Annotated in this window: 57 protein-coding genes and 7 pseudogenes (1 of these 64 running past the window's edge); 15 read left to right on the forward strand and 49 right to left on the reverse strand. The window is 29.9% G+C overall.

The genetic code is table 11. The features are described 5' to 3' along the window. Window positions 1-28: 28 nt before the first annotated feature. From ELQ06_RS08835 to ELQ06_RS01655, 10 genes and pseudogenes are all read right to left on the reverse strand, one after another. Window positions 29-283, reverse strand: a complete 255-nt coding sequence (locus ELQ06_RS08835) for a hypothetical protein (RefSeq protein WP_052794033.1) — start codon at window positions 281-283, stop codon at window positions 29-31. Window positions 284-436: 153 nt separating this feature from the next. Next, the gene (locus tag ELQ06_RS08840; protein WP_052797754.1) at window positions 437-802 is read right to left on the reverse strand and encodes a hypothetical protein; all 366 of its coding nucleotides are present in this window, start codon (window positions 800-802) and stop codon (window positions 437-439) included. 291 nt (window positions 803-1,093) lie between these two features. Further along, window positions 1,094-1,249, reverse strand: coding sequence for a hypothetical protein (locus ELQ06_RS08845; RefSeq protein ID WP_167844255.1), 156 nt, complete (start codon window positions 1,247-1,249; stop codon window positions 1,094-1,096). Beyond that, window positions 1,221-1,418 (reverse strand): POTRA domain-containing protein, encoded by a 198-nt coding sequence (locus ELQ06_RS08850; protein WP_223212451.1) that lies wholly within the window; start codon window positions 1,416-1,418, stop codon window positions 1,221-1,223. Before ELQ06_RS08850 ends, ELQ06_RS08845 begins: the two co-directional genes overlap by 29 nt. A 173-nt stretch (window positions 1,419-1,591) precedes the next feature. Continuing rightward, window positions 1,592-1,720 (reverse strand): hypothetical protein, encoded by a 129-nt coding sequence (locus ELQ06_RS09010; RefSeq protein WP_257409211.1) that lies wholly within the window; start codon window positions 1,718-1,720, stop codon window positions 1,592-1,594. Between the two features lie 120 nt (window positions 1,721-1,840). After that, window positions 1,841-2,768 (reverse strand): annotated as a pseudogene (locus ELQ06_RS08855) (hypothetical protein); the annotation flags it as partial. Window positions 2,769-3,743: 975 nt separating this feature from the next. Then, window positions 3,744-4,367, reverse strand: a pseudogene (locus ELQ06_RS09070) (filamentous hemagglutinin N-terminal domain-containing protein); the annotation flags it as partial. Between the two features lie 11 nt (window positions 4,368-4,378). Continuing rightward, window positions 4,379-6,304: pseudogene (locus tag ELQ06_RS01645) on the reverse strand (hypothetical protein). Between the two features lie 171 nt (window positions 6,305-6,475). Continuing rightward, window positions 6,476-6,688 (reverse strand): hypothetical protein, encoded by a 213-nt coding sequence (locus ELQ06_RS08630; RefSeq protein ID WP_162842031.1) that lies wholly within the window; start codon window positions 6,686-6,688, stop codon window positions 6,476-6,478. Between the two features lie 2 nt (window positions 6,689-6,690). Then, window positions 6,691-6,942 carry a hypothetical protein gene (locus ELQ06_RS01655; protein WP_052797755.1) on the reverse strand — a complete coding sequence of 84 codons (252 nt, stop codon included), beginning with the start codon at window positions 6,940-6,942 and terminating at the stop codon, window positions 6,691-6,693. A gap of 320 nt (window positions 6,943-7,262) precedes the next feature. Between ELQ06_RS01655 and ELQ06_RS01660 the strand changes: the two genes are divergently transcribed. Further along, the gene (locus ELQ06_RS01660; protein ID WP_052797756.1) at window positions 7,263-8,018 is read left to right on the forward strand and encodes a basic amino acid ABC transporter substrate-binding protein; all 756 of its coding nucleotides are present in this window, start codon (window positions 7,263-7,265) and stop codon (window positions 8,016-8,018) included. A gap of 26 nt (window positions 8,019-8,044) precedes the next feature. Here ELQ06_RS01660 and ELQ06_RS01665 read toward each other — a convergent pair. The 9 genes and pseudogenes from ELQ06_RS01665 to ELQ06_RS01695 form a co-directional block, all read right to left on the reverse strand. Further along, a pseudogene (locus ELQ06_RS01665) lies at window positions 8,045-8,679 on the reverse strand (HAD family phosphatase); the annotation flags it as partial. A 135-nt stretch (window positions 8,680-8,814) separates the two neighbouring features. Continuing rightward, the gene (locus tag ELQ06_RS08865) at window positions 8,815-9,093 is read right to left on the reverse strand and encodes a hypothetical protein (RefSeq protein WP_240383260.1); all 279 of its coding nucleotides are present in this window, start codon (window positions 9,091-9,093) and stop codon (window positions 8,815-8,817) included. Between the two features lie 45 nt (window positions 9,094-9,138). Beyond that, on the reverse strand, window positions 9,139-9,315 hold the full coding sequence (locus ELQ06_RS09015) for an ATP-binding cassette domain-containing protein (RefSeq protein ID WP_251818990.1): 177 nt from the start codon (window positions 9,313-9,315) through the stop codon (window positions 9,139-9,141). Next, window positions 9,309-9,662 carry an ATP-binding cassette domain-containing protein gene (locus ELQ06_RS09020; RefSeq protein WP_251818991.1) on the reverse strand — a complete coding sequence of 118 codons (354 nt, stop codon included), beginning with the start codon at window positions 9,660-9,662 and terminating at the stop codon, window positions 9,309-9,311. Before ELQ06_RS09020 ends, ELQ06_RS09015 begins: the two co-directional genes overlap by 7 nt. A gap of 3 nt (window positions 9,663-9,665) precedes the next feature. Continuing rightward, a pseudogene (locus tag ELQ06_RS01675) lies at window positions 9,666-10,015 on the reverse strand (ABC transporter permease); the annotation flags it as partial. A 70-nt stretch (window positions 10,016-10,085) separates the two neighbouring features. Next, window positions 10,086-10,924, reverse strand: a pseudogene (locus tag ELQ06_RS01680) (ABC transporter permease subunit). Beyond that, window positions 10,921-11,730 carry an alkaline phosphatase family protein gene (locus ELQ06_RS01685; protein ID WP_079254350.1) on the reverse strand — a complete coding sequence of 270 codons (810 nt, stop codon included), beginning with the start codon at window positions 11,728-11,730 and terminating at the stop codon, window positions 10,921-10,923. The pseudogene ELQ06_RS01680 and the gene ELQ06_RS01685 overlap by 4 nt, the downstream one beginning before the upstream one ends. After that, window positions 11,727-13,052 (reverse strand): esterase-like activity of phytase family protein, encoded by a 1,326-nt coding sequence (locus ELQ06_RS01690; protein WP_002776560.1) that lies wholly within the window; start codon window positions 13,050-13,052, stop codon window positions 11,727-11,729. Before ELQ06_RS01690 ends, ELQ06_RS01685 begins: the two co-directional genes overlap by 4 nt. Window positions 13,053-13,062: 10 nt before the next feature. Continuing rightward, window positions 13,063-14,109: an extracellular solute-binding protein gene (locus tag ELQ06_RS01695; RefSeq protein WP_002776559.1), complete on the reverse strand. Its 1,047-nt coding sequence runs from the start codon at window positions 14,107-14,109 to the stop codon at window positions 13,063-13,065. Window positions 14,110-14,225: 116 nt separating this feature from the next. Between ELQ06_RS01695 and corA the strand changes: the two genes are divergently transcribed. Next, window positions 14,226-15,209 carry a magnesium/cobalt transporter CorA gene (corA, locus tag ELQ06_RS01700; protein ID WP_052794037.1) on the forward strand — a complete coding sequence of 328 codons (984 nt, stop codon included), beginning with the start codon at window positions 14,226-14,228 and terminating at the stop codon, window positions 15,207-15,209. Window positions 15,210-15,229: 20 nt separating this feature from the next. Further along, complete coding sequence (gene mog / locus ELQ06_RS01705; RefSeq protein WP_002842823.1) at window positions 15,230-15,772, forward strand: molybdopterin adenylyltransferase; 543 nt, start codon at window positions 15,230-15,232, stop codon at window positions 15,770-15,772. On the opposite strand, the gene ELQ06_RS01710 is transcribed toward mog, so the two are convergent. After that, complete coding sequence (locus ELQ06_RS01710; RefSeq protein ID WP_052782032.1) at window positions 15,769-15,954, reverse strand: hypothetical protein; 186 nt, start codon at window positions 15,952-15,954, stop codon at window positions 15,769-15,771. The genes mog and ELQ06_RS01710 overlap by 4 nt on opposite strands. A gap of 126 nt (window positions 15,955-16,080) precedes the next feature. Here ELQ06_RS01710 and ELQ06_RS01715 point away from each other — a divergent pair, with 126 nt between their 5' ends. From ELQ06_RS01715 to ELQ06_RS01735, 5 genes are read left to right on the forward strand one after another with little or no spacing between them, the layout of a single operon-like run. Continuing rightward, the gene (locus ELQ06_RS01715; protein ID WP_052794038.1) at window positions 16,081-17,268 is read left to right on the forward strand and encodes a M48 family metallopeptidase; all 1,188 of its coding nucleotides are present in this window, start codon (window positions 16,081-16,083) and stop codon (window positions 17,266-17,268) included. Then, the gene (locus ELQ06_RS01720) at window positions 17,265-18,107 is read left to right on the forward strand and encodes a HemK/PrmC family methyltransferase (RefSeq protein WP_052794039.1); all 843 of its coding nucleotides are present in this window, start codon (window positions 17,265-17,267) and stop codon (window positions 18,105-18,107) included. Before ELQ06_RS01715 ends, ELQ06_RS01720 begins: the two co-directional genes overlap by 4 nt. Then, a complete protein-coding gene (locus ELQ06_RS01725) occupies window positions 18,094-18,564 on the forward strand; it encodes a DUF4149 domain-containing protein (RefSeq protein WP_002928402.1) in 471 nt (156 codons plus the stop codon). The genes ELQ06_RS01720 and ELQ06_RS01725 overlap by 14 nt, the downstream gene beginning before the upstream one ends. 38 nt (window positions 18,565-18,602) lie before the next feature. Next, on the forward strand, window positions 18,603-19,352 hold the full coding sequence (flaC, locus tag ELQ06_RS01730) for a flagellin C (RefSeq protein ID WP_052797757.1): 750 nt from the start codon (window positions 18,603-18,605) through the stop codon (window positions 19,350-19,352). 34 nt (window positions 19,353-19,386) lie between these two features. Next, window positions 19,387-20,019 carry a YggS family pyridoxal phosphate-dependent enzyme gene (locus tag ELQ06_RS01735; RefSeq protein WP_052794041.1) on the forward strand — a complete coding sequence of 211 codons (633 nt, stop codon included), beginning with the start codon at window positions 19,387-19,389 and terminating at the stop codon, window positions 20,017-20,019. A gap of 11 nt (window positions 20,020-20,030) precedes the next feature. On the opposite strand, the gene dnaE is transcribed toward ELQ06_RS01735, so the two are convergent. Continuing rightward, the gene (gene dnaE / locus ELQ06_RS01740; RefSeq protein WP_052797758.1) at window positions 20,031-23,633 is read right to left on the reverse strand and encodes a DNA polymerase III subunit alpha; all 3,603 of its coding nucleotides are present in this window, start codon (window positions 23,631-23,633) and stop codon (window positions 20,031-20,033) included. 192 nt (window positions 23,634-23,825) lie between these two features. Here dnaE and ELQ06_RS09025 point away from each other — a divergent pair, with 192 nt between their 5' ends. Next, window positions 23,826-24,068: a SelT/SelW/SelH family (seleno)protein gene (locus tag ELQ06_RS09025; protein ID WP_257406500.1), complete on the forward strand. Its 243-nt coding sequence runs from the start codon at window positions 23,826-23,828 to the stop codon at window positions 24,066-24,068. Window positions 24,069-24,080: 12 nt separating this feature from the next. On the opposite strand, the gene ELQ06_RS01750 is transcribed toward ELQ06_RS09025, so the two are convergent. The 18 genes from ELQ06_RS01750 to ELQ06_RS01835 all read right to left on the reverse strand — a co-directional run bounded on the left by ELQ06_RS01750 (window position 24,081) and on the right by ELQ06_RS01835 (window position 37,047). Further along, window positions 24,081-24,410, reverse strand: a complete 330-nt coding sequence (locus ELQ06_RS01750) for an ArsC/Spx/MgsR family protein (RefSeq protein WP_002854966.1) — start codon at window positions 24,408-24,410, stop codon at window positions 24,081-24,083. Next, on the reverse strand, window positions 24,407-25,747 hold the full coding sequence (locus ELQ06_RS01755; protein ID WP_052782027.1) for a 3-deoxy-7-phosphoheptulonate synthase class II: 1,341 nt from the start codon (window positions 25,745-25,747) through the stop codon (window positions 24,407-24,409). Before ELQ06_RS01755 ends, ELQ06_RS01750 begins: the two co-directional genes overlap by 4 nt. 23 nt (window positions 25,748-25,770) lie before the next feature. Further along, complete coding sequence (gene uraH / locus ELQ06_RS01760) at window positions 25,771-26,184, reverse strand: hydroxyisourate hydrolase (protein WP_052782026.1); 414 nt, start codon at window positions 26,182-26,184, stop codon at window positions 25,771-25,773. 133 nt (window positions 26,185-26,317) lie between these two features. Next, window positions 26,318-26,674, reverse strand: a complete 357-nt coding sequence (rplS, locus tag ELQ06_RS01765; protein ID WP_002852307.1) for a 50S ribosomal protein L19 — start codon at window positions 26,672-26,674, stop codon at window positions 26,318-26,320. 10 nt (window positions 26,675-26,684) lie between these two features. Then, on the reverse strand, window positions 26,685-27,389 hold the full coding sequence (trmD, locus tag ELQ06_RS01770; RefSeq protein WP_052782025.1) for a tRNA (guanosine(37)-N1)-methyltransferase TrmD: 705 nt from the start codon (window positions 27,387-27,389) through the stop codon (window positions 26,685-26,687). After that, entirely contained in the window at window positions 27,386-27,925 is a 540-nt protein-coding gene (gene rimM / locus ELQ06_RS01775) for a ribosome maturation factor RimM (protein ID WP_002868041.1), read from the reverse strand. Before rimM ends, trmD begins: the two co-directional genes overlap by 4 nt. Next, the gene (locus tag ELQ06_RS01780; protein ID WP_002852144.1) at window positions 27,918-28,160 is read right to left on the reverse strand and encodes a KH domain-containing protein; all 243 of its coding nucleotides are present in this window, start codon (window positions 28,158-28,160) and stop codon (window positions 27,918-27,920) included. The genes rimM and ELQ06_RS01780 overlap by 8 nt, the downstream gene beginning before the upstream one ends. Before the next feature lie 2 nt (window positions 28,161-28,162). Next, the gene (rpsP, locus tag ELQ06_RS01785; protein ID WP_002852274.1) at window positions 28,163-28,390 is read right to left on the reverse strand and encodes a 30S ribosomal protein S16; all 228 of its coding nucleotides are present in this window, start codon (window positions 28,388-28,390) and stop codon (window positions 28,163-28,165) included. A gap of 65 nt (window positions 28,391-28,455) precedes the next feature. Continuing rightward, complete coding sequence (gene ffh, locus ELQ06_RS01790; RefSeq protein ID WP_052782024.1) at window positions 28,456-29,793, reverse strand: signal recognition particle protein; 1,338 nt, start codon at window positions 29,791-29,793, stop codon at window positions 28,456-28,458. A gap of 67 nt (window positions 29,794-29,860) precedes the next feature. After that, entirely contained in the window at window positions 29,861-30,613 is a 753-nt protein-coding gene (locus tag ELQ06_RS01795) for an RluA family pseudouridine synthase (protein ID WP_052782023.1), read from the reverse strand. Beyond that, entirely contained in the window at window positions 30,594-31,751 is a 1,158-nt protein-coding gene (gene waaA, locus ELQ06_RS01800) for a lipid IV(A) 3-deoxy-D-manno-octulosonic acid transferase (RefSeq protein ID WP_052782022.1), read from the reverse strand. The genes ELQ06_RS01795 and waaA overlap by 20 nt, the downstream gene beginning before the upstream one ends. Beyond that, window positions 31,748-32,464: a zinc ribbon domain-containing protein gene (locus ELQ06_RS01805; RefSeq protein WP_002856929.1), complete on the reverse strand. Its 717-nt coding sequence runs from the start codon at window positions 32,462-32,464 to the stop codon at window positions 31,748-31,750. Before ELQ06_RS01805 ends, waaA begins: the two co-directional genes overlap by 4 nt. 9 nt (window positions 32,465-32,473) lie before the next feature. Further along, entirely contained in the window at window positions 32,474-33,199 is a 726-nt protein-coding gene (locus ELQ06_RS01810; RefSeq protein ID WP_052782021.1) for a Nif3-like dinuclear metal center hexameric protein, read from the reverse strand. Continuing rightward, window positions 33,186-34,049: a glycine--tRNA ligase subunit alpha gene (gene glyQ / locus ELQ06_RS01815; protein ID WP_052782020.1), complete on the reverse strand. Its 864-nt coding sequence runs from the start codon at window positions 34,047-34,049 to the stop codon at window positions 33,186-33,188. Before glyQ ends, ELQ06_RS01810 begins: the two co-directional genes overlap by 14 nt. An 11-nt stretch (window positions 34,050-34,060) precedes the next feature. Further along, complete coding sequence (locus ELQ06_RS01820; RefSeq protein WP_002852251.1) at window positions 34,061-34,597, reverse strand: DUF3972 domain-containing protein; 537 nt, start codon at window positions 34,595-34,597, stop codon at window positions 34,061-34,063. A 9-nt stretch (window positions 34,598-34,606) separates the two neighbouring features. Then, window positions 34,607-35,101: a 5-(carboxyamino)imidazole ribonucleotide mutase gene (purE, locus tag ELQ06_RS01825; RefSeq protein WP_002866547.1), complete on the reverse strand. Its 495-nt coding sequence runs from the start codon at window positions 35,099-35,101 to the stop codon at window positions 34,607-34,609. Then, entirely contained in the window at window positions 35,102-36,355 is a 1,254-nt protein-coding gene (locus tag ELQ06_RS01830) for a peptidase U32 family protein (RefSeq protein ID WP_052797759.1), read from the reverse strand. It abuts the gene before it with no gap. Continuing rightward, window positions 36,352-37,047, reverse strand: coding sequence for a chemotaxis protein (locus ELQ06_RS01835; RefSeq protein WP_052797760.1), 696 nt, complete (start codon window positions 37,045-37,047; stop codon window positions 36,352-36,354). The genes ELQ06_RS01830 and ELQ06_RS01835 overlap by 4 nt, the downstream gene beginning before the upstream one ends. A 202-nt stretch (window positions 37,048-37,249) precedes the next feature. Between ELQ06_RS01835 and glnA the strand changes: the two genes are divergently transcribed. Further along, window positions 37,250-38,680, forward strand: a complete 1,431-nt coding sequence (gene glnA, locus ELQ06_RS01840) for a type I glutamate--ammonia ligase (RefSeq protein ID WP_052797761.1) — start codon at window positions 37,250-37,252, stop codon at window positions 38,678-38,680. A 67-nt stretch (window positions 38,681-38,747) separates the two neighbouring features. Here glnA and flgG read toward each other — a convergent pair whose 3' ends face one another. The 5 genes from flgG to ELQ06_RS01865 form a co-directional block, all read right to left on the reverse strand. Continuing rightward, window positions 38,748-39,539: a flagellar basal-body rod protein FlgG gene (flgG, locus tag ELQ06_RS01845; RefSeq protein WP_002852142.1), complete on the reverse strand. Its 792-nt coding sequence runs from the start codon at window positions 39,537-39,539 to the stop codon at window positions 38,748-38,750. Window positions 39,540-39,567: 28 nt separating this feature from the next. After that, window positions 39,568-40,380: a flagellar hook-basal body protein gene (locus ELQ06_RS01850; RefSeq protein WP_052782017.1), complete on the reverse strand. Its 813-nt coding sequence runs from the start codon at window positions 40,378-40,380 to the stop codon at window positions 39,568-39,570. A gap of 155 nt (window positions 40,381-40,535) precedes the next feature. Beyond that, complete coding sequence (gene ftsZ / locus ELQ06_RS01855) at window positions 40,536-41,648, reverse strand: cell division protein FtsZ (protein ID WP_002852071.1); 1,113 nt, start codon at window positions 41,646-41,648, stop codon at window positions 40,536-40,538. A 15-nt stretch (window positions 41,649-41,663) separates the two neighbouring features. Beyond that, window positions 41,664-43,052, reverse strand: coding sequence for a cell division protein FtsA (gene ftsA, locus ELQ06_RS01860; RefSeq protein WP_002859607.1), 1,389 nt, complete (start codon window positions 43,050-43,052; stop codon window positions 41,664-41,666). Beyond that, window positions 43,049-44,539, reverse strand: a complete 1,491-nt coding sequence (locus ELQ06_RS01865; RefSeq protein ID WP_052777319.1) for a peptidylprolyl isomerase — start codon at window positions 44,537-44,539, stop codon at window positions 43,049-43,051. The genes ftsA and ELQ06_RS01865 overlap by 4 nt, the downstream gene beginning before the upstream one ends. 158 nt (window positions 44,540-44,697) lie before the next feature. Between ELQ06_RS01865 and rsmH the strand changes: the two genes are divergently transcribed. Further along, window positions 44,698-45,636: a 16S rRNA (cytosine(1402)-N(4))-methyltransferase RsmH gene (gene rsmH / locus ELQ06_RS01870; RefSeq protein WP_002859605.1), complete on the forward strand. Its 939-nt coding sequence runs from the start codon at window positions 44,698-44,700 to the stop codon at window positions 45,634-45,636. Then, on the forward strand, window positions 45,636-46,574 hold the full coding sequence (locus tag ELQ06_RS01875) for a hypothetical protein (RefSeq protein WP_002888173.1): 939 nt from the start codon (window positions 45,636-45,638) through the stop codon (window positions 46,572-46,574). The genes rsmH and ELQ06_RS01875 overlap by 1 nt, the downstream gene beginning before the upstream one ends. Here the strand turns inward: ELQ06_RS01875 and ELQ06_RS01880 are convergent. Further along, the gene (locus ELQ06_RS01880) at window positions 46,562-47,053 is read right to left on the reverse strand and encodes a hypothetical protein (protein WP_002852223.1); all 492 of its coding nucleotides are present in this window, start codon (window positions 47,051-47,053) and stop codon (window positions 46,562-46,564) included. The genes ELQ06_RS01875 and ELQ06_RS01880 overlap by 13 nt on opposite strands. Before the next feature lie 149 nt (window positions 47,054-47,202). Between ELQ06_RS01880 and ELQ06_RS01885 the strand changes: the two are divergent. Next, window positions 47,203-50,955, forward strand: a pseudogene (locus ELQ06_RS01885) (class I SAM-dependent DNA methyltransferase). Between the two features lie 27 nt (window positions 50,956-50,982). On the opposite strand, the gene ELQ06_RS01890 reads toward ELQ06_RS01885, so the two are convergent. Together ELQ06_RS01890 and pta are read right to left on the reverse strand one after the other, a co-directional pair. Beyond that, window positions 50,983-52,173, reverse strand: a complete 1,191-nt coding sequence (locus ELQ06_RS01890) for an acetate kinase (protein ID WP_052797762.1) — start codon at window positions 52,171-52,173, stop codon at window positions 50,983-50,985. Between the two features lie 13 nt (window positions 52,174-52,186). Continuing rightward, entirely contained in the window at window positions 52,187-53,692 is a 1,506-nt protein-coding gene (gene pta, locus ELQ06_RS01895; protein ID WP_075912943.1) for a phosphate acetyltransferase, read from the reverse strand. 89 nt (window positions 53,693-53,781) lie between these two features. On the opposite strand from pta, the gene flgH reads away from it, so the two are divergent. Then, the gene (gene flgH / locus ELQ06_RS01900) at window positions 53,782-54,480 is read left to right on the forward strand and encodes a flagellar basal body L-ring protein FlgH (protein ID WP_134237463.1); all 699 of its coding nucleotides are present in this window, start codon (window positions 53,782-53,784) and stop codon (window positions 54,478-54,480) included. Window positions 54,481-54,510: 30 nt separating this feature from the next. Here flgH and ispG read toward each other — a convergent pair whose 3' ends face one another. Next, the gene (gene ispG, locus ELQ06_RS01905; protein WP_002852250.1) at window positions 54,511-55,584 is read right to left on the reverse strand and encodes a flavodoxin-dependent (E)-4-hydroxy-3-methylbut-2-enyl-diphosphate synthase; all 1,074 of its coding nucleotides are present in this window, start codon (window positions 55,582-55,584) and stop codon (window positions 54,511-54,513) included. A gap of 145 nt (window positions 55,585-55,729) precedes the next feature. Between ispG and ELQ06_RS01910 the strand changes: the two genes are divergently transcribed. Beyond that, a complete protein-coding gene (locus ELQ06_RS01910) occupies window positions 55,730-57,124 on the forward strand; it encodes a DUF2972 domain-containing protein (RefSeq protein WP_052823850.1) in 1,395 nt (464 codons plus the stop codon). A gap of 9 nt (window positions 57,125-57,133) precedes the next feature. Here ELQ06_RS01910 and ELQ06_RS01915 read toward each other — a convergent pair whose 3' ends face one another. Then, on the reverse strand, window positions 57,134-57,671 hold the 3' end of the coding sequence (locus tag ELQ06_RS01915) for a primosomal protein N' (RefSeq protein WP_079460102.1). The gene runs 1,316 nt beyond the window's last position; only the last 538 of its 1,854 coding nucleotides appear in the window; the start codon falls outside the window, past its right edge; its stop codon occupies window positions 57,134-57,136.

A 57,671-nucleotide genomic window follows, 5' to 3' on the forward strand; every position in this document is an offset into this window, starting at 1 on the left:
GGGGGGGAATTTTCCAATCACCCCAAAGTTAAAAGTATTTTCCTAGGCTTGCATAAACTCTTGCTCGATGTTCTCCATCGTGTTTAAACCGATGAACAACTCTTGCAGCATCCATTTTTACATAAAAATTAGCACTTCTTGTATAGAGTATTTGTATACCCATTGCATCCATAAGATAATGATTTTCACTTTGATATTCTTTATTTTCATACCAAGAATACCCTATATCATAAAAAGGAGTCGAGTAAAGCCTTTCTAAAGGTGTTTGAAATCTTATTCCCAAGGTGCCAGAAACAACATTATCCGCACTTCCCTCACCTTCTAAACAAACACATACACCACAAGGTCTACCTAAAGATACGGATTCACTACTATCTAAAACAGCATCGCTGATAACTTTTTGATAATTGAGTTGAAAAATGTGAGTTAAGCGTTCTTAGAATTGATATTTGTTGCTTAAATTTAAATTCATTTTTCCAAAATTTCCTAAATTTACTCCATTAAATCCAGAAAAATCACCATCATTTTCAACATTACCATATATAAAATTTAAAGTATAACTTAGGACATTATTCTCCAAACCTTTATAAGTTCTTTCTATGCCCAAATTTACACTATTTCTCGCTTTTTCATTGCTTACTAAACCATCAAGATAATAATCTTTAATCTTTTTATGAGTAAAACCCGAAACAAGATATAAAGAATACTCAGTATATAAAAACACAGGATAAGAAAAATTTACTCCAATATTCATATAAGTCCCTATAAAAACTAAGATTTCTATAAATTCTGCCAAGAACATAATGTCCTTGAGTTACAAATGGAGTAATTTTTAAATTCCCTATAAAAGTACTATAATTAATCCCATAATCTGTTTGATTTTCATCACTATCTTAAAGATAAAAATTTAAGTTATCCCCTTATCTTGCTATATTGTTTAAACTTTGACTCATTCCTGCTCTAAAACGACCTGTTTCTTTAGTCCTATAGTTGTTAGAATATAAAGTTAAAGTTGCACTATCTCACCTTTGTTTACTTCTATAATAACATCACTTTCTCCACAACCATCACCTGATTGTAAATTAGCATTGGTTTAGATTCCGTATATTTCATTGATTTTATAAATTTCATTTTCCACATTTTTAGTTGTGATAACTTTCCCTTTAAGATTTTTGTTCAATTTACTCTCTAAAGCATAATCTCTGACACCTGAGTTGTTTTTAATGATTACTTTTCCTAAAAGTTCCAAAAGCTATGTTAATTTGCACTTTGTTAGAACTTAAATCTTGCGGTGGTATATAAGCAGTTGCCGAAGGATGGCTACTTAATTGACAATAATAAGCTATAATGTTTGTTATATCTTTTAAATTTTGTAAGCTTAATTCTTGGTTGCGATATTCAGCTATTGCATCTTGAATTTATTTTTCGCTAATTCTTAATTTTTTAAATGTCAAATCTTTATTATCGATATGCAAAACATACTCTCTTACAAAAACCTTAGCTTCATTTTGATCAGTTTGTAAATTTGCAATATTTGTAGTATTTTGCTCTTTAAAATTTACAGGGCTTTTTTGATTTTTTAATGTATTTTTTAATTTTTATTTTGTGGTCCATTTGCTTCAGAAGAGCTTTCTATAAGCTCTCTTATTTTATTATTATTTAGCTCTTCAGCATGTGAAAATACTTGCAATAAGATTAAAACAACTAAAATTTTTCTCATTTTTATTTCCTATTTTGCATTTACACAAATGTTCATTGTCTTAAAATTATCACTTACAATACAACGCAAACCACTACTTCTAGCATCTGCTTTTCCTATGTCCACTTGATCATCATCTTCTTTTTTTGTGTCTACTTTAGTTTGAATTTTTATAGGAGCTTCTACAACCTTTTCAGGAATTTCAGGCGGCAATACAGAAGGTTTATCTGGATCTTCACCCCCTCTCCCTCTTTTTTTGTTTATCTGGCTCATAGATAGATATATTTGATTTTTCTGGCAATGAGGCTAATTTTCCTTCAAAATTATATTTTCCAGTGTACACTTTACCATCTACATCGCTTCCATTTATAGCAAAACCTTGAGAATTTAGAATCTCATTTTCAAGCTTATAGTGAAATCCTTCATTTCCACTAAGATCCGCAAACTGCTTTTCAAGAGCTTCTTTTTGTTCTAAAAGTTTTGCATACATAACTCTAAGCGTTTCATCGCTAACTAAGCCTGATTCTTTGATTTTTTCATAGTTTTTATTTTCTTTGTCAAGTTGAGCTAAGGCTTCTTGGTATTTTTGTAATTCTTCTTTAAAACTAGCGAAACAACCTTTGCCGGTTTTGATTTTATCCATAGCAGTTTTCTTTTGCGTCCATTTTTCATAAAGATTGGTATAATTTTTATAACTTTGTTCTTGCGAACCTTGCCATAACTTTAAAAATTCTTGTTCTACTCTAGTATCTTTAAATGTATTTAAGAAATTTAAACTTTGAGTGATCTCACTGGCTTCATTTTCCCTTGCCACACCCTTGCTATCTGCGTAAATCCAAGTTTTGATATCAAAATCATAAGTGTATTTTCCATTCATCAAATCATCTAAAATTCTTTGAAGCAATTTAGGGTCAAAGTCGTCTTTGGATAATTTCACAGCATCTGTTACCTTGGTAAAAGAATCAGCAAAAGCATAAGAATTATTATCAAGATATTTTATATCGTTAAATTTCTTTCTTACAGTACTATCAAAATCTTTTTTTCCTGTTGCTTCATTATTATATTGCACAGACTTAAAAAAATTCTGTCCTTCATCAATGTAACCATTTTCCAAATTATGATAAACATAAATATTACTAAAATTATTATTTACACTAACTCCAGGATCACCAATAACTTTTCCAGCTTGTGTTTTATAGTTTCCAGCACTCAAAATTGCTCCATTTTTATAAAATAAGTAAGCATTATTAATCTTTAAATTTCCAACTTTTCCAGTAAATCCTCCTGTTTTACTATCATTCCCAGAAGTTATAAGTTTTTCTATGTCATTAACCACAACATTATTAAAATTACCACCATCAATTTGTCTACCTATGCCACCCACATAAGAACCTTCTTTTGCTACTATACTTATATTATTAATAGCAACATTTGTAAAATTGATAGTGTTATTCCCTCCACTACCATTTCCCCAGCCTATTATTCCGCCAACTTTAGTATTTACAGCTGTATTAATAACGAGATCATTAACAGTCACATTTTCAAAACCCGTATAACTGTTTGCAATATTTTGCCCTACTATACCTCCAACATAAGCATCATAACCAGTTGAAGCAATTTTCAATCCTTGAATATTAAGGTTTCTTATATAGCTATTCTGAACAACTCCAAAAATTCCTACATATTGATTTGATGAATTAATATTAACATTTTTTAAAGCATAACCAGAACCATCGAAAGATTTAGCAAAAGCATTGCTTGTATTATCACCTACTATGTATGTTTTCACGCCACTAAAATCAATATCATCAATCAAACGAAAATGATCAAAAACTGTTCTAAATTTTTCTTTATTTACATTCCAAAAATCAGCAAATTTATTCCATTTTGTTGCATCCGCAATACTTCCATATTTAGTCCAGTTTGTAACTTTACTACTATCATCAAAACTAAATTTACTACTAGAATTACGCAATAAAGTTCCATCTTCTTCAAAACTTGTTATGCTTTGTTGAATGATAGCTTCTTGCTCTGCTTTGGCTGCGATATTTTTTGTATCTTTTACCACTCCAGCATCAACATAAACTTTATTACCTTCAAGTTTTAATACATCCAAAGTAATTTTTCCTTTATTGATTTCAACCTTATTTCCTATTAAAACAATATTATCTGCATTGATCTTTCCAAGATTTATAATATTTCCTTGTTTGCTTACATCAAATACCGGAGAGAAACTAGCTCCTTTCTCTAAAAAAGTTTTGACATTATCATCACTTAAAGCTGTTGTGCTAGCTACAAATTTTCCCGCAGTAATAGTTCCTGTTTTGCCAATCAAAACTCCCATAGGATTAACTAAAAAGATATTGTTATTCCCTCTATTTAAAGCTCCGTCTATCTTAGAAGCATCTTTTTGATAAGCAATGTTTAGGTAGTTTTGATTTTTGCCGTTAAAATTTACACTTTCATTTTGTCCTATATTAAAACCGCCACCCCATTGGATAACATGATTTTGTCCTTTTCCTGTAATCGTTACAGTATTGCCAGAGGTATGGATAGTCCCACTTGTACCATGAGTAAATTTACCTCCTTGTGGTACAGCATAAGCTTGAGAAAAGAGCAAAGAACCCACCGCAAATGATAAAACTATATGTTTACTCATCTTTTTCATGTTACCCTCCTTTAAAGTATGTTGATATAAATTGTTTTTGCATCATCTGAAACTTCAAAGCTAAAATTTACATTTTTCAATGTGCTTTTAGCCAACTTTTCTATCTTGTTGTAATTAAATTTATTTTTATTATTTTTCATTTTTTCTAACAAATTTTCTAATTCTTGTTGATTTAACAATCTATTGTCACCATCATAAATTCCAACATCACTTTGTATGAGAATATATTTTCCTTTTGTTGGTTTATTTTTAGTAAGAATTTCCATACTTCCATTTGAAGGAAGATTTATAAGTTTTTCTATAGTCAAGATAGGATTTTTTATTTTATTTGGTAAAATAAAAGTAAAATTTTCAAAGTTATTTACCACTTCTGATTTGACATCTTGAGTATCTATAATCAAACGATTATTTTTAGAAAAATCTTCTTGATGCGGTAGAATTTGAGTGATTATTTTACCTTTTTTATTTACTTCATGAAAAACAGAACCAGAAAGCAAATCGATATTTACATCTTTAAAGAAATTTAACTCTCCACCTAAATATAAAGTATTGTTATAAGATTTAAAATTTGAAATATCCGAAGTTCCAGATGGAGCTAAAAATATAGCATCTTGATTTTTATACTCATCTATATTTAAATTAACAAGCTCCATGATATTATCATGAGAATTTGCAGACACTCCAGCTATCAACCCCACATAACCTTGTCTTTTATCTGAGGCAGTACTAAAAACTGTGTTGTTGATGATGATTTTATTAAAAGCACTTTCTTTATCTGCTTTTATGATGCACGAACTTTCCACGGCAGCCGAAGAACAATCTTTAAGCTTTATAAGGCTGTTATTTGCATTTTGAGCTGCTTTTAAAATAGTTTTTGAGCCCTTTCCTAAATAACTCGCTTCAGTTAGACTCTGAATGAGATTATAATTTATTTTATTATTTGAAACATTTTTAGTATTGATCATCAAACTTAAATTTTTAGATGATTTAATATTTTCAAAATTTACTTCATTATTGTTTGATTCTTAGCGATATAATCTATACCATCTAGCGTAATTTCACTTGTAATAAAAGCATATAAAGGCAATGAAATAACAGAATCTTTTATACTTAAGGTATTATTATTTGCTTTTCCACTTAAAGTTCTTGCCACATATACGGTAAATTTATCAGAATAATTTTGTGGAACTTTTTCATGGGTTAAATCATTTTGTATATCAATAACATTAAAATTCGCACCCTCTGTAGCAAAACATCCGTAAAGATTGTAATAATTTTTTCCATAAAAATTATCACTGATTTTTAAAGGTTTTTTAAGGCGAAATACAATTTTATTTCCATTAGCTTCACCATCGTTAGAATACCCACCATAGAGGTTTAACGATGCATATGTTTTAATGTTTTTATTAAGATGATCTAATGGGTTAAAATGATAAATCTCTATAGAATTTTTCTGCATTACCCTGTAATGTTTTTCCGTCATAAATTTCTCCAAATAAAACAGCATCATAAAAAGTTATTTTATTTTGCGAATTCACCATTAAATCTAAATTTAAATTTTTAATTATTACAGAATTTTTGCTTGCATTGTATTTTTTAAGATTATTTACATCAGCTAAAGCACTTAAAATTTTAAAGGTCGAACGAGCTGTATACTCACCATCTGGCCCATGAAGGACGATATTAGCTGAATCGATAAGAACTTTATTGTTTTGTAAATTAGAATTTATGCCAAAAGCTCCTATTAAACGAGTAATTCTTTCATCATAAATATCCTTACCTTATTCATCTGAAAAATACTGGGAATTATGAAGGTCAATTTTTGTATTTGACTCTAAGATTAATTTATTGTCTTTAGCTTCACCATCAAAAGCTACAGATCCTGAAATATAAGGAGCTCTATTTAAGGGCAAGGTGTAGATATTTTCTACACCCATATTGATATAGGAGTTTTCTTTTAAAATGGTTTGATTGTTAAATCCCCCACCCCTGTCGGTAAACGCCGCAGTAATTAAATATTTAAAACGATCGCCTTTTTGAGGATTATTAGGCACTCCACAATCCCCTATGCTTGGTTTGCAAAAATACACAGAAGACAATTCTCCATTTTATAATATAAGTTTATTATTTGTTGCATTTGTATTTTGAGCATAAGCTGTTACAATAAAAGGCATAAAATAACTAGGAACAGCTTGAGTATCTGAAAATACGGTTTCTAAAGTGCTAAAAGCTGTTGTGATCTCTTCTTTTAAAGTATCCGGAGTTAAAATTTCAAGCTTGGATAAATTTTTATTTCCAGATTTAGGGTTATTATAAATCATAGTTAAATTTGATATAGGGTATTTTGACTTAGAAGCATAGAAATTTTTTCCATTAATTTTTTAAAAATTTCTGCTTGAGGATCATAAACTTGATTATCCTTAAAAGAATGTTCAGAAATATAAAAATTACTTGTAGCCTGAACCGCCGCAAAACAAACCGAAGAAGATAAAACCACACTACAAACGCCCAAGTCAAATTTTACATTTGTCTTATTTGCAAAAATTTTAAAATATTTTTTCATCTCATTTCTCATTCAAATAAAATCCTTTTGATTTATCACAAATTGATTATTTACAACACTATCCCGTATGTCTTGAGTTGATTATAAAATAAAATATTAATTTAATATTTTATTTTTCAATATTTAAATTTAATGAAAATTTAACAAATTTTATATTAATATATTATTGAATAAAATTTTATTTCAAATATTAAAAAAATACTTTTATAATTATTTAAATATTATCTAAAAGCACAACATTAATACAACTTTTCTAAAAATTGATCCAGACTTAATTAAATATAAATTTAAAATAAGTATAATTTTAAAACATTTTATATCAAAGGAAAAAAATGAAAAAAATATTAAGCATTGCTCTAGTTGCTTTAGTTGGTTTATTTTTAGGTGCTTGTAGTGATTCTAAAAATAAAGAATCAAATGCAAGTGTAGAATTAAAAGTTGGAACTGCTCCAAATTATAAACCTTTTAATTATAAAGAAAACTCAAAACTTACAGGTTTTGATACCGATTTGGTTGAAGAGATTGCCAAAAAAAATGGTATTAAAATTATTTGGGTTGAAACCAATTTCGATGGATTGATTCCTGCTTTAAAAGCTGGCAAAATCGATATGATTGCCTCAGCTATGAGCGCAACTGATGAAAGAAGACAAAGTGTTGATTTTACCAAACCTTACTATATGAGTAAAAATCTTTATCTTAAACTAAAAAACAACGATTCTCTTCAAACAAAAAATGATTTAGAAGGTAAAAAAATAGGAGTTCAACTAGGAACTTTACAAGAAAATACTGCAAAAGCTATCAAAAATGCACAAGTACAAAGCAATAAAGATTTAAACATAGCTGTTTTAGCACTAAAAAACAACAAAATCGATGCTATTGTAGCTGATCAAGATACTGCTAAAGGTTTTTTAGCTGAAAATCCGGAATTGGTAAGTTTCTATCAAGAAACAGATGGAGGAGAAGGCTTTAGTTTTGCTTTTGATAAAAATAAACAAAAAGATATTATTGAAATATTTAACAAAGGCATAGATGAAGCAAAAACTGATGGATTTTATGATACTTTAATTAAAAAATATGAATTAGAATAAGCGTGAATTTTCACGCTTGTAGCTTCAAAAGTTAAAATTTTATATTTTCTCTCTTTTGCAATTTTTAAAATTTTTTCATCACCATTACATACAAAGGCTTTGCTAACAGACTCTAATAAAGGTAAATCATTGATAGAATCACTAAAAAAATAAGAATCTTTCATCCATTTTTCATAATCTTTACCCAAATATTCTTTAAGTCTTAAAACCTTGCCTTCCTTAAAGCTATAAATCCCATAAGCTTTTCCACTAAATTTATCACCCACACGCTCACATTTTATGGCTATGCTTTCTCTCACTCCCAAAAAAAGAGGCGATTTTTCTAACTAAAAATTCAGCCGTAGCTGAAATTGTAATACACCTTTGATCTTGATATTTGATTATAAGTTTTTTAGCTTTTTCATAAGGTTTTATATAAATTTTTATAAATTCATTTACTAAAGATGAAATTCTATCTTCATTTTTAGCCTTAACGCTTTGAAGAAAAAAGTCATAAATTCATCCATGTCAAGCTTTTTTCTTGATATTGTTTTTGATAAAAAACGATTTTTTCTAAATATTCTTGAGGTAAAAAACCTTTTTCAATGCAAAATTTAAGCCAAAGTTTAGCACTATCGTCTTGTATTAAAGTATCATCTAAATCAAATAAAACAAGTTTCATTTTCACTCTTTTGCTAAAGAAAGATTGAATTTTAAGCGATTTTATCACCTGCTTCACAAGTACTATGAGTGCTAAAAATTTAAAGTATCTACCTTAAATTCGATTTCTTACACTCTAACCCTATAGCGTATGATATTACCTAGTAATGTTTTTTTTGATCTTAGTTTCTAAACCTTCGTTAGAAATTTCTATGGTTTCAGGACGCAAGGCTATATCTTTTTTAAAATCGTATTTTAAACCCAAGCTATCAAGCTCTTTAGGACTTAAAATATTGTAATTTCCTATAAAGCTAACCACAAAATGAGATTCTGGCAAAAGATAAAGATTATTTGCATTGGAATTTTGTATGATTTTACCCTCATTCATTAAAATAATCCTATCAGATAACTCTAAAGCTTCTTCTTGATCGTGCATTACAAAAATAGTGGTGAGTTCAAGTTCTTTTTGAATTTCTTTAATTTACACCCTTAAATACTTACGAATTTTAGCATCAAGTGCCGATAAAGGCTCATCAAGCAAAAGTAAATCAGGTTTGGTCGCCAAAGATCTTACTAAAGCCGCTCTTTGCATTTGTCCACCTGAAAGTTTATGCGGATAAGTTTTAGCGTATTCTTCAAGCTCGACGAGTTTTAACATTTTTTCACTCTTTTTTCTATGTCATTTTTATCCATTTTTTTGATCTTTAAGCCAAAAGCTACATTTTCAAAAACATTAAGATTTGGAAAAGAGCGTAATTTTGAAAAACCATACCTATATTTCTTTTTTTGAAGACTTAATTTGGTAAGATCTTTATCATTTAAAGAAATTTTTCCTCCATTAATTTGGCTAAGCCCTGCTATACACCTTAAAAGAGTGGATTTTCCACAGCCACTTGGACATAAAAGAGTCATAAACTCACCCTTTTTAGCACTAAAATTAATACCTTCAAAAATAATTTTATCCCCATAAGCTTTTTTAAAATTTTTAATCTTTAAATAAGCCATTTTTCACTCCTTAATCAAACTAGCTATAAAAGTTGTTATAAAAATTAACACAAAATAAACTATTACCAAAGCACTAGAGTAATGCCCACTTTGATTTTTAATATTACAAAGATAAACTTGCAAAGTCTCATAAATACTTCCTACAAGAATATTTGCATATAAAAATTCGCCTATTAAAAAAGAAAAACTTAAAAAACTGCCACCAAAATTCCATTTCTTAAGTTAGGCAAGACAAGTTTAAAAATCACTCCCATTAAAGAACCTCCAAGCATAGCATTAGATGTGATGAGTTCATTTAGATTGACATTAGATATAGCATTATCTAAAGCCCTATATATAAAAGGCAAAGCTAAAAATAAAAAAAACCAAAAACAAAACTGCATAATGATAAATTTTAGCTTTTAAACTCAAATTTTCATTCATTTAAAGCACCTTAAAATGATATTTTTTAGAAAAGAAATTGGCTATAAAGTAACAACAAGCATGATAATAGTTATAATGATGCTTAAAGCACTAGCCATATAAGGATCAAGATTGATATCGCCTGCGATTAAAGCAGTGATTCTTACAGGAGTGACATTAAAATTTCCCGAACTTAAAGCATAAATAGTCGCATAAGCTCCAAAAGCATTGGCAAATAAAATCACAAAAACACCAAACAAAGCAGGAGCGAGCAAAGGCAAAGCTATTTTTAACCAATATAAAAAATTGCCTCCACCTAACATTTTACAAGCATTTAAATGTGAATTTTCAAGACTTTTAAAAGCTGGAAGCAAAAGCAAGATCGCCAAAGGAATTTGAAAATACACATAAACAATATTTACCCCGAAATTAGCATAAACACTAACAAAAGGCTCTATACCTAAATTCTTCAAAAACACATTAACTACACCATTGCTTCCAAGAACTATAATGAAAGCAAAAGCTAAAGGAACTCCTGAAAAATTACTTATCATGGTATTTAAAGAAAAAAGAAATTTACATATTTTTGATGGAGCTAAAACAAATAAAGAATAGCTCGCCAAAAGCCCTATTAAAAGTCCAAAAATACTAGAAATAAAACTGATTTGTAAAGAATTTATAATGCTTTGTAGATAGAATTTGGACTCAAAAATATGTATAAAATTGGCTAAAGAATAAATTTCATCCTCTTCTACATAAAAAGCATTAAAAACAATCCAAATCAAAGGTGCTATCATAAAAAAAGTAAAAACTATAAAAAAAGGTAAAATACTTAAAAAGGCTAGAAATTTTTCTTTCATTTTTTGGCCTTTAAAATTTCATCATTATATCTCTTATCGTGTTTAAGTCCTAAAATTTCACAGATACTGCCACAAATTTCATCCTGTTTTATCTTGGCATTTTCATACGAAAAAGCACTACCAAAAGTGAAAAAAGGCACTAAAATTTCATCTTCACTTAAGCCTCCATGACTTTTACCCTCTGTCATACCATGATCGCTTGTGATGATTACATTAATACCTTGTTCTAACCAAGTGGGCAAATACTCAGAAATCAAAACATCAACTTTTTTGGTTTTATTAGCATACTCAATAGAGTGTGAGCCAAATTTATGTCCTGCATCATCTATATTCATAGAATGTATAAGAGTAAAATCTAGATTATATTTGTTTCTTAAATGCTCCCCATCTGCAAATAAATGAGAATCTAAATAATCATCTTCATAATAAAAATGTCCATAAGGCAAAGTTAAATTTTCATCTTCTATATGGCGATGTAAAGAAGGAATAAATTCTTTTTTATTATAAAGCTCAAAAACCCAATGATAAGCTGCGCCTCCAGCTTTTAAGCCTTGTTCTTTGCAAAGGTCAAAAATGCTTGTTTGTTTTGAAAAACTCAATTTATTATTAATTATCTCACTTAAAACAGGCTTTACGCCTGTTAATAAGCACTCGTATAAAGGACGAGACATACTAGGAAGTTCGCATTCTAAAGAATAAAATTTGCCCAAATTCTCTTTGCAAAGCGCATTTAAATATCCCATATTTATACTAGCGCTTTTACAATTTAAGCCATCAAGCACAACTAAAATAACTTTGGACATCATTTACTCTTTAAAAAATCTTTTACTTCAAGTAAAATAAATTCATTATCATCAGTTTTATTAGGTTCTCTACTTGAAGAATAAGGAAAGTTATTGTCATTTTCTACGACTATATGAGAGTCATCTACTATATCCACACCTTCTATGGTTTCAAAAGGAAAAACAAATTTATCATTTACCAAAGGCTTTTTAGAAATTTTATTTCTATCCTTAATATTTAAAAGATCTATATAAGAAATTTTTTGAGCTTCATGGGTTTTATCATCTAATTTAACCTTGTAAATTCTTTTAAATTGGGCTACATTATTAAAACAATGCTTAGTATCTTCACCTTCTTTGCAAACCTTATCTTTAGTGCCTTCTTTTTGATCTCTTTCTATGATGATGCCGTATTTATCATCTATCATATTAAAATCACCTATGGAATGGCTTTTATCTTCTAAGAAATATTTATAAGTTTTTCCGGTGAATTTTTTATTTTTTACATCAAATTCTATGATTCTTAGATATTCTTTGCCTTTTTCATTCTCATAAGCGTTGTTATTATAAATGCTTCCTTCTAAAAGCAAATAAAGTTTAGAACCATCTTTAGAGCTTGCCATAGCTTCAAAGCCTTTAGAACGCTTGATATTAAATTTCTCATTTTCTCCATCAGGCTTATCGCTAAATTTTAAACTTGGATTATCAGGAGAAATAAGTTTTTTACCCTCCACATACACATCAAAAACTTCTTTTAAATTCCCATTCTTATCAAAATGAAGCAAATAAGGACCAAATTCATCACCTATATAAAATTCATCATTGATAACCTGTATACTCTCAGTATCAAAATCAACCCCACTTAAATACCTTTCTTTGGTTGTTTCGGTGGTTATAGGATAGGGGTATTTTTTATCACTATCTTTAAAAAAAACTGTTTTTAAAAGTTCGTATTTTGAATTTTTAAAATCAAATTTAAACTCGTGAGCATAAAGCATGGCATCATAAGAATTATACTTTTTACCCAAGCCATTATCGCTAATTACCCAAAAAACATCTTTTTTTGGAATATATTTTATCCCACTATGTCCTTGTATAGGTTGATTTTTAAAAGGTAAATAAAAATCTGTCTCCCTGTTTCCCTTAGATTTAAAAGTTCCAATTTTTTCTTCTCTAGTGATATTTGCAAATTTCCCATAAGTTTTAAAAAAATCAGGAGCATCCTTAGGAGGTTTTACTGTACTTTTAGAATCTATGATAATATGCCCTGCTAAATTGGCCTCATACTCTTGAACTCCAAATAAAACACTGCAAAGCATAGCACTTGTTAAAATAACCTTTTTCATCCAATCTCCTTTATTTCATATCCACTATAACTTTTTCTTGCCAAAGTTGTGGCAATTCTTTAGCGCTTTTTTCCCAAGCTTTTTGATCTTTGATTGCTCTTGCATTTTTGTATTGCTCACTTGGTAAAAGTTTAGCTTTTATATCATCTGGCAAGGTAATATGATCAATTCTTATTGGCCTTGCATAACCTTTTGCTAGATTGATTTGTCCTTTATCAGAAAGTATAAACTCACGGGCTAATTTAGCTGCATTTGGATGTTTTGCGTATTTATTGATAATAGTTGTATAACCCGAAATAACACTACCATCAGCAGGGATTAAAACTTCATAACGATCTTTGCCCACTTTATCTCTATAGCCTAAACCATTAAAATCCCAAACTAAACCCACTTCAACTTCACCTTTTTCAAGATTGGCTATACTTACATCATTATTTACAAGTCTTCCTTGTTTGGCTAAAGTATTAAAAAAAGCTAAAGCAGGACTTAAATCTTTTTCATCCCCACCTAAGGCATAATTAGCTGCCAAAACTGCACTCACAGCTTGAGCCGCTACACTTACATCACCTACGGTAATTTTATAATTTCCCTTAAGCAAATCTTGCCAAGTTTTAGGTATATCTTTTACTACATCTTTATTGACTATAAAAGCTATGGTTCCTGTATAAGCTAAAAGCCAATTTCCATCTTTATCTTTAGCCCAAGTTGGAATTTGATCCCAGTAACTTGTCTTAAAAGGCTGAGCTACTCCTTGTTTAACCGCTATCTCTCCAAAAGAAGCCCCTACATCCCCTATATCACCGCTTGCATTTTTCTTTTCGGCTTTAAATTTAGCAATTTCTTGAGCTGAACTCATATCTGTATCGCTATGTTCTATGCCATAAAGATTTTTAAGATCTGCCCAAGTATCCTTCCAATTTGCCCAAGTATCAGGCATAGCTAAAGAATTTACCCTACCTTCTGCTTGCGCAGCTTTAATCAAATTCTCATCAATAGCTTGTGAATTTGAAAACAATAAAGCAACAAGACCTAAACTTAAGAAAAATTTCTTACTCATTTTTTTCCTTTCAAAAAATATTTTGGAAATTTAATGAGTTTTAGAAACATTTTAGAAACAAGTTAATTTTTAAGCAAACAAGGTTATAATTTTAAAGTCATAAACAAGGAGCGATCATGCTTTATATTTATATCAAAACTCAAAATGCTTTAGTTCAAAGAATCAATTTTAATCTCGATAGTCAAGAACTACCGCAAAATATTTTATGGATTGATTTACTTCATCCAAGTGTAGCAGAAATTGCTTTTATATCAAGTGAATTTAATCTTGAGTTTCCTACAAAAGAAGAAAGGGAAGAAATAGAGCTTAGCGCAAAATATTGGGAAGATAATGCGACAATAACCATCAATGCCCATTTTTTAGTAAGAGATCTTAAAAGCGATGAAGAGGATAGGAATTTAATCAAGCTTCGCACAGAAATTGTTACTTTTGCTACCGCTAAAAATATCTTATTTACTATAAGATATAACGAATTTAGCACTTTTGAAGAAATTCAAGCAAGGATTTTAGCTAGTCCGAAGAATTTTGAAGATGGTTTTGATATTATTGATAAAATGTTTGAAGTGCGCGTTGAAAAAGATGCGGATTTACTAGAATGGATAGATAAAGAAGCAAGACGCTTAAGAACAAGTGTTTTAGAAAAAAAAGATGAATATAGCTATGATGAAATGCTAAAGGATATTTCAAGTTTACAAGAGCTTAATATGCGCGTAAGAGATTCTTTATTTGATAAGCGTCGCGCTATGACTTCTTTGCTAAAAAGCGATAAAATCGATAAAGATATAAAACAAAATCTCACTATAGTTTTAAAAGACTTAAATTCTTTGGTTGAATTTAGTGTTTCTCAACTTAATATCTTAGATAATATTCAAACCATTTTAGCCAGCCAAATCAACATAGAACAAAACAAAATCATTAAAATTTTTACCGTTGCAACTGTTGCCATGATGCCACCTACTTTAATAGGAACTGTTTATGGTATGAATTTTAAATTCATGCCCGAACTTGAACTTCACTATGCTTATCCCATAGTGCTTGGCGTGATGGTAGTTTCTATCATTTTACCTTTGGTTGTTTTCAAGAAAAAAGGATGGTTATAAAAATTTATTAAGGAGAAACAATGGATACAATAAACATAGGAATTTTGACCCTAAGCGATAGAGCAAGTAGTGGTATATATGAAGATAAAGCTACTGCTGAAATTGAAAGAGTGTTAAATTCATATATAAAAAATGATATTATTTATCATAAAGAATTAATCCCTGATGATTATGATTTGATCATTAAAAAATTACTTTATCTAGCAGATGAAAAAAAATGTGATTTGATTGTTACAAGCGGAGGGACAGGTCCAGCACTTCGTGATGTAACCCCAGAAGCCACGGAAGCCGTGTGTGATAAAATGATGCCAGGTTTTGGAGAACTTATGCGCTTAGAAAGTTTAAAATATGTCCCAACAGCTATACTTTCAAGACAGAGTGCAGGAATTCGCAATAAATCTTTTATCATTAATTTACCAGGAAATCCTAAGGCTATAAAAGAATGCCTAGAGCCTGTTTTTCCGGCTATACCTTACTGTATTGATTTGATAGAAGGTGCTTATATAGAAGCAAATGATGAAGTTATTAAGGTTTTTCGCCCTAAGAAAAAATGTCAAAATTAAAATTTATTAGCCCTAACAAGTCTGCTTAATTGCCTAGCAAGCAGACTTGCTGAAGCTTCATCTTTGCTTATCTTTTGTATTTTATTTTTAAACTTATAAAGTCTGTCATCTAAAATCACATCATTGATTGGAATTTTAGGCTTTTCTTTTTGCTTTTGTGAAATCTTTTTTTTAAAAAACATTCTTTAATCCTTTTTTATAAATATACACCAACTTAGTTGAAAAGAATATTATTTTAGATTTTAAACTATTAACTTTATTTCATTATTTTAAGCTAGAATTCGCAAAAAACTAATCAAGGAAAAATAATGACTTTAATTGCAATTTTATGTCTTTATACAGCACTTTTATCTTGGATTTCCTATACTCAAATTCGTTTCTTAGAAAGAGAAAAAGACAAACAAGCTCAAATTTTAAGCGAAAAAGACTATCAAAATGCAGCAGATATTGCCATCGAAAATGAAAAATTTAAACTATTTTCCAATTTTTATAATTTAATCATCAATATTGCATGGATAGGTTTTGGATTTTTATATCTTAAAGAATTGCTTATCTCAAACAACACTCGTTTTGAAAATACTTTATTTTTATTATCTTTTTTAATAATCACAAGTATTTTAAATCTACCTTTAAGTATTTATGAAAGTTTTATCAAAGATAAAGCCCATGGTTTTTCAAATATGACTGTAAAACTTTTTATCAAAGACACTGTAAAAAGTCTTATTTTAACTTTAATATTTGGATTTTTAATCCTTTATGCTTTGATTTTTTGCTATGATTTTTTTGGAACTTTTTGGTGGATTGCGGCCTTTATTTTTGCCTTTTGTATTATAGTGATTATAAATCTCATCTACCCTACCTTGATAGCACCTATTTTTAATAAAATGGAAAAACTAGACGATAAAAATTTACTGAAAAAAATCAGCTCTTTGATGAAACAATGTGGGTTTAGTGCAAATGGGGTTTATGTTATTGATGCAAGCAAAAGAGATAAACGTTTAAATGCTTATTTTGGTGGACTTTTTAAAAGCAAAAGAGTGGTGCTTTTTGATACATTATTAAAAGCCTTAAACGAAAGAGAACTTTTAGCTGTTCTAGGACACGAGCTTGGACATTTTGTTCATAAGGATATTATCAAAGCTTTATTTAACGGTGCTATAGCTATGTTTTTACTTTTTTTTGTTTTTGCAAATTTACCTGAATTTGTTTACTTAGAAAGTCATCTAGAAGGAGTAAATGGTGGCGTGTTTGCTCTTTTATTTATCTTTGCAAATATTTTTAGCTTTTTAATCTCTCCTATGCTTAATGCCTTAAGTAGAAAAAATGAATTTGCGGCTGATCAACACGGAGCCAAAGTTACAAGCAAAGAAGATATGAAAAATGCATTGATAGCTCTAGCAAGAGAAAATAAAGCTTTTATCAAAACAAGTAAAATATATACATTTTTTTATCTCAGTCATCCAAGTATTAATGATAGAATCAAGGCTCTTTCTTGACTATAAAAAATGCTCTTATGGAAGCTAAATCTAGCTTAAAAGGTTATGAAAATGAAGCAGTATTTATACTCTGTGAATATCTAAAAAAAGATAAAGCTTGGTTATTTTTAAACCAAGATATACAAATAGATCATGAACCTTATTTTGAGCTTATAAGGCGTTTTAAATCTGGAGAACCTTTTGAATATATATTTGAAAAAGTGGATTTTTGGGGCTTAGAATTTAAGATAAAAAAAGGCGTTCTAATCCCTCGCTACGATAGTGAAATTTTACTTTTTCAAATTTTAAATTTATGCAAAAAAAATACTTTTAATGGGATTTTAGAAATAGGATTTGGAAGCGGAATTTTAAGCATTGTTTTAGCCAAAGAACTTGGGTTAAAAATCACAGCCTGTGATATCAATCCCAAAGCCTTAGAATTAGCTTTAGAGAATGCCAAATTACACAAAGTCGATCATTTGATTGACTTTAAACTTTGTAATTTTAAGCAAATCAAAGAAAATTATGATTTTATTTTTTCAAATCCGCCCTATATTAAAAATTCATATCCTATAGATATTTGGGTGCAAAAAGAACCCAAAGAGGCTTTATTTGGCGGAGAAAAAGGATATGAAGTTCTAGAAGAAATCATACATTTTTCCCTTGATAAAAAAGTTAAATTTTTAGCTTGCGAATTTGGCTATGATCAAAAAGAAATTTTGGAAAAAATTTTACATCAAAATAATTTCATTGTTGATTTTTTCAAAGATGAACAAGGTTATAATCGTGCTTTTATAGCTAAATTTACAAATATGCGTTATGATAAAAAAATAAAAGGAGAAACTCTTGAAAGCTGTTAATTTATTTTTACTTGCCTCCATCATAGGGGTTGAACTCATACTAGGAATAGTTGTTGCACCAACAATTTTTTTTCCTCAAAATCTTATAGGAGAAGGAGTGTTGAGCCATTTTCAAAGTGGCTTAATGATGACGCAAATTTTTATTAAAATGGGATATTTGCTGATTTTTGTTTCAGTGGTTAATTTTTTATATGAAATTTATTCTCTTATAAAAGATGAAATGAAATTTAAAATAAAATTTTCAAAATTTATGCTAAGTTTGCTTATTTTGATTTTAAGCTTAATATTTGTTTTTTATTTTACTAATACCATAATTGAACTCCAAAAATTAGGCGAAAACACTACAAAAACTCAAGAATTTATCAGCATCCATAATGCAAGTGAAGTGGTGATTAAAATCATCTTAATAATGCAAGTTTTTTTGTATTTCTTAAGCTTTAAAATAGCAAAAAAATGATAAAATATTAAATAAATCCAAAAGAGAAGGAGTAGGCCATGATGATCTCTGATGCAACTATAATGCAACAAAATTATTATTTAAATAATGCACAAAAAGCTAGCGATAAAGCTTTAGAAAATATTGCAGCTGTTCGCGCAATAAGTGGAGTTGATAGTGCTAATTTAGCTATTGCTGATTCTTTAAGATCTCAATCAAGCACTATAGATCAAGGTGTCGCAAATGCTTATGATGCTATAGGGGTTTTACAAATTGCAGATGCTAGCCTTACCAATATCTCTCAAAGTGCAGATAAACTTAATCAACTTTCAGTAAAAATGAACAACGCTGCGCTCAATGATTCTCAAAAAGGAATGCTAAGAACAGAAGCAACACGCATACAAGAATCCATCAATGATTCTTTTAACAATGCAACTTATAATGGAAAAAATGTCTTTCAAACTATGAATTTTGTAGTAGGTAGCGGAACTGAAACTACGAATTTAAATCCATTAGCAACAGGTGGATTAAGCATAGATAATCAAGACAGTATTACAAATTTTATGGATCAACTTGGAAGTTTAAGAAGTGAAATAGGTTCAGGTATCAATGCTATCACATCAAATATTAACGCAAGTGTTCAAAATAGCATCAACTCAAAAGCAGCTGAAAATAATTTACTAAATAATGACATGGCAAAAAATGTCAATGATTTTAATGCCAATTATCTAAAAGAAAATGCTGCTGCTTTTGTTGCTGCGCAATCCAACATGCAGCTTCAAAGCAAAATTGCTAATTTATTACAATAAAATAAGCCCTAAATAGGGCTTATTTTTTATCAAAATGACTTTAGAGCAAATTTTAGAAAAAACCAAAAACGTTCGTCTTGTAGCCGCAAGCAAGTATGTCGATGCAAGTATAATTGAAAAGCTTTTTGATCAAGGTATAGTAGAATTTGGAGAAAATCAAGTCCAAGCTCTAGCACAAAAAAAAGAAAATCTTGATGAAAAAAAACTAGACATAAAGTGGCATTTTATAGGAACGCTACAAAGCAACAAAATCAATCTATTAATCAAACAAAAACCTATATTATGGCACTCTTGCAATGGTATTAAAATAGCTAAAGCTATGAACAAAAGACTTGATTATAAATTAAATACTTTATTAGAAATCAATAGCGCAAATGAAAATAGCAAAAGCGGTCTAGATCCAAATCAAGCCGTAGAAGAATATTTACAAATACAAGAAGAATGCTCTAATTTAAATCTTTGTGGCGTAATGAGCATAGGATCACACAGCCAAGATAAAGAAAATATTATAAAAAGCTTTGAAACTACATTTAAAATTTATGAAATTCTTCAAAAACATGGGGCTAAGATTTGCTCTATGGGGATGAGTAATGATTTTGAAATTGCTATAAAATGCGGATCCAACTTGGTAAGACTCGGAAGCATTTTATTTAAAAATCTTAAGTAAAACAATCTTACTTAAGCATATTTATTAGAAATTTCCTCTACTATACTATCAGAGATAATAAAATCTGTATGATAAAGCAGGCAAGATCCCGCGCTAATAACTTTTAAAACAAGTTTTTTATTATTTTTTTCATTAGGATTATGTGCATTTCTAGCAATTTCATGAATTTCATAGATTAATTCTCTATTTAACCTTGTCAAATCTAGCTCTATGATATTTTTTTCAAATTCCTTAGGTTCTGCGGTAAAATGATTTTCTTCTTTATTTTTAAAATCTTTTTTTGTGCCAAATTTTTTTATAGCTTTAATCTCACCATCTTCAAGACTTTGCAAGTCTTTAATTGCTTTTAAAAAAAAGCTGGGCTTTTCCCCTCCTTCAGCTTTAAATCCCAATACAAAACCATAAGCATTATTTTTCAAATTTTCATCTTTAATGATATTTTCTATTTCTTCTACATTACTTTCAAATACAGTAGCATCAAACGAAGAATAATAATCCAAAATTTCAATTCTACCATAACGCTTATTATTTTTACTCATCATAGATTTAAAATCTTCAATTTTACCTATACTTAAAATTTCTCCATTGTTTTTTAAACCTTCAAACTCTAAACTTTTAACATAATCTATGGCATTAATTTGTTCATAAAATCGATCTAAAGGATGTCCTGAAACATAAATTCCTAAAATTTCTTTTTCATATCCCAATTTTTCCATCACTTCAAATTCTTCATTTTTGGGAGTAAAATTTACTTGAACACCTGAAGTTAACTCCTCTTCACCAAAAAGAGAACTTGCAGCATTTTTTCTTACTTCAGCCATTTTACGCGATGCTTCGCTAAGATTTTCCATATTATCAAACAAAGCTTTTCTAGTAAAACCAAACTCATCAAAAGCCCCTGCCTTAATAAGACTTTCTAATGTTCTACGGTTTATCTTGGTAGGATCTATCTTACCTAAGAAATCATTAATATCCTTAAATTCTCCATCTTGCCTTGCTTCAAGTAAATTTTCAACTGCAGGAATACCCACGCTTTTTATAGCCCCAAGTCCGTATATAATAGCATCCTTGCCATCTTGCTCTAAAGCACTAAATTCACGGATCGCTTTGTTAATCGATGGAGGTAAAAGTTTAATATTCATTTTTTTCATCTCATCAATATAAACAGCAATTTTATCCACATTGTTTTCTTCGCTTGTTAAAAGCGCTGCCATAAATTCACTAGGATAATAAGTTTTTAAATAAGCTGTTTGAAAAGTAATCAACGCATAAGCCGCAGAGTGAGATTTATTAAAACCATATCCTGCAAATTTTACGATAAGCTCCCATAAATCTTCAGCTTTTACTCTATCATATCCTTGTTTTTCTGCTCCATCTGCAAAATCAGTCTTAAGCCTCTTCATCTTCTCAGGATCTTTTTTACCCATAGCACGACGCACTACATCAGCACCTCCTAAAGAAAAGCCACCTATAATTTGAACAATTTGCATAACCTGTTCTTGATAAACAATAACCCCATAAGTAGGTTCTAAAACCTTTTCTAAACTGTCAAAAGGATATTCTATGCTTTTTAAACCGTGCTTTCTATCGATAAAATCATCAAGCATTCCTGATTCCATAGGGCCTGGACGATAAAGCGCAAGAACCGCAATGATATCTTCAAAACGCTCTGGTTTTAAGCGTGCATTTAAGCTTTGCATACCGCCTGATTCGATTTGAAAAATCCCTAAAGTATTTCCACTTTGTATGGTTTTATAAACCTTGCTATCATTTACATCTATAGTTTCCCAAATAATGTCTTTATTGTAACGCTTTTTAATAAGCTTGATCGCATTATTGATTACTGTTAAGGTTTTAAGACCTAAAAAGTCAAATTTTATCAAATCCACATCTTCTAAATGATCTTTAGAATACTGCGTTACCAAATGTCTTTCATCATTTTTACTTTGTCTAAAAAGCGGAGTTTTCTTCCATAAACTTTCATTAGAAATTACAACACCTGCTGCGTGCATACCCGCATTGCGATTTAATCCTTCTAAAGCTCTTGCATACTCCCAAACTTCAAGACCTTTAGGATGACGATCGATAAATTCTTTGATTTTAGGTTCTTTTTCATAAGCAGCATCAAGAGTGATTTTAAGCTCTTCAGGCACAAGTTTAGCAAGCTCATCAGCATCTTGAATACTCATATCACAAACTCTAGCCACATCACGAATCACCCCTTTAGCCAAAAGTTTACCAAAGGTAATCACCTGTGCAACCTTATCTGCTCCATATTTATCAATCACATAATCAATCACTTCAGCACGTCTGTCTTGACAAAAATCCACATCAATATCAGGCATGCTCACACGCTCAGGATTTAAAAAACGCTCAAAAAGTAGACTATAAGGAATAGGATCTAAATCCGTAATCCTTAAACAATAAGAAACCAAACTTCCTGCAGCTGATCCTCTTCCAGGGCCTACTGGAATACCTTTATCTTTAGCCACTTTAATAAAATCATGAACAATAAGCATATAACCTGAAAATTTCATATTTTTAATAATATTAATTTCTACTTCAAGTCTTTGTTTGTATTCTTCATGCTTGCTTTCATCGATAAATTTTAATCTCTCTTCAAGTCCCTTTTTGCAAAGTTCTTCAAAAACTATATCATCATTATCAAAGCTAAATTCTTTTGTTTCTTCAGGTAAGGTAATATTATGATCTTTAGCATATTCTCTTGTAAATTTAAAATTCGGTGGAGTGGGATTGCCAAGATTAAGCTCTAAATTACATTTTTGTGCGATTTCTTGTGTATTTTCTATAGCTTCTGGAATATCTGCAAAAAGCTCACTCATTTGCTCAGGACTTTTAACATAAAATTCATGCACACTATGACGCATTCTATCAGGATCATTAAGTTTTTTTCCCATAGCTATACACATAAAAACCTCATGGGCAGCCGCTCTTTCTTTAAAGGTATAATGCGTATCATTTGTAGCAATAATTTTTATATTTAATTCTTTAGAAAGTCTGATAATATCATCATCTATCATTCTTTGGTCGCCTATACCATGACGCATGATTTCAAAATAAAAATCATCTTTAAAAACTTTTTTATACCATAATGCCACTTCTTTTGCTGCTTCATAGCCTTTTGCACCAAAACGCACATTTCTTTCACTATAAGTATTTAAGTGCCAATTTACTTCACCTTGCAAGCAAGCAGAAGAGCAAATAAGACCTTCGCTATAATCTTCCAAAAGCTTTTTATTGATACGCGGATAATAATACAAACCTTTAATATAACTTTGAGAACTTAAATACATTAAATTTTGATATCCGATCTCATTTTTTGCATACAAACAAAGGTGAAAACGCTGACGAGAACTTTTATCATCTAATTCATCATGATTATGCAAATACGCTTCCATACCAATGATAGGTTTTAAACCTTGTGCTTTCATTGTTTGATAAAAATCAATTGCCCCAAACATATTTCCATGATCTGTCATAGCCACACTTGTAGCACCCTGCTCTTTTAAAGTCAAAGCTAATTCTTTAAGCTTATTGGCCCCATCAAGCAAAGAATATTCTGTATGTAAATGCAAGTGTGTAAATTGACTCATTTTCTTCCTTTAGTTTTTTAAGGCTTATTTTAATTTTGATAAAAATTATAAATTTTTCTCGCTGAATTTGAAAGAAATTGACCCTAAATTTCAACTTAAATTTTACAAAAAGGCAAAAATTCAGCCAAAATAAACTATAATAAAATCTAAGATTTTAATCTTAATAAAAAGAACTTCTCAAAGGATGAAATGATGAAAGTAAAAATTGCTTATTGCAATCTTTGAAATTATCGCCCACAAGCTGCAAGGGTTGCAGAAGAACTACAAAGCGATTTCAAAGATGTTGAAGTAGAATTTGAAATTGGCGGCAGAGGTGATTTTATCGTTGAAGTAGACGGAAAAGTTATCTTCTCTAAAACACAACTTATTAATTGCGAAAGTGAAAGATTTCCATATCAAAATGAAATTAATCAATTAATAAAAAATAGAGTGTAATCAAACACTCTATCATAACATTTTCTCATATTCCTTACCAATATATATGTTTTGCTCATACTCGATAATAGGACGCTTAATACAACTTGGATTTTCCAATACAATTTTTTCAAGTTCTTTTTCATTTAAATTTTTAACTTTTTCTTTGTTTAAGCCAAGTTTTTTAGAAGTTAATCCAGCAGTATTGATAAGTTCTTCAAAAGATTTTTGTTTTAACCATGTGTATAAAATATCTTGATTAATCTTTTTAATATCCATAAAATCAAACACAATACCTTTTTGTGTTAAAGCATCCATAGCTTTCTTTACAGAATTGCAATTTTTAATACCATAAAGTTTCATTTTCTAGCCTTTTTTACCAAATCTGCGATTAAAAAAGCAAGTTCTAATGCTTGATCCGCATTAAGTCTTGGATCGCATTGAGTCTCATAACGATCTTCCAAGCTTTGAGCAGTAACATTGCTTGCACCACCTGTGCATTCTGTTACATCTTTCCCAGTCATTTCAAGATGCACTCCACCTGGATAAACCCCTTCGCTTATTGCAATCTCAAAAAAAGATCTCACTTCTTGCATAATTTTATCAAACTCACGTGTTTTAAAATTGCCTGCTTTTACCGTATTTCCATGCATAGGATCTATGCTATATACTAAATTTAAACCTTCACTTTTAAGTTTAGAGAAAATTTTTGGCAAATTATTGATAATTTTATCTGCACCCATGCGGATAATAATATTTAATCTTCCTTCTTCATTATTTGGATTTAAAACATTTGCTAAAGCTATGATATCATCAGCACTTGCACTAGGTCCTATTTTAACCCCTAAAGGATTTTTTACTCCACTTAAAAAATGCACATGAGCTTCATCAAGCGCCCTTGTTCTTTCACCTATCCAAAGCATGTGAGCTGAACAATCGTAAATTTCTCCACTTAAACTATCCACTCTAGTTAAAGCTTCTTCATAAGGCAAAAGTAAAGCTTCATGTGAAGTATAAACACTAACTTCTCTTAGGCTTGGAGTATTACTTGTATTAATCCCACAAGCTTCCATAAAAGCTAAAGCTTGTGAAATTTTTTCACTGATATCAGTATATTGCTTATGGAGTTCACTCTTTTTTAAAAAACCCAAATTCCAACGATGTACTTCATGCAAATCTGCTAAACCACCCTTAGCAAATCCACGTAACAAATTTAGCGTTGTTGCACTTTGATAATAAGCTTCAAGCATTCTATGTGGATCAGGAATGCGTGCTTGTTCGCTAAATTCAAAACCATTAATAATATCACCACGATAACTAGGAAGACTTATACCATTTAACTCTTCAAAATCACTACTTCTTGGCTTAGCAAACTGCCCTGCAATACGACCAATTTTTATAACAGGGCATCCACCAGCAAATGTAAGCACTATAGCCATTTGAAGTAAAATTTTAAACATATCACGGATATTTACAGCGCCAAAATTTTCAAAACTTTCAGCGCAATCTCCACCTTGAAGTAAAAAAGCTTCTTTTTTACAAACTCTTGCTAAAGACTTTTGAAGATTTCTCACTTCTCCAGCAAAAACCAAAGGAGGAAGTTTCTCAAGTCTTGCTAAAACTCTATTCATTTCCTCTTGATCTGGATAGATAGGTTGCTGTTTTATAGGATAGTTTTTCCAAGAATTCTTAGCCCACATGGTTTTTTCTTTCGTTTTATTTATCAGCTTCCTCTATAAGTTGAATAACCAAAAGGAGAAAGGGTTATTGGAACATGATAATGTTTCTGATCTTTAGAAAGCTCAAAACTTACCTCTACAAAAGGATAAAAAGTATTTATTTTGTGTGATATGTAATAGTCTTTTGTAAAAAATTTAAGCTTATAAATTCCAAAAGCCCTATTTTCAGCTTTTTCATATGGTAATAAATCTCCTATTCTACCATTTTCTTCGGTAAATTCTTCACTTACTTTTTTCCACTGTTGATTTGCTTCCAACTTATAAAGCTCAACTTTTACTTTAGGAGCAGGTTGTCCAGAAGTAATATCCAAGACATGAGTACTTAATTGATATTCAGTAGCACTCAAAAACATTGGCACGCTTGCTAGTATTAATAAAGTTTTTTTAATAGAAAACATTTTCTCTCCTTGTATAATATTTACAAGAAATATTATACAAGAGTATTATTAATAATTAAAATCAAATAAATAATAATTATAAATTAATTATAATTATTTAATTGTTAGACTTATAATAGAAAATAATTATAAATTATTTTTTAAGCTCTTTAATACGCGCTGCTTTACCACGTCTATCTCTTAAGTAGAATAATCTTGCACGGCGTACACGACCACGACGCAAAACAGTAATACTTTCTAAACTTTCACTATAAATAGGGAAAATTCTCTCAACGCCAACATTATTAGCGCCAATTTTACGCACGATAAAAGTTTCACTTACGCCATTACCTCTTCTAGCAATACAAATACCCTCAAAATTTTGGATTCTTGTTTTATCTCCTTCTTTGATGCGAATTGCAAGCTTTAAAGTATCACCAGCACGAAAATCTGGAACATTTTTACCTTCAATTTGTTTTGCTTCAAATTGTTCTATATATTTATTTTTCATAAAAAATCCCTTATTTTTTGCGTTCATGCTCTAAAAATAAATCTGGACGAAAAAATTTCGTTTTGCAAGACGCCAAAGTAGTTTTTAAACTTGCAATTCTAGCGTGATTACCCTTTAAAAACTCTGAAGGAGTATAAAATTTTTTATTTTTTTTCTCAAAAATAAAAGGTTTTGAAAAAGCAGGCGCTTCGAGTAAATTGTTTTCAAAGCTTTCTTCTTCCAAACTTTCCATATTTCCTAAAACACCGTTAACATTTCTTAAAATCGCATCACACATTACAAGCGCAGGTAATTCTCCTCCTGTTAAAATAAAATCCCCTATACTAAAAACTTCATTCGCAAAAATTTCAAGCACTCTTTCATCTATACCTTCATAGCGCCCACATACAAAAACTATATGTTCTTTTTTACTTAAGCGTTTGGCGTCTTTTTGATTAAAGGTTTTACCACTTGGATTTAAAAAAATAAAATAGGGATTTTCTTTTTTTTCTTGAATACTTCTTAACACCTCATACATAGGTTCAGCTTGCATCAAAAGTCCAGCTCCACCACCTATTTTATAATCATCGACTTTATGATAGGAATTTTTAGAAAAATCTCTTGGATTATAAAAATTAAGTTCGAAAAGTTTTTTTTCTTTTGCTCTTGCAAGTATAGAATCTTGAAAGTAAAATTCCATAAGACTAGGGAACAAAGAAACGAAGCTAAATTTCATGAATTTTCTAAAATTAAAAAAGCATCTTGCGTGCAAAAAATCTGTCGTTTTTCTATATCTATATTTTTAACAAATTTATCTAAATATGGAATAAAAAATATTTTAGGATATTTTTTTTCAACCCATTTTTCATCACTTTGAATTTCAAATAAATAAGAAGCTCCAGTTTCCAAGATATCAACCACTTTACCTAATCTCTTATCTTCTTCAAAAACTTCACACTCTAAAATATCAAAATAAAAAAACTCATCTTTTTTTAATTTACAAGTTTGTCTACTTTTCTCGATACTCTGAAAAAGAATAAGATTAGTTAATTCTTTGGCCTTTTCTATATCTTCATAATTTTCAAATAAAACAGTAGAATTGCTTGTATTATAATGCTTAATCTTTAACATTTCTTTAGTGTTTTTTATAAAAAAAGTAGCATCTTTTTTAAATTGAGAAGAAAAGTCGCTCAGGTTATGCAATTTTACATAACCCTTAAGACCCACAGTTTTACCAAGTTTTGCAACTTGAACAAAATCTTTTTCACTCAAGTGCTTTTACCGTTACTCTATAAGAACTTGCATCCTTGCTCTTATAAGCAGAGATTACAGTTTTTATAGCATTGATCATTTTTCCATTTTTACCTATAAGCTTACCTGTATCAACCTTATGTGCAAAAAGAACAATCTCAAAAAAATTTTCACTTAATTCAATTTTTTGAGTATCAATCTGTTCAGGATAATCTGCAATTAATTTTGCGTATTCTCTAAGAAAATTCTCTACCATGATTATTTGCTAGTGATAGAAGCAACTTTATCGCTAAGTTTTGCACCAACGCTTTTCCAATAAGCTAAACGCTCTGCATCAACTTTAATTACTTCAGGTTCTACCATAGGATTATAATACCCAATACTTTCTATCCAACCACCATCACGACGTTTTCTACTGTCCGTAACTACAATACGATAAAATGGTCTTTTAGTTCTACCCATTCTTGTAAGTCTAATAACTGTCATTTATACTCCTTAAAAAATTAAAAATTTTATTTATAGATACTATAAAAAGTATTTATAAATAAAATTTAAAACTGTCTTCTAGCTTGACTCATCATTTGTGTCAAACTCTCCATTCCTTTTTTACCTGAAAATCTTTTTGCAAGTTTTGCTGCATTGCTAAATTGTTTTAAAAAACGATTGACTTCTACCTGAGAAAGACCTGCTCCCTCTGCTATACGACGCTTTCTAGCATTATTTAATAAATCAGGATTTTCTCTTTCTTTTGGAGTCATTGAAGAAATCATTGCTTTAATGTGTATAATTTCTTTAGAATTATCCAAATCTATATCTTTTACCGCATTTGCCATTCCACCAAGTCCTGGTATCATACCGATTAAAGACTTCATACTTCCTAATTTTTTAATACTTTCCATTTGGTTAAGAAAATCATTAAAATTAAATTCCCCTTTTTTGATTTTTTGATTGAGTTTTTTAGCTTCTTTTTCATCAATCACTGCAGCAGTTTTTTCAGCTAAAGTAGCCAAATCACCCTCGCCCATAATGCGACTTACTATACGATCTGGTATAAAAACTTCTAAATCTGCTACTTTTTCACCTACACCAATAAATCTTAAAGGAATACCGATTTGTTTTGCTATACCCAAGGCTACTCCACCTTTAGTATCTGCATCAAATTTTGATAAAATTACCCCGCTGATATTCAAAGCTTCATTAAAACTAGCCGCAGTCTTAACCCCATCTTGACCACTCATTGCATCAGCAACATAGAAAATCTCATCAGGATTTAAAACATTCTTAACTGCTTTTAATTCATTCATCAAAGCCTCATCTATAGCCAAACGTCCAGCAGTATCCACAAGCAAAACATCCACCATGGAACTTTCAGCCTTTTTTAAAGCCTCTTTAGCAACTCTAATAGGATCTTTTTCATTTTCTATAAAGAAAAGTTCAATTTCATTAGCTTCACAAAGTTGTCTTAGTTGCTCCACCGCTGCTAAACGCTGCAAATCACAAGCTGCAACTAAGACTTTTTTATTGCGTAATTTTAAATAATTTGCGAGTTTGATAGTGCTTGTAGTCTTACCGCCCCCTTGCAAACCTGCCATTAGAACTACTGTTGGGGGTTTAGAAGCAAAAACAAAACCTTGATTTTTGCCATTGACACTTAAAATATTTTCTAAATTTATTTTAATGGCATTTAAAAATTGTTTTTGACCTATGCCATTTTGTTTTACATCTTCTTCTATTAAAGTCAAAAGCTCTTTAGTTACCTTATGATGAACATCTGCTTTTAAAAGAGCTTTTTTTAAGGTTTCTAAAGCGTTCTTAAGTGCTTTTTCATCATCAACAAAACGTAATTTATTAATCGCTGATTTAAAAGATTCGCTGACTAACTCAAACACTTTATCACCTTTCTATAAAATTTTTAAATTAAACCTTGCATTATACAAAATTTTTTCTTAAATGGCTTTAAAAATCTAAATTTTTTATCTCAAAGCCAAATTTTGTAAAACCACTATCTAAATTAGCCTTAAAATGATAATCAAAAATTTTAATTTCATAGCTATGCAAATACATTCTATCGCTTGAAATTTTAGCATATTTTTCATCGCCTATAACACCATGTTTTATAAATTTAGCATGTACTCTGATTTGATGAGTTCTACCTGTTTGAATGATTATTTTTGCTAAGGTTTTTTTTGACTGTATCATAATAGGAGTAATGATACTTAAGGCACTTAAACCATCTTTTGAAACTTTACTTAACGCCCCGCCTTTTGCTTTTATAGTAAAAATAGGCTCGTTCACTTCAACCTCTTCAGCCAAAACCCCATCTAAAACCGCAATATAACTTTTATAAACTCTGTGCTTTTTAAATTCTTCTATACAAAGCTTTCTAAAATCTTCATCTTTGCAAAGCAAAATCACACCGCTTGTTTCTTTATCTAAACGATTTAAAAGCTTGGCATTAAATTTTTTCTCCAAGTCTTCACTCACATAAGCATAAGGTTTATTAATAGCAATAATCTTATCATCTTCAAAAATAATTTGAGGATTTTTGGTTTTAATCACATTAAATCTTGCCTTATCGCTCATCAAAGCTCTAGCAACCACAACTTTTTTTCCATGTGAAAAAACACAACCCTTATCAATCAAATCTTTAGCTTCACGATTTGAAATTTTTTCTTGCAAAGCTAAGAGTTTATAAGCTTTTTCTTGCATCAATTCCCTTTTGTATGGTTTGTACGATAAGATCTAAATTTTCTTTTTTGGAAATTTTAGCTTTTAAATTTAAATAATGAATTTTATCATTTAAATCTTTTAATTTTTCACAAAAATATACATTTTCCACTTCTTCAAACAAAACCTTTTGATTGTGAATAAATTTCCCGCTGATTAATACATTATCAAAATATGCCGCTTCTATAGGATTGTGTCCTCCTATGCCTTCTATGAAAGAACCTCCAAGCACAACAACATCAGAAATTGCATAAAAATTTACAAGCTCCCCTAAAGCATCTAAAAGCAAAATTTTTTTAGAAAATTTCTTATTTTCATCTTTTAAAGAACTAAATTTTTCAAATTCTAAACCTTTGTTTAAAAGCAAATTTTCAACTTCTTTAAAACGTTCAGGGTGTCGTGGGGCGATAATGAGTTTTTCATTTTCTTCTAGTTTAAAATGATCAAGCAAAAGCTCTTCTTCATCCTTATGAGTACTGGCAAAAATGATAAGTTTTTCCTTAGGTTTGGTATAAATTTTATTATTTTTAATTTCTAAATTTGCCTTAATATTTTTAAAAATTTTAACATTTTTAGCTCCCAAACTTTCAAGTCTTGCTTTATCTAAATCACTTTGAGCAAAAACTTCATCAATATAAGAAAAAATTTTTTTATAAAAAAAAGAAAATCTTTGATAAGAATGATAAGACTTATCAGATATTCTCGCATTAAGCAAAATAATCTTAGCCTTATAAATACGTGCCATAAAAACAAGCATAAGCCAATATTCTGCTTCAAAAATTACCAAAACCTTGCAAGGCTTAAGCCAAAAAGGCAAAAAATTTTCAAAAGCAAGATAATTTACCTTTTTACAAAATTCTTTTGCACATTCAAAACCTGTTTGAGTAATAGTAGTTATTCTTGAATCAAATTTCAAAACCAAAGTTTTAATACTTCTTACCTCCCCGTAAGAACAAGCATGAAAATGTACATCAGCTTTTTCTTGATGTAAATTTTTATAAAGAAAAAATCGGGATTTTAAACTAGTTTTGTATTTGGATTTTAAAAAAGAAAGCAAAAGAATAAAGACAGCACAAAATAAAAATGCCGTCCAAGTTAAAAAATAATAAAAAAAGATCAATTTTGTTCTTCTTGCTCTTTATAAAGAATTCTTCCACAATGAGGACAAGTTACAATCTCTTCGCCTTTTACAACAGATAGATAGGTCTTATCGTAAATTTTCATAAAACATCCATAGCATGCTTGTTTCTTAACGGGTACTACAGCAGTATTTTTCGCCCATTTGCGAATTTTCTCATAAAAACTTAGAACTTTTTGATTCATCTCGCCCACAAGTTTGGTTTTTTTATCATAAACACTCATTCTATCTTTTTCAAGAACTTCCATTTCAGATTTAATACTTACTCTAATCTCATTAATATTTTGCTCTTGTTTGATTTTTTCTTCTTCGAGTTCTTTTTTATAAGTTTCTTTATTCTCTAAAATTTTATCCAGTCTTACAATCTCATCATTTGCAGCGTCCAATTGCTCTTTTGCAATATCTTCTTCAATTTTTAAAGCATTAGCTTCTTTTTCTGTTTTTACTGCGCCACTTTTTTTAGAAAGCTCTTTAATTTTTGCTGAAAACTCAGAAATATGAGCATTATTTTGCACTTTTTGATTTTCTATATCTTTGATTTCTTCATCGATTTTTTCTAAATCTGTGTTGATTTTTCCTATTTTTAACTCAGCATCTTTTAAAGTCCTATTAATACTGTCTATTTTTGGTTCATAACTATCAATTTCTTGATCTATTTTTGATAAAAGCACTAATTGTTCGAGATATTTATTCATTTATTTTCCTTAAAAATATTGAAATGGATTTTTTGAAACTGTTATTATAACTTGTAGTGGCAAATTTTTCAAGTCTTTTGCTAAACATTGAGAAAAATATCTCTCACTTTCAAAATGACCTAAATCAATAAGACTGATTTGATTGCTAAGCGCCTCTAAAGCTTGATGATATTTAAAATCTCCACTTAAAAAACAATCTGCATCTACTTTATAAATTAAATCCCCGCCACTTCCAGTACATATAGCAATACGCTTAATGTCTTTTTTACCACAATCGCTTACACGTAAAATTTGTAAATTTAACTTTTTTTTCACCCAGTCACACAAAGTTTCAAAAGACATAGAATTTTCTACATAAATTAAAAATTCGTCTTTAAAAAAAATTTTAAAACCTAAAATTTCTTCCGTAAAATAAGTATTTAAATGACTTAAATCATAATTTGTATGCATACTGATTAAAGAAATATTTTTACAAATCATTTCTTTAATAAAAGCCCTAGGATAAGTCTTGTCATATAAATCTTTTAAACCTTTAAATATCAAAGGGTGATGTGTGATAATTAAAGAATTTTCACTCGCTTCTTTAATAATATTTTCATCAATATCTAAGCTTAAATAAACAGTTGAAATTTCACCATCCTTATCTCCAAGCAAAATTCCACTATTATCCCATGATTCTTGGATATTAAAGGGACTTAATTGATCTAAAAAATTATAAATTTCACTCAGCTTCATTTAAATTTTTCTTATAAATTTCAGCACAATTTTTTGAAAGTTCACGAATTTTTAACATATAATCTTGTCTTTGTGCTACAGAAATTGCTCCTCTTGCATCCAAAAGATTAAAAGTATGTGCAGCAAGCATACAATAATCATAAGCAGGCAAAGCCAATCCTTGTTCTAAAATATTTTTACATTCTTTGTAAGAGTTTTCAAACTGCTCATTTAAGATTTTAATATCACTTACTTCAAAATTGTATTTACTAAATTCATATTCACTTTGCTTATGCACATCTGCGTATTTAATTTTTTCTCCATTAAATTCACTCCAAACTACATCATAAACATTATCAACATTTTGAAGATACATGGCTATTCTTTCAAGACCATAGGTAATTTCAGCACTTACTAAATCTACTGCTATACCACCAACTTGCTGAAAATAAGTAAATTGAGTGACTTCCATGCCATCAAGCCATACTTCCCAGCCTAAACCCCAAGCACCCAAACTTGGACTCTCCCAATTATCTTCAACAAAACGAATATCATGACTTTTTAAATCAAAACCTAAATTTTCAAGACTTTTAAGATACAATTCTTGGATATTATCAGGACTAGGTTTAATTAAAACTTGAAATTGATAATAAGCACCTAAGCGATTGGGATTTTCACCATAACGTCCATCAGCAGGCCTTCTGCTTGGAGCCACATAAGCAGCTGCCCAAGGTTTTTTTCCTAAACTTCTTAAAAAAGTTGCTGGATGAAAGGTTCCTGCACCTGCTGGCATATCATAAGGTTGCATAATCGCACAACCTTGCTCTTGCCAATAATTTTGTAAATTAAGTATCATTTGTGAAAAAGTCATTGTATCTCTCTTTATTGTTCCATATTTTCAATAGGTTTTTCTAAATTTTTATTCATTTCCAAATCAGGCTCTGTCTTAGCTCCAAAAATTTCTGCGGTTTTACTCCACATTAATTTATATTTACGCTTGAGAAATTCTATCTCTTCACGCGCATGTTTTAGCTCATTGTTTAAGGTTTCTATAGTTTTTCTATCTTCATCATAAAGTTCTTGCATAGAATAAAGGGCGTCTTTTAAAAATTTATTCTCATTTTTTAATGCTTCAAGTGTTTCATCTTTAGCATCTAAAACTTTTTCATGCAAATTTAAAATAGTTCCTATTGTTTTTTCAACAAAACTTTCTCCTGCTAAAGTCATTGAATTTACCATTGCAGTTTGAGATTTTGCAGAACTAGGTACTACACTAAAAGTACCTTGATGAGCTTCGATGTAAATTTTACCCTCTTCTTCTTTAAAATTTAAAGCCCCATTGGCCATCATACCCTTAACCACATCTTCATTTAAATGCACAAGTTTACAAAATTCTTCAAGTTCAAGATAGGTTTGCATTTTTATCCCTTATAATAAAACTTCTACTTCTTTTGAATCAGATACAAGTTTTTTTTCTTTTTCAAGACGATCTTCTTTAAGCTTTTGTGCTAAATCAACATCATAAATAGCTAAAATTTGCATAGCCAAATAAGCAGCATTGATCGCTCCAGCCTTACCAATAGCTAAAGTTCCTACAGGAATTCCACTAGGCATTTGCACCGTAGAAAACAAAGAATCCATACTTGCAAGATTACTTCCTGGCATAGGCACTCCTAAAACAGGTTTTGTTGTATAAGCTGCAACAGCTCCAGCTAAATGCGCTGCCATTCCAGCTGCTGCTATAAAAACCTTCGCACCTTTTTCTTCAGCATTTGCAATATACTCTTTTGTTCTTTTTGGACTACGATGAGCTGATGAAATGATAAGTTCATACTTTACCCCAAAACTTTCTAAAGTTTTAGCAGCCTCTTTCATAGTCTCATAATCACTCTTGCTTCCCATTAAAATAGAAACAAAATTCATCTATATTTCCTTTCTTAAAAAACTTAATGCACTGATTTTATTTGGTAATTGGATTTCATGTTCATTACCGCTATGAATTTCGCTAAATTCTTTATTGTTTTTAGCAATGAGTTTTTTAAACTCTATAAAATATCTATCCTCTTTTTGATAAATTTTACCTAGTTCATTATCGCAAGTTTGAATCACATCGCCTAAAGGAGCTAAAATTTCATAAGGCGTGTTTAAAACGATTTTCCCTTTACATTTAAAAAAGCTTCCATCTTCGCTTATAGCATGTACTTGATGAGAACCTTCTTCTATGCTTGTATTATGATTTTGCGTGTCGGTTTTTTCTAAAGGACGCGAAACAAGATAGCCATCTGTAAAACCACGATTCTTAAGCGTAGCAATCTCTTTTTCATACTTACTTGACTCAAATTTACCCTCTAAAGCATCTTGTATGGCCATTTTATAAGTCCTTGTTGTAAGCGCAACATAATATTCGCTTTTAGTACGCCCTTCTATTTTAAAAGCACTGATACAATTTTCTTGCATGATTTTTTCTATATAAGAACAAAGATTTAAATCCTTAGAATTAAACACATGAGTACCATTTTCATCTTCTTCTAAACGAAATAAAGTACCATTTTCTGGATTTTTAGCATAAAGCTCATAATTAAATCTGCAATCATTTGCACAAGATCCACGATTACTCATTCTTCCACTTTGCACAGAGCTTATTAAACAACGCCCTGAATAAGCAAAACACATAGAACCATGCACAAAAGCTTCAAGTTCAATATCGCAATTTTCCTTTAAAGCTTTAGCGTCTTTAAGCCCTAATTCTCTGGCAATTACAACCCTTTTAGCACCCATATCCTTATAAACTTGAGCATCTAAATAATTTAAAATATTTGCCTGAGTAGAAACATGTAAAGAAATTTCAGGTGCAAGTTCTTTAACAAGACGCATAGCTCCAACAGAAGCTACAATAAAAGCATCGGGTTTCATCTCACGTAATTTTAATATATGTCTTTTTAAACCTTCAATTTGAGAACTCAAATGAAAACCATTTAAAGTAACATAAATTTTCTTACCACACTTATGGGTATATTTAATAGCTTCTTCAAAACTTTCATAATTAAATTCTCTTGCGGTGCGTGATCTTAAAGAAAAATTATTCACACCCGCATAAACCGCATCTGCGCCGTAAGCTAAAGCAATTTTTAATTTTGTGAAATTTCCTGCAGGAGCTACTATTTCAGGAATGATCATTTTTGCCCTAAACTTGCAATTAAAGCTTCTATATCATCATTACTTACAACATCGGCAGTACTATCACCTTCAATATGCACTGCAGAACTTACACGTTTTTTATCATCAATTTTACCTTCAAATAAAGAACTCATATAACGGCTTAAAGCACGCATTACATTAATAACACGTTCGATTTTTTGACGATGTATATCTTGATACTGCATTGCATCCATTGCCATCATCACTTCATCTTGTCCGCTTTGAAGATTTCCGACAATCTCCTTGGAACTTTTTTTAGCTTGATTGTTTAATTCTAAAGCTTCACTGAAACTTTCCACATTAGGAAATTTTTCACTAAGTTTAGAAAAAATATCAATATTTTTTTCTATTACTTTATTTATTTCTTTGAGTAAACTTTCAGAATCCGCAAAAAAATTATTAATACTTTCAAGCTTATCCATCATTTCCGTTGCTTTAAGCTCGCTATCTTTTGTAACATCATCTAACTGATGTACAACTTTATGCTCCTGATTTGGTGGGGGTGGTGGCCATACCACGCTAGGATTAGGTTTGTAATCAGCTATTTTGACATCTTCTAACATCAAAGCATCTTCTTCGGTATTCGATTCTTCGGTTTTTACCTCTGCTTCTTTCTCTGAATCAAGATCAACATCACCATTCATCAAAGCATCAAGCTCTTCTTGAGTCATTTTTTTCCTTTTTTTAAATCTAGATTTTCAATAATTGCTCAAAATTATAATCAATTTTATCTAAAACAAAAATATAAATTTTTATTTTTTAATCTTTTTAAATTAAATTTTAAATTTATTAAAAAAAATATATTAATTAAATCTTAATTAAAAATTTTATGATATAATTTTATAAATTTAATTACATAAAAGGAGTAAAAATATGGGAAAATTTGTTAATAATATAGATGATTTTTTCAAATTTTGCAAACAAAATGAAGTGCTTTTTGTTGATTTTCGTTTTACAGATATGATAGGAACTTGGCATCATATTACCTATAATCTTCATGCAATCAATGAAGAAACATTTCAAACTGGTATTCCATTTGATGGAAGCTCAATCCATGGATGGCAACCTATAGAAAAATCAGATATGATTTTAAAACCTGATGTACAAAGTGCTTTTTTAGATCCTTTTACAGCTGACCCTACTATCATAGTGTTTTGTGATGTGTATGATATTTACAAAGGACAAATGTATGAAAAATGTCCAAGAAGCATAGCAAAAAAAGCAATGGAATACCTTAAAAATAGTGGCATAGCTGATATTGCTTACTTTGGACCAGAAAATGAATTCTTTGTTTTTGATAGTGTAAAAATAGTTGATACTACTCATTGTTCTAAGTATGAAGTTGATACCGAAGAAGGAGAGTGGAATGATGATAGAGAATTTACTGATAGCTACAATACTGGACACAGGCCAAGAAACAAAGGTGGATATTTTCCAGTTCAGCCAATTGATTCTTTAGTAGATATTCGTTCTGAAATGGTTCAAACTCTTGAAAAAGTAGGCCTTAAAACTTTTGTTCATCATCATGAAGTTGCACAAGGACAAGCTGAAATAGGAGTAAATTTTGGCACGCTTGTAGAAGCAGCTGACAATGTTCAAATTTATAAATATGTTGTAAAAATGGTAGCTCATTTAAATGGCAAAACTGTCACTTTTATGCCAAAACCTTTATACGGAGATAATGGCAATGGTATGCATGTTCATATGAGCTTATGGAAAGATGGGGTAAATTTATTTTACGATAAAGATGGATACAGTGGACTTAGTCAAACTGCTATAAATTATATAGGTGGAATTTTAAAAAATGCTAGAAGTGTCGCAGCTTTTACAAATCCAAGTTCCAACTCTTACAAAAGAATAGTTCCTGGCTTTGAAGCTCCTTGTATTTTAACTTATTCTTGTCAAAACAGATCAGCAAGTTGTCGCGTTCCTTATGGCATAGGTAAAAATTCAGCTCGCATAGAAATTCGCTTCCCTGATAGCACTGCCAATCCTTATTTAGCTTTTGTTAGTCTTTTAATGGCAGGTCTTGATGGAGTCAAAAATAAAACCATTCCTGTAGGTCCTATGGATGAAAATTTATTTGATCTTACTTTGGATGAAATACGTGAAAAAGGGATAGAGCAATTACCGCATACTCTAAGAGGAAGTTTAGAAGCTTTAATCCGACATAATTCTTATTTAAAACCTGTAATGAGCGATATTTTTATCGATGACTATCAGCATTTAAAATTTGAAACACAAGTTTGGCCAGTAGAAGCTCGTCCAACTGCTTATGAATTTAAAACTTGCTACTCTTGCTAAAAAATTTAATGGCGTTTAACACGCCATTAAACTAAAAAAGAATTAAAAATTATTTATTTTATATCAACTATCGCTTAAGCTGATTTACAATTCCTAGCATATCATCACTTGTTGTAATTGCCTTAGAACCCGCTTCATAAGCCCTTTGTCCTGTGATAAGATCTGTCATTTCTTCAACAAGCTGAACATTACTAAGTTCTATAAATCCATGTCTTATGGTTCCAAGTCCATCTTGCCCTGCTATACCCGCAACAGGTGCACCACTTGCTCCTGTTTCAAGATAAAGATTATCACCCATAGAATGAAGACCCGCTGGATTTATAAACTGAACTAGCTCCACTTGGCCAATTTGAGTTTCTTGTTGCTCCCCTGGTAACATTACAGAAACGGTTCCATCTGTAGCAACATTAATTGCTGTTGCACCTTCAGGTATTGTCATTTCAGGTAAAAGTCTATAACCGTCTGAATTTACAATATTACCTTCATTATCTTTTGTAAATTGCCCATTTCTAGTATATCCTATAGTGCCATCAGGAAGTTGTATTTGAAAAAACCCATTGCCTGCAATAGCCATATCAAGACCATCAGTACTTGTTGATTTTAAATTTCCTTCAGTAAAAACTTTAGTTACCGCTGTTGGACGCACACCCACACCCACTTCTATACCCGAAGGAGAAAGAGTAGTAGCTGAAGTTGAAGTTCCTGCATACTTCATAACTTGATACATAAGATCAGCAAATTCTGCACGACTTTTCTTAAAACCTGCTGTATTAACATTGGCGATGTTATTGGAAGTAACATCAATTTGTGTTTGCTGCGCTACCATTCCTGTAGCAGCAGTATGAAGTGATCTCATCATCTTGAATCCTTTTTCATTTTATTTTAAATTATTTAACAGCTGCAAGCTTATTGATAGCTTCTTGATTTAAGTCATCCATATGAGCTGTCATAACTTTTTGATACATTTCTACCATTCTGTTTGCTTCAATCAGTCCTACCATTTCAGTAACTGGATTAACATTTGATCCCTGAGAAAAACCTTGGCGAATAGCATTGGAGTTTTTCAAATCTCTAATACGGGTTAGATCATCTATTTTATAGACATTATCCCCATCTTTTTGCAAAGCTCTTATATCATCTACTTGTGCTACAAATAATCTTGCATTTTGAGCTCCATCAACTTCAATGCTTCCGTTTTTATCAACGCTAATTTGAACAGCACCATTAGGAATGCGTATGCCAGCATTCTGAGGATTATTAAAATAATCACTACTTAATACCTTGTATCCTTGCTTATTTACCAAATAACCCTCATCATTAAGTTGAAAATTTCCATCTTTGGTTAATCTTACTTCTCCATCTTTGGTCTGAACCAAATAAAAAGCATCTTCTCTAGTCATTGCCAAATCCAAAGGATTGTTTGTGGCCTTTAAAGAACCTAGGCTAAAATCCGTATATTCTTGAGAAACTTGCGGGATGCCATCTATTGTAGTATTTACAAAACGAGATGCATCTCTTGTGTGATTTTCTATAGGCAACTCATCCTGAGTTTCTTTAAAAATCCTTTTAAAATCTGCAATAACCACATCATCTCTTTTATATCCACTTGTATTGATATTGGCAAGATTATTAGTAATCACATCAAGTTTATTAAACTGAGTTACCATTCCGCCAGTTGCTTGATAATATCCATTTTGCATATTTTCACCTATAAATTTAAGATTTTATAACTATAAAAGCAAAGAGTGTTCCAACTTTTAAAAACAAAGAAAAATAAATATTTGAAAGATTATTAGGAGAGAATTTTAAACTATAAAAAGCAAGATTTGACTCAATCTTGCTTTAAAAATCAATTTTAATCCATTTGACGACGCAAGAAAGTTGGTGTTTCAATTTGCGCCATTATCTCTTCATCGTAACCACCACTTACCTTTTTAAGACTTAAATAAGGATTTTTCTTAGAAGCTTGAGCTTCTTCGGTAGATTTTTTAGCTACTGTATCTTTATCTTCAAACCCTGTCGCAATAATAGTTACTTCAACTCTATCTTCCATGCTATCATCTGTGGTAGAACCAAAAATAATCTTAGCATTTTCATCAACAATTTCTTGTATACTATTTGCTGCTGCCGAAATTTCAAACAAAGAGCAATTAGAACTTGTTTTAAAATGTAAAATAACTCCCTTGGCACCTTTAATATCCATTCCATCAAGCAAAGGAGATTCTATAGCGTTTGAAAGAGCCTCTTCTATAGCATTTTCACCGCTAGCACTACCAACACCCATAAGCGCGAGTCCGCGATGACTCATGATGGTTCTTACATCCGCAAAGTCAACATTAATATCTCCATTATCAAGCAAGATAGACACCATACCTTTTACAGCACGAGCTAAAATATCATCAACCAACCTAAAAGCATCTTTAATGCCTGCTTTTTTATCAATAATGCTCAATAATTTTTCATTTTGAATTACAAGAATAGAATCACTTTCTTTTTTAAGCTCAAGGAGACCGCTTTCAGCAAGTTTTTTTCTTTGTTTTCCTTCGAATGCAAAAGGCATAGTTACAACAGAAACAGTTAAAGCTCCAATCTCTTTAGCTGCTTGTGCAATAACTGGAGTGGCACCCGTTCCAGTACCTCCACCAAAACCTGAAGCAATAAATACAATATCACTTTGACTAAGACTTGCTTTTATTTCTTCAAAACTTTCTCTAGCACTTTCTGCACCTACTTCAGGAAGCATACCAGCGCCCAAACCTTTAGTTTTTTTCTCGCCAAGTTGAATTTTAGTTTTTGCTAATGAAATTGAAATAGCTTGTGCATCAGTATTCGCTGCAATTAAATCAAGATCATTTAATCCCATTTTAACCATATGGTTAATCATATTACCGCCACCGCCACCGCAGCCTATAACCTTAATTTTTGCACCTTTATTATGTTGCATTTCTTCTACTAAAAATTCACTCATAAAAATTTCTCCTTGTTAAAATTGATTCATAATTTTATGCCAGATATTTGAAAAAACACTAGGTTTTTTTTCTTTTGGCTCTTTAAAATCTAATTGTTCTTGTATTGCAATTGTATCATTTTCTTGCAAATTTTCATCAAAAAAATCAGATTTTATTTCACTTTCTGTATCTTTTTGCAAAACAATATCTTGTTTAATTTGACGATTAAAATTTTCAATTTCCCCTTTATATCTTAATTTCTCATTAGAATCAAGTTCATAAGGCGTAAAATATCCCGCTCCATATAAACAAAGTCCTATAGCACAAGTATTTTCAGGATCATTAAAAATTTCACTAAAACCAGTAATCAAATCTTTTCTTGCAGTAGCCAGTCTAACTGAGCGATTATCAAATGTTGCAGGAGCTAGCTCATCAATACCTGCTAACTTAGTCATTCCACCTGTTAAAACAACTCCGCCACCTATAGCATTGGCATAACGATTATCACTTAAGATTTTTGCCAAAATCATCAAAGTTTCTTCCGCTCTTGCATAAATTACGTTTGAAATAATATCCAAAGAAACTTCATTAACTTTTCTTTCATCACCCATTGAAGGGATTTGTATAAGGGTATTAGGCTGTTGTGAAAGAGCTGCATAATTAAGCTTGATTTTTTCTGCTTCTTTTAAAGGTGTATGCAATGCCATTGATAAATCTTGGGTGATATTAATCGAGCCAATTTGCAAACAATCATTATATCTAATTGAATTTCCAGTATGAACAACCATATCACAAATCGCTCCACCCATATCAATCAAAACAGCACCTAATTCCTTTTCGCTATCATCTAAACAAGCTATAGCTGAAGCATATCCTGAAAGAACTATATTATCCACTCTTAAATCAGCTAATTCAACTGCTTTCTTAAGATTTTTAATATGAGATTCTTGTGAAATCACTATATGGGTTGAAACTTCTAAACGATTACCACTCATTCCCAAAGGATCATCAACATGTTCAAGATCATTAACCTTAAAATTATAAGGCAAAACATGGATAATTTCATAACCACTTGGTAGATTGGCAGTATGCTTAGCTGTACTTACAGCACGATGAATTTCTTTAATGCCTATTTCATGATTTGGAATATTAACAACACCTATGCTATCAACGCTTTTAGTATAAGCACCTGATATAGATACCACAACCCTATCATAATGAACTCCGCTCATCATCTCAGCACTTCTAACAGCCTCTTCAATAGATTTAGAAGCAAGCTCTATATTGGTAATGGCACCTTTTTTAACCCCGTTGGTTTTCGACTTGGAAAAACCAATAATTTTTAATCCATCTTCATCTTTTTGAGCAATAATGGCACAAGTCTGGGTTGAGCCTAAGTCAATTCCTAATATATTCAAAATCAATTCCCTTTATAATAAATTTTTATCGGATATATCTTTTTAAGTTCATCAACAAGTTCTTGCTTAAGCTCATTTGCTTTTAAATTTTGCAAATTTTGTTCAAGCATAGTTTTGTATTGTTCAAATTTATCGGAGTTCATATCTAATTTTTGTTTATTTATTTTATATAATATTGCTTTATTGTCATTAATGACCACATAAGAACTATTTTGATCAGTATTAAATACATTCATTAAAAAATAAGCAAATTCAGAATCGTTTAATATTTTATCGCTAACCTTTACACTCTCGCGAGAACTATCTCGACTTACAAAGCCTATATCATCGCCTTTAAAATTTACTAAACTATTTTTAGCTTTTTCTTCTAAATTTTTTCTAGTTTGTTCGCTTAAATACATAGGTAAAACTTCTTCTCTAGCTTCTTCAAAAGTTTTATTTCTTATAGGATCTACTTTATTTAGTTTAACTATGATATATCCGTTATTATAAGGTGCTGGCCGTAAAACATCTCCATTTTTAGCTTTACTCAAAAGATCAATTGGATAATAAACATCAGATTCACTAATATTTTGATCTTTTTGAAAATTATCTTTCCCATTTTTTAAATCTAAAAATTTAGCATTAGCCACATTCTTTAGTTGCATTAAGGCGTAATCTTTAGCAACTTCATTTTTAGCAGACTGAAAATCCATCACTTTACCTGCAAAATCTTTATATTTTAGTTTATTTTCATCTTGATTATAAAATTTTTCTAATTCTTTGTCGTCAATTTTCTCATTGCTAACTGGCAAAAAATAAGTTGAAATTTCATATATTTTTTTAGTTTTATAATCTTCTTTATGTTCATTCCAAAGCTTTTTTAAATCCTCTTCGTTAATCTTAATATTTTTTTTGTCATAATCAATTTTTGCAATACTTAAAGCATCTTGCATAAAATAACTAGAAGCTAACATTTTTAATTCCTCATCTTTGCTAGGAATATTAAAAATTTGATTAAGTTTATCGGTAATTACTTCATTTGCAAGTTGTGTTTCATAATCTTTTGGAGTTAAATTATTGGCATTTAAAAGTTCATAATAAATTGTTTTGTTAAAATCCCCTGTAGGATCTTGAAATTCTCTAGTATTTGCAAGTTTTTGTAAAATTTCATTCTCGTTTACGCCAATACCCAAATCTTTGGCAAAATTTAACAAAAGCTTATCTTCAACAAGAGAGCTTAAAGCTATATTTTTAATGCCTAGTTGCTCAGCATTTTCTGGAGTTAAAGCACCATTGCTAATTTGATTATAATAACTTAAAATTTGTCTATATCTAGTATCAAATTCGCTAAAACCTATCTTTTCATTTCCTACAGTTGCAACACTCGAACTTCTATTGAGATTAAAATCATAAGCACCCCAACCTAAAAAGCCAGCGCCAACAAAAGCTATAGTACTAACCCATATAGTAACAACAAGATATTTTTTATGATGTTGCATCCAAGTAAGCATATCATTCCTTGATTAAATTTAAACTAGATATTGTATCGTAGAAGTGTTTAAGTGGAGTTTAATTATAAAATTTTTACCAAAAAATATTTGTTCTTTAAATTTTATGATTTTTACAATGAAATTTAGTTATAATTATAGTTTATAAAAATTTATTAGGATTGATTTTGGAAATTCCTCATATCCCAGTTTTGCTTAATGAAGTTCAAGAGATTTTTAAAAATCTTAAAACAGGTTATTTTTTAGACTGCACTTTAGGATTTGGCGGACATAGTGAAGCTTTGCTTAAAAATCATCCTGATCTTAAATTCATTGCTTGTGATCAAGATCAACAAGCTTTAGAATTTTCTAAAAAACGTCTTAAAGATTTTCGCAATAGGATAACTTTTATGCAAAGTAATTTTAGTGAAGTTTTAGAAAAAATTTCACATAAAGAAGAATTAAGAGGTATTTTAGCAGACATTGGAGTTTCTTCATTTCAGCTTGATAATAACGAAAGAGGTTTTAGTGTAAATTCTGACTTTTTGGATATGAGAATGAATCAAAACTCCAAAATATCGGCTTATGAGATTATTAATACTTATACAAAAGAGCAATTAACTTCCATTTTTAAAGATTATGGAGAATTACATGATGCACATTTTATTGCTGAAAAAATTTGCCTAGAAAGAAGTAAAAATCCAATCAAAAGTGCCAAAGAGCTTTATCAAATCATAGGAAAAGGTAAACAAAATCATAGAAAAATTTCCAAAGCTACTTTAGCATTTCAAGCCATTAGAATAGAAGTAAATCAAGAACTTAAAGTGCTTAAAGATTTTCTTGAACATTTAGAAAATTTAAAACCAAAAAATTGCATTTTAGCTATCATTAGCTTTCATTCTTTAGAAGATAGAATAGTAAAACAATTTTTCAAAAAATGGTCAAAAAACTGCATTTGCAATGAAAAAATAATGCGTTGCGAATGTGGAAATAACCATAGCCTAGGACAAATAATAACTAAAAAAGCTATAAGTGCGAGCAAGGAAGAACTTTTAAAAAATTCTCGCTCTAGTTGTGCTAAAATGCGGGCTTTTTATTTTAATAATTTGGACAATAAATAATGCTAGAAGATGATTTTATAAAAGAACGCCAAAACATACGCCAAAAAATGCTGAAATTTTCTCGCGCCATAAATCAAGGCAAACCGCTTGATGATGATTTAAGAGATGAAATTTCTAGCGATGATATTTTAAGACGTCGTTTTAAAAAAAAGACTCCTAATAAATTCTTAGAAGAACTCGATGAAGAGTATGAGTCAAAACATACTAAAAAATCAAATATATATTTAAAAGAAGATCTAATCAATGTTAAATTAGAAGAAAAGCAATCTCTTGCTAAAAAAATTTTTTCCAAAATGAAAGAAAGAAGAAAAGAAGAAAATAAAAAAACTAAAAAAAATTTTTTATTTAGCAGAAAAAAAGCAAACGAAATAAAAAATATCCAAACCAAAACACAAATTCAAACAAAAAGCAATCAAACTACCACTCAAACAAAACAAGAAAAAAAGGAACTTACAAATTCTATAGAAAAAATTCAAAAAACAGAAACTAAAATACAAAAACCTCTAATTATAGAAAAAAAACTAGATGTTAAAAATCAACCTAATATCAAGAAAAGTTTAGAAAATTTACAAAAAAAAATAACACCACAAGAAAATAAACAAGAACTTCCAAAACCATCTAATCAAGCTCAAGAAAAACAACAAAATGATGAAGATGCTCAAAAGGCAAAAAATATTTTACTAGAAGGCTTCTCTAATGCTACCAAAGAAGATAGAAACCTAAACTTCAATCATCTTCTTTTTGCAGCTTTACTTGTTAGTTTTGCATTATTTTTATTTGCCCCACAAATTTATATTAGAAATCAAATTTATTATCTTAGTAGAGAGATTGCTACATTAAGAACAGAAGAAAGTGTTTTAAACGAGGAAAATAAAGACTTAAAAAGAAGACTTGAAAATATGCGATTCCAAAATCAAATTTTAGATTATTTAGAATGAATAATCTTATCTAAAACATACTGCTCTAAATTTGCTTTTGGAATTTCTTCTTTTAAAGCTTCTTTATAAAATTCACCCGCCATTGTAGAGTACTTTTCATAAGCAAAATAAGGAAAGTGTAAAGCCCAGGCTTTTTGTATTATTTTTTTTGAGATTATTTTGCGAGTATAAACTTTAAAAATATCATATCCTATAAATACACAAGCAGTAACCATAACAGCGCTCACTATGCTTATATGAAAGTCAAGCTTTGTTAAAAAATAATGAGTAATCAAAAGCAATGGCAATAAAATCACAGCGCAAAAAACACCAAAATAAATATAAGAATTTAGAATTTTGAAATTAAAATTTAGCTTAGAAGGATCTACAAGCATTCCATCGTTAAAAAGTGCATTTGCCTCTAATAAATCTCTTATAAGAACAGGTTGCTCTGATACTTTAAATAAAAAACGAAGGCTAAATTCTTTAAATTTTTTCATAATCCACGCTTTATTTTTTAATTAAAATTTTATCCAAAGAAAATTAATTCCAACTAAAAAATCATTTTCATAAATAAGCACAAGTCTTTAAAGTTTTTTAGATATAATTTAAAATGTCAAATTTTTAAAAATACTTTAGAAAGAAAGCCATGAATTACTATCAAAAACTTAAAAAATACCTCAACAATAATCTTTTTACAAGCTATTCTTTAGAAATTGACTTTCCTAAGATTTATAATTTCAACGCAAATCAAAAAGCCTTTAGAGATATTTTAACTAAAATTACAAAAATTTACGACAAAAACAAATTTATAAAACAAAACGAACATCAATTTGAAGATGAATTTATATCAAAAGTATTAGAAATTTTAGGGTGGTGCTTTGTAAGACAAGATGAAAAAATCATACAAGGAAAATTGGAAAAACCTGATTTTCTACTTTTTAGCAATGACAAATTAAAATCAAAATACGAAAATTTAGACAAAGAAACAAAAAAATCAAGCAATGATTTCACAATCATTTTAGAGTCAAAAGCTTATAATATAGAAATAGACAATAAAAAAGTAAAAGACAACCCTCACTTTTAAATTCTAAGATATCTAGGCAATCTTAAGAAAAATTATGGTTTTTTAACCAATGGTAGATTTTGGCGTTTTTATGATAATTCTATACTGAATTCAAACAAAGTTTTTTACGAAATCAATCTAGAAAAAATCATTGAAGATCAAAATATTGAAGCTTTTGCGTATTTTTATAGTGTATTTAGCGCTTTTAATTTCACAGAAAAAGAAGATCATTTAGAAATAACTCTACAAAACAATAAACTTTCAAAAATCAAAATAGAAGATGATTTAAAATCTATCATTTACGGAACTAATGGAAATGAATCTTTATTTGAATTCATAGGCTCTAGAATTTACAATAAAACAAAGGCGGATTTAAAACTAATCTATGAAAATTCTTTATATTTTATCTTTAGGCTTTTATTTATTGCTTATTTTGAAGATAAATTTGAAATTATACTAGAAAAACATAAGTATTTTAAAAGTAAAATCAGTCTTAGAACCTTACTTGAAAATTTACAAGAAGATGAAAGCTCAAGTGGTGGCTTTGGAGAACTTGAAAATATTTTCAACATTTACAACAAAGGCAAAGGCAATTTTGATATGCCTGTTTTTAATGGCGGTTTGTTTGATGAGAGCAAAACCGCTCTTTTAAGCACGCCAAAAATCTTTAACGATAAAGATTTAAAATTCATTTTAAACCAATTATTAAATTTTAAAGATAAAAATCTAAGCTTTAAAAGAGATTACAAAACTTTAAGTGTAGAACATTTAGGCACGATTTATGAAGGCTTGCTTTCTTATTTTTTTGAAATAGCAAATGAAGATATTTACTATGTAAGCTATAAAGAAAAATCAAAAGAAATAGAATGTTATTTTGATAATTATGATTTCAAAATTTTAGAAAAATCAAAAAAAGTAGAAAAATACACCTTTTACAAAAAAGGACAAATTTACCTTAAAAATACTAGCAACTCAAGAAAAGCAAGCGCAAGCTTTTACACACCTCAATCCATAGCTAATTTTTTAATCCAAAGTGCCTTAAAAGATAAACTAAACAATGAAAATATTTTGAAATTTAAAATACTAGACAATGCTTGCGGTAGTGGACATTTTTTAGTTGGAGTTTTAAATGCTATTACACACATTGTTTTATCAGATTTTGATCATTTTACAAATTTAAAAGAACTTTACGAAGAAGAAAAAGAAAATATTTTAAACTATATAAAAGATTTTGTGCAAGACTATGAAGTAGATGAGAGTGATATTTTAAAACGACTTTTACTAAAACGCATTATTTATGGGGTGGATTTAAACCCTTTTAGCATAGAGCTTACTAAACTTAGCCTTTGGATAGATAGTTTTATCTTTACAACCCCACTTTCTTTTATAGAACACCACATAAAGTGCGGCAATGCTTTGATCAATTCTAACCTAAGTGATTTTAAAGATTTGATAAAACAAAACTCAAGCAACCTTTTTACAAATTCCATAACACAAGAATTTGAAATTTTACAAGAAGTATTTGAAAAACTTGATAATCTAAAAGATACCAACGAAGAACAAATCAAACAATCTAAACAAATCTATCAAAATGAAATCACACCAAAACTTAATAAACTAAATTTATACCTAAACTATATCAACACGCTTCATTTTGTCAACAAAGAAGAATTACAAATTCTAAAAGCCCTAAGCCAAGATGATATACAAAATTTAAGCCAAAATGAACAAGCAAAAGCTATCATTAGCAAATATCAAAAAGAATTTAACTTCTTTAACTATGAGTTAGAATTTCCTGAAATCATAGAAAATCAAGTCTTTAAAGGCTTTGATATCATCATAGGTAATCCACCTTGGGATAAGTCAGAATTTAGCGATAATGATTTCTTTCCACAATATAAAAGCGATTATAGAAGCTTAATCGCTAGCAAGAAAAAAGAAATTCAAGACAATTTGCTAGCGAAAGATTATATAAAGCAAAATTATGAAAAACAAAAAGCACATATAGATGCAATTAATGTTTATTATAAAAACACATTTATGTCTAATTCTTTAACAAAAGATATTAATTTATTTCGTCTTTTTGTAGAAAAAAATCTTTCTCTTTTAAAACAAGATGGAAATTTAGCTTATGTACTTCCTAGTGCTTTGATGTTTGAAGATGGAAGCTTAACTTTAAGAAAAGAAATTTTAGAAAATAAAACTTTAGAATATTTTTATAGTTTTGAAAATAGACAAGCTATATTTGCTGATGTGGATTCAAGGTATAAATTTGCTCTTATGCTTATAAAAAACACGCAAGCAAATCACACTCATAAAATCAAAATGATGTTTTATAAAACAGATATGAACTCACTAAAAAACAAAGATGAAATTTTAACTCTAAGTTTAAAAGATATCAAAAAGCTAAGTCCAACTCACCTAGCCTTAATGGAGTTAAAAGACAAGCAGGCTTTAGAAATTCTAAGAAAATGCTACAATGCTTTTCAAAACTTGTCTTTTGATTATATAGATTTTAGACAAGAATTAAATATGACTAGTGATAAAGATTTGTTTATAGAAGAGTTTAGGGAAGGACTTTTGCCTTTATTTGAAGGCAAAATGATACATCAATTTGATGCAAATTTTAGCCAAGCTACTTATTTTTTAGAAAAGGCTAAATTTGATGAGCGTTTAAAAAGCAAAGAACTTTCAAGAGCTAAAAAAGCTACACAAAAAGAATTAAATCCTAAATTGATAAAATACGATAGAGAATTTTTTAGACTTGGATATAGAGCTGTTGCAAGCGATACAAATGAAAGAACCTTGATAGCTTCTTTATTGCCAAAAAATTGTGGTTTTGGACATAGTATGTTTGCAAATGCACCAAAACAATATATTGTAAAAGATGATGAAATTTGTATGGATATAGTGCCTTATGAAAGAATTTTATTTGTTTTGGCTTTGTTTAATTCTTTAGTGGTTGATTTTATCATAAGAAATATGGTGCAAATCAATGTAAGCAAAACCTATCTAGAAAGAATTCCCCTGCCTCAACCAAGTGATGAAGAAATTCAAAACAATGAAATCTATAAAACTCTAGCTAAAAATGCCTTGCTTTTACAACTTTACAATGATAAAAATCATCATTTTGATGAGCTAAAACAAGAATTTAGTATAAAAAATGAAGAAATTCCAAAAACTAAAAAGGCTTATGATATCTTAAGAGCAAAAAATGATTTATTAGTCAAAGAACTTTATGGTTTAAGTGATGATGAATTTTCTTACATGATAAGCACTTTTAAGGTTTTAAACGAAAAGCAAAGTGAATATATAACCTTGCTAAAAACTATATAAATGAAAGATTTATATAGTTTTTAAAATTTAATTTTTACCGATAAGTTCTTCTGTGATTCTAGCGATTTCTAATTCTTCATCTGTAGGAATAACAAGCACTTTAAGTTTAGAATTTGCATGATTTATCATTCTTTCGCCCGAAATCCTTTGTTTGTTAAGTTCAAAATCTAACTCGATACCAAGATGAGCTAATCTCTCGCATACTTTTTGTCGAACCAAACTATCATTTTCTCCTATACCACCTGTAAAAATAATAGCATCGGTTTTTGGTAATATAGCAAAATAAGCTCCTATGTATTTTACAAGACGGTAGCAAAACATATCAAGAGCCAAGCGTGCTTTATCATTACCTTGTTCTATCTCTCTTTCTATATCTCTAAAATCATTATAACCACAAATTCCATATACTCCGCTTTTTTTATTCATTAGAGTATCTATTTCTTCTATAGTTAAACCCTTAAGATGACTAATAAAAGGTAAAATAGCAGGATCTATATCTCCACAACGCGTTCCCATAATAAGTCCTTCAAGCGGAGTAAAGCCCATAGAAGTATCCACACTCTTACCTTTTTCTATAGCACATACACTTGCACCATTTCCAAGATGAGCAGAGATGACATTTAATTCATTTTGATCTTTTTGAAGAAATTTTGCCGCTCTAGAACTAACATAAGCATGAGAAGTCCCATGAAAACCATATCTTCTAATATTATGCTTATCATAAAAATCATAAGGCAAAGCATACATATAAGCAAAATCAGGCATAGTGCGATGAAAAGCTGTATCAAAAATAGCTGCATTAGCAACACTAGGTGCAGCTTTGATCATTGTTTTTATACCTGCTAAATGCGCAGGATTATGCAAAGGAGCAAAAATACTAACCCTATCTATCTCTTTAAGAACATAATCATCCACTAAACAATGCTCGCTTAAATTTCTTCCCCCATGAACTATACGATGACCACAGCCATCAAGCGCATTTAAATCTGCTAAAATTCCTGATTCTTTAAAAAGCTCATTAACTATACTAAGGCCTTCTTCGTGATTATTTATTGTTAATTCTCTTTCAAAACTTTCATTATTTAAAGTATTTTTTAATACAACCTTTGAATTTTGCTCTCCAATTTTTTCTACCAATCCACTGGCTTTAACGATTTTATTATCAAAAAATTTAAATTTAATCGATGAAGAACCTGAATTTAAAACTAAAATTTTCATTTATCATTCCTTTCTATTGAGCTTGTATTGCACTTAAAATTACGGTATCTACAATATCATCTACCAAACATCCACGACTTAAATCATTGACAGGTTTTTTAAGACCTTGCAAAATAGGACCGATTGCTAAAGCATTAGCAGTTCTTTGAACTGCTTTGTAACAAATATTTGCTGCGTTAAGATCAGGAAAAATATACACATTTGCATGACCTGCTATCTTAGAATTTGGCATTTTCTTTGCTGCAGTTTTTGGATCATAAGCGCAGTCAAACTGCATAGGACCATCTATATTCAACTCAGGATATTTTTCTTTAGCAATCTTTAATGCTTCTTTTACAAGATCTACGCTTTCTCCTTTACCGCTATCACCACTAGAATAAGAAAGCAAAGCTATTCTTGGTTCAAGTCCAAAAGATTTAGCAGTCATAGCACTTACATAAGCACTAGTTGCAAGTTGCTCAGCACTTGGGCTTGGATTTACAGCACAATCAGCAAAAGCTAAAACTTGATCTTCAAGTCCCATAAAGAAAATTCCTGAAACGGAACTAATGCCTTCTTTAGTTTTAATAAGCTGTAATGCTGGGCGAATCGTTTCAGCTGTAGTAGTTGATGCTCCACTAACCATAGCATCAGCTTTTCCAGTATGTATAAGCAAAGTTCCAAAATAAGTTTTATCCTGAACTAGCTTCCTAGCCTCTTCTAAACTCATGCCTTTAGATTTTCTTGCTTCATAAAGAATAGAAGTAAATTCTTGATTATATTCTGAATTAAGTGGATTCATAATTTGCATAGCACTTAAATCAAGACTTAATCTAGTAGCATCTTGTTTGATTTTTTCTTCATCGCCCAATAAAATAAGATCAACAACTTTACTTTTTAATAAAATTTCAGCAGCTTTTAAAATTCTCTCATCATTACTTTCTGGTAAAACAACGGTTTTTTTATTTTTTACGCTTTGTTTAATCAATTCATATTTAAAACGATGCGGAGTTATAAAATCATACTCTTTAAGCTTTTGCACTTCTTCAAAATTAAAATTTTCATTAATCAAAACATAATTACGACCATCTAGGGCATGATCGAAATATTTTTGAGCTATAAGTTTATCTTCATCGTTAATAATAGCAGCGATAGGGGTATTAAGATTTTTAGCTAATTTTATACTAAGATCAAATCCATCAAGTATTCCAAATTCGCAAAAACTATTTACAAGCACAAAATCGTATTTGCGTTTTAACTCTTCGTATTCTTCTAAAATAACATTAAAAAAATTATGAGGATCTTTGCTAAATTCCTCCATTGCCTCTCTAAAGGTAAAACCATAGGCGCTTTTTACGGTTTGATTGATATTAAATTCTTCCAACCAACCCTGCAAAACAGGGACGCGATGTATGTATATCACAGGGCAATAAATTGCGATATTTTTGTAAATTTTGCTATAATTTTTAAGCAAATTTGTACTAATAATAGTATTTAACTCATCACTTCTAGATCTCATCAAATAAAGATTTGCCATCATTTTCTCCTTGAATTTATAAATGTGGAACACTCTTTGCTTTTTCTAATTTTAACAAAGAAAAATAAAAATTCATATTTTAAAGGACGAAAATGAAAAAAGTTTTATTTTATGTGTTACCGTTTGTGTTTTTTGGTTGTTCTGCAACGGTTGATCCACAAATTTCAATGAAACCACCTGCTTACGTAGAAGAATTGACTCCAAAACAAAGCAATAATGTAGAAAGCTCACCAGGATCACTTTTTGGCAAAGGAGATAATCCTTTATTTTCAGATAAAAAAGCTATGAGTGTAAATGATTTAGTTACAGTTGTTATACAAGAAAGTACCACTCAAAGCACACAAGCTAATAAAGCAACAAGCAGAACTAATACCTCAAATTTAGGCGGAGGTGCTTTAACAGGAAGTTCAGGAGTGGTAGCTAATGCTCTTAATAAAGTCAATGCCTATTCTAATATAGGTTTTCAAACCAATAGTTCAAACAACTACACAGGAACAGGCTCGCAAAGCAGAAATGAAAGTTTCAATACTACAATTTCAACACGTGTAATTAAAATTTTATCAAATGGTAATTATTTTATCGAAGGTTCAAGAGAGCTTTTAATCAACGGAGAGAAGCAAATCATACAATTAAGCGGTGTTATTCGTCCTTATGACATCGGTCAAGACAATACTATAGATAGTAAATATATAGCAGATGCTAAAATTCTATATAAAACAGAAGGAGAAGTGGATAGAAGCACAAGAAAACCTTGGGGTAGTAAAGTTATAGAAGCGATATGGCCATTCTAAAAAGCAAGGTTTAACCTTGCTTTTAGGCTTTTATTCTTTTACAACCCTACTTTTAACCTCATCTTCAACTTCAGCTAAAAATCTATCTACAAGTTCACTTTCTTTTAATTTAGCTACAACTTCACCATGTCTTATGACAAGTCCTTGATTTTTCCCAAAGGCTATAGCCACATCAGCGCCCTTAGCTTCGCCTAAAGCATTTACCACACAACCCATGACACTGATGTTTAAAGGTTCTTTTATATGCTTGGTTTTTTCCTCTACGATTTTAATCGCACTTAACAAATCACTTTGAATCCTACCGCAAGTTGGACATGAAATAATATTTACTCCGCTTTTTTGTACTCCGCTATCTTGCAAAATTGCTCTCGCTACACGAATTTCTTCTTCAAGCTCACCCGTCATAGAAACACGCATAGTATCGCCTATACCTTTAAGAAGTAAATTTCCTAAAGCTATAGAACTTTTTACAGTGCTATGAAATTTAGTTCCTGCTTCAGTTACCCCTAAGTGAAAAGGATAATCACAAAGCGGTCTTAATCTCTCATAAGCTTCTATAGTTTTTTGAGCATCTGAAGTCTTCATGGAAATTTTAATATCAAAAAAGTCTAAATCCTCTAAAAGCTTGATATTATACATCGCACTTTCTAGCATGGCATCGACACCATAACCAAATTTATCACTAAATTGTTTTTCTATGGAGCCGTGATTTACACCGATGCGTATAGGGATACCCCGTTCTTTACATGCTTTTACCACTTCTTTAATATTTTCTTTAGAGCCTATATTGCCAGGATTTATACGCACTCCATCGATAAATTCAGCACAATATACAGCCAAATTATGATTAAAATGAATATCTACGATTAAAGGTAGAGGACTTTTAGCTTTAATCTCTTTTAAAGCCCTTGCATCAGCCATATCCAAGCACGCCAAACGCACTATGTTTGCTCCTGCAAAATAAAGACGATTGATTTGCTCTAAAGAACCTTCTATATCTCTTGTTTTAGTAAAAAGCATAGATTGAACTGAAATGGGTGCATCACCGCCTATTAAAACATTTCCTACTTTGATTTGTCTGGTTTTAAATCTTTTATACTCCATAACTTCACTCTTTGAAAAATTTTAATATCAAATTTTAACTTTTTATTGCTTTAATTAAAGTTTATTTTTGATAATATATTTAAATTTCATGACATTTAAATATTTATGAATTATATATAAATTAAATACAATTAAAAGAGGTTATATGCAAAATCTTTTACTCTATATAAAAAATAACCTAACTCCAACCCTAGCTCAAATTCTTTTACAAGCTTTAAAAAATTCGAATAATGAAAAATTTTTTACCTTTGTTTTGGAAAATATTGAAACAATTTGCACTTGGCTCAATTCTAACGAATTTAGGGATAGATATTTATCAACAAAACATCCTTATCCACCTTTAATCAATCCTAATTTTATAGAAATAGATTCTAGTCGACATTGCGCAGAATTAGCTTGGGATTTAAATTTACCCCTGCCTAAACACTATAAATTTATCTATATTTCTCCACATGGCGTTGGAGCAGCAGCATTTTTAAGATACCTTAATCAATGTTGCAATGTAACTTGTTTTGCTTCCTGGGTTTTACCACCTGATAGCAAAGAGAGATATTGTATTAATTACATGTGTCTAAATGATAATACAATTGCTCAATATGCTATTAATATATCAGAAATTAATCTACCTTATTTTGATAAATATCTATCTTTATTAGATTTTAATTCTAAGATTATTTGCGGAGTTCGAGATCCAATGGGACTTTTAAAGCATAGCTGGGGAAGAGATTGGAGTAAAGTTTTAAGAAACTATCCCCCTGAATTTAATCTAACTTATGATTGGCGTTATTACATCAACTATCTTACTCATCAAAATCATAAAATTAAAATCGATATAAATGAACTACAACAAGGAGTTTTTATCATCTCTTATTTATTAAAATATTTTAACAAAGACAATGTATACTATCTTGATATGGAAGAAATCCGCCAATCAAAGGCCTTCGATACCATGAATTTACTTGCTATAAATTTTAATTTTACCCCCCCCCATAAAGATAAATTAGATTTATTTAAAATTAAAGAATTTAGAGGTTATATTCGCTATCTTTTTCCTATTACACTTTATGCAAATTCTAAAGATATTAATAACACCTTTTATCTTAATACTCCTAAAAATAATAAAAATTTCAATATTGATAGAACTTCTAGCATTCCCATAATTTTAGACAGAAAACATATCAATCATGAAAAAATAGACATAATACAAGAAATTATAAAAAACGACCTATGTAATGATATGGGTGTATATATTGATAAAAATGATTTTAAGCAATTAGAACAAAACAATCTTTTATTTTCAACAATTAAACATTATTTGTATGATTTTTTATATCAAATTAAAATAACCATAGATGAAACAGAATCAAAAATGATGAAAGAAAAAGATGTAATAGATTATTTTATAAAAAATAAATCACTTATTTACACTTTTTTTAATATATTTGAAAATGAACTAAATCATTTAAAACAAACACATCCTCATATTATTGATTCTTGGAAATATTATAAAGAATTTGAAAAAATATACAAAGATAAATAATCATATCACTTACACAAAATCAATAGGATCAATATCCGCACTTGCATTTTTAAATTGCAAAATATAATTTTCAATTGCCACTAAAGCTTTATGATTTTCACTTCTAAGCAACAAATAAAAACGATATTTTCCATACAGCATTTCAACTCCACAAATTCCATAGCCTACCAATTCTACCTGTTTGATATTTCTAAATTGAGAAGCAAATTTTTCACAAAGTTTTTGTGCACTTTTTTGATCTTTATCTTCTATAAGAACTCTTAAAAGGCGTTTAAATGGGGGGTAAAGATCTTTTCTATTTTCTAACTCATCTTTTAAAAAAGCATCATAATTCTCTATATACCTTTCAAAAAAAGCTCTATTTTTTGTTTGCAAAAGTACTCTTGCTTCGCCTTTACGCCCTGCCCTGCCTGCAACTTGCATAGCTAAAGCTAAAGTTTCTTCACTCGCTCTAAAACTAGGACGCAACAAATATTCATCAAGCCCTAAAATCACACTCAAATCCACACTATGATAATCATGTCCTTTAGCAAGCATAGAAGTGCCA

Source organism: Campylobacter sp. CH246 (genome assembly GCF_004378835.1).
In the GTDB taxonomy this organism is placed as follows: Bacteria; Campylobacterota; Campylobacteria; order Campylobacterales; family Campylobacteraceae; genus Campylobacter_D; species Campylobacter_D jejuni.

What these genes read in the sequence shown, in the direction of transcription:
- ELQ06_RS08840 (WP_052797754.1), bottom strand. Translation starts at nt 802, where the DNA reads ATGTTCTTGGCAGAATTTATAGAAATCTTAGTTTTTATAGGGACTTAT.
- ELQ06_RS09010 (WP_257409211.1), bottom strand. Translation starts at nt 1,720, where the DNA reads ATGAGAAAAATTTTAGTTGTTTTAATCTTATTGCAAGTATTTTCACAT.
- ELQ06_RS08630 (WP_162842031.1), bottom strand. Translation starts at nt 6,688, where the DNA reads ATGATTTATAATAACCCTAAATCTGGAAATAAAAATTTATCCAAGCTT.
- ELQ06_RS01655 (WP_052797755.1), bottom strand. Translation starts at nt 6,942, where the DNA reads ATGAGAAATGAGATGAAAAAATATTTTAAAATTTTTGCAAATAAGACA.
- ELQ06_RS01660 (WP_052797756.1), top strand. Translation starts at nt 7,263, where the DNA reads ATGAAAAAAATATTAAGCATTGCTCTAGTTGCTTTAGTTGGTTTATTT.
- ELQ06_RS08865 (WP_240383260.1), bottom strand. Translation starts at nt 9,093, where the DNA reads ATGCACGATCAAGAAGAAGCTTTAGAGTTATCTGATAGGATTATTTTA.
- ELQ06_RS09015 (WP_251818990.1), bottom strand. Translation starts at nt 9,315, where the DNA reads ATGTTAAAACTCGTCGAGCTTGAAGAATACGCTAAAACTTATCCGCAT.
- ELQ06_RS09020 (WP_251818991.1), bottom strand. Translation starts at nt 9,662, where the DNA reads ATGGCTTATTTAAAGATTAAAAATTTTAAAAAAGCTTATGGGGATAAA.
- ELQ06_RS01685 (WP_079254350.1), bottom strand. Translation starts at nt 11,730, where the DNA reads ATGATGTCCAAAGTTATTTTAGTTGTGCTTGATGGCTTAAATTGTAAA.
- ELQ06_RS01690 (WP_002776560.1), bottom strand. Translation starts at nt 13,052, where the DNA reads ATGAAAAAGGTTATTTTAACAAGTGCTATGCTTTGCAGTGTTTTATTT.
- ELQ06_RS01695 (WP_002776559.1), bottom strand. Translation starts at nt 14,109, where the DNA reads ATGAGTAAGAAATTTTTCTTAAGTTTAGGTCTTGTTGCTTTATTGTTT.
- corA (WP_052794037.1), top strand. Translation starts at nt 14,226, where the DNA reads ATGCTTTATATTTATATCAAAACTCAAAATGCTTTAGTTCAAAGAATC.
- mog (WP_002842823.1), top strand. Translation starts at nt 15,230, where the DNA reads ATGGATACAATAAACATAGGAATTTTGACCCTAAGCGATAGAGCAAGT.
- ELQ06_RS01710 (WP_052782032.1), bottom strand. Translation starts at nt 15,954, where the DNA reads ATGTTTTTTAAAAAAAAGATTTCACAAAAGCAAAAAGAAAAGCCTAAA.
- ELQ06_RS01715 (WP_052794038.1), top strand. Translation starts at nt 16,081, where the DNA reads ATGACTTTAATTGCAATTTTATGTCTTTATACAGCACTTTTATCTTGG.
- flaC (WP_052797757.1), top strand. Translation starts at nt 18,603, where the DNA reads ATGATGATCTCTGATGCAACTATAATGCAACAAAATTATTATTTAAAT.
- ELQ06_RS01735 (WP_052794041.1), top strand. Translation starts at nt 19,387, where the DNA reads ATGACTTTAGAGCAAATTTTAGAAAAAACCAAAAACGTTCGTCTTGTA.
- dnaE (WP_052797758.1), bottom strand. Translation starts at nt 23,633, where the DNA reads ATGAGTCAATTTACACACTTGCATTTACATACAGAATATTCTTTGCTT.
- ELQ06_RS01750 (WP_002854966.1), bottom strand. Translation starts at nt 24,410, where the DNA reads ATGAAACTTTATGGTATTAAAAATTGCAATTCTGTAAAGAAAGCTATG.
- ELQ06_RS01755 (WP_052782027.1), bottom strand. Translation starts at nt 25,747, where the DNA reads ATGTGGGCTAAGAATTCTTGGAAAAACTATCCTATAAAACAGCAACCT.
- uraH (WP_052782026.1), bottom strand. Translation starts at nt 26,184, where the DNA reads ATGTTTTCTATTAAAAAAACTTTATTAATACTAGCAAGCGTGCCAATG.
- rplS (WP_002852307.1), bottom strand. Translation starts at nt 26,674, where the DNA reads ATGAAAAATAAATATATAGAACAATTTGAAGCAAAACAAATTGAAGGT.
- trmD (WP_052782025.1), bottom strand. Translation starts at nt 27,389, where the DNA reads ATGAAATTTAGCTTCGTTTCTTTGTTCCCTAGTCTTATGGAATTTTAC.
- ELQ06_RS01780 (WP_002852144.1), bottom strand. Translation starts at nt 28,160, where the DNA reads ATGGTAGAGAATTTTCTTAGAGAATACGCAAAATTAATTGCAGATTAT.
- rpsP (WP_002852274.1), bottom strand. Translation starts at nt 28,390, where the DNA reads ATGACAGTTATTAGACTTACAAGAATGGGTAGAACTAAAAGACCATTT.
- ELQ06_RS01795 (WP_052782023.1), bottom strand. Translation starts at nt 30,613, where the DNA reads ATGCAAGAAAAAGCTTATAAACTCTTAGCTTTGCAAGAAAAAATTTCA.
- ELQ06_RS01805 (WP_002856929.1), bottom strand. Translation starts at nt 32,464, where the DNA reads ATGAATAAATATCTCGAACAATTAGTGCTTTTATCAAAAATAGATCAA.
- ELQ06_RS01810 (WP_052782021.1), bottom strand. Translation starts at nt 33,199, where the DNA reads ATGAAGCTGAGTGAAATTTATAATTTTTTAGATCAATTAAGTCCCTTT.
- glyQ (WP_052782020.1), bottom strand. Translation starts at nt 34,049, where the DNA reads ATGACTTTTTCACAAATGATACTTAATTTACAAAATTATTGGCAAGAG.
- ELQ06_RS01820 (WP_002852251.1), bottom strand. Translation starts at nt 34,597, where the DNA reads ATGCAAACCTATCTTGAACTTGAAGAATTTTGTAAACTTGTGCATTTA.
- purE (WP_002866547.1), bottom strand. Translation starts at nt 35,101, where the DNA reads ATGAATTTTGTTTCTATTTTAATGGGAAGCAAGAGTGATTATGAGACT.
- ELQ06_RS01830 (WP_052797759.1), bottom strand. Translation starts at nt 36,355, where the DNA reads ATGATCATTCCTGAAATAGTAGCTCCTGCAGGAAATTTCACAAAATTA.
- ELQ06_RS01835 (WP_052797760.1), bottom strand. Translation starts at nt 37,047, where the DNA reads ATGACTCAAGAAGAGCTTGATGCTTTGATGAATGGTGATGTTGATCTT.
- glnA (WP_052797761.1), top strand. Translation starts at nt 37,250, where the DNA reads ATGGGAAAATTTGTTAATAATATAGATGATTTTTTCAAATTTTGCAAA.
- flgG (WP_002852142.1), bottom strand. Translation starts at nt 39,539, where the DNA reads ATGATGAGATCACTTCATACTGCTGCTACAGGAATGGTAGCGCAGCAA.
- ELQ06_RS01850 (WP_052782017.1), bottom strand. Translation starts at nt 40,380, where the DNA reads ATGCAAAATGGATATTATCAAGCAACTGGCGGAATGGTAACTCAGTTT.
- ftsZ (WP_002852071.1), bottom strand. Translation starts at nt 41,648, where the DNA reads ATGAGTGAATTTTTAGTAGAAGAAATGCAACATAATAAAGGTGCAAAA.
- ELQ06_RS01865 (WP_052777319.1), bottom strand. Translation starts at nt 44,539, where the DNA reads ATGCTTACTTGGATGCAACATCATAAAAAATATCTTGTTGTTACTATA.
- ELQ06_RS01875 (WP_002888173.1), top strand. Translation starts at nt 45,636, where the DNA reads ATGCTAGAAGATGATTTTATAAAAGAACGCCAAAACATACGCCAAAAA.
- ELQ06_RS01880 (WP_002852223.1), bottom strand. Translation starts at nt 47,053, where the DNA reads ATGAAAAAATTTAAAGAATTTAGCCTTCGTTTTTTATTTAAAGTATCA.
- ELQ06_RS01890 (WP_052797762.1), bottom strand. Translation starts at nt 52,173, where the DNA reads ATGAAAATTTTAGTTTTAAATTCAGGTTCTTCATCGATTAAATTTAAA.
- pta (WP_075912943.1), bottom strand. Translation starts at nt 53,692, where the DNA reads ATGATGGCAAATCTTTATTTGATGAGATCTAGAAGTGATGAGTTAAAT.
- flgH (WP_134237463.1), top strand. Translation starts at nt 53,782, where the DNA reads ATGAAAAAAGTTTTATTTTATGTGTTACCGTTTGTGTTTTTTGGTTGT.
- ispG (WP_002852250.1), bottom strand. Translation starts at nt 55,584, where the DNA reads ATGGAGTATAAAAGATTTAAAACCAGACAAATCAAAGTAGGAAATGTT.
- ELQ06_RS01910 (WP_052823850.1), top strand. Translation starts at nt 55,730, where the DNA reads ATGCAAAATCTTTTACTCTATATAAAAAATAACCTAACTCCAACCCTA.